We start from the raw sequence: 57671 nt of genomic DNA, 5'->3' as shown, positions 1-57671 counted from the left end.
ATTCGTATTTTGTGTAGGGATTTTTTATTTCGTTTGTAATCTGTATAATAATTAATTAAAATATTATATATTTGCAGCGTTGAAAGGAAAAATTAAATATTGAGGGGACGGGAAGTCCCCTCTTTTTATACTGAAAAATGTTTAATACTGCGGTTGAAGATTTATTGAATAAAGCATTGATAGAAAGGAACGATTTGTTCCTTATTGATTTTACCATTTCAAGCGATAATAAGATTAAAATTATTATTGATGGCGATCAAGGTGTAACTGTTGAGGATTGTATGTTTATAAGCCGTGCGATTGAACATAATTTAGATCGTGAGGAACAGGATTTTTCGCTAGAAGTTATGTCGGCTGGAGCAGCATCGCCCTTAGTTGACAAAAGACAGTATAAAAAACATGTTAACCGAACACTTAAGTTAAAGACCGCTGATAATACCATTGAAGGTACTTTAACTGGTGCAACCGATGAACATATTACATTAGAGTGGAAAGTTAGGGAGCCTAAAACCATTGGTAAAGGTAAAGTAACTGTAAAAAAGCAAGCAAGTATTGCTTATGAAGATATTGTAGAAGCAAAAGTTATGATTAAATTTTAATTTAGTAAAGCGTTATGGAAAATGTTGCGTTAATTGAGTCTTTTTCAGAATTTAAAGACGATAAATTAATAGATCGTGTAACCTTAATGGCCATCTTGGAAGATGTTTTTAGAAGTGCCTTAAAGAAGAAATATGGTGATGATGATAATTTCGATATCATTGTAAACCCAGATAAAGGGGATTTAGAAATTTGGAGAAACAGGATTGTGGTTGCCGATGGTGAAGTTGAAGATCCTAACCAAGAAATATCATTATCTGAAGCCCGTAAGATTGAGCCCGATTTTGAAGTAGGTGAAGACGTGTCTGAAGAAGTAAAATTAATTGATTTGGGAAGACGTGCTATTTTAGCTTTACGTCAAAACCTAATCTCTAAAATTCACGAGCACGACAATACCATAATTTATAAGCAATTTAAGGATTTAGTAGGCGAGATTTATACGGCTGAAGTACATCATATACGTCATAGAGCTGTGATTTTATTGGACGATGAAGGCAACGAAATTGTATTGCCAAAGGATAAACAAATTCCGTCTGATTTCTTTAGAAAAGGCGATAATGTTCGTGGCATTATAGAAAGTGTGGAGCTTAAGGGAGCAAAACCAGCTATTATCATGTCCAGAACGTCTCCAATATTCTTAGAGAAGTTGTTTGAACAGGAAATTCCTGAAGTTTTCGATGGGCTTATTACCATTAAAAATGTAGTAAGGATTCCAGGTGAAAAAGCAAAAGTAGCGGTAGATTCATACGATGATAGAATTGACCCCGTGGGAGCCTGTGTTGGGATGAAAGGGTCTAGAATTCATGGTATAGTACGTGAATTGGGTAACGAAAATATCGATGTAATTAATTATACCAATAATCTTCAGTTATTTATTACAAGAGCATTAAGTCCGGCTCGTGTAACTTCTATTAAGATTGATGAGGAAACCAAACGAGCTGAGGTGATTTTAAAACCAGAGGAAGTTAGCAAGGCTATTGGTCGTGGCGGACACAACATTAGGTTGGCCGGTCAGTTAACAGGTTATGAGATTGATGTGTTTAGAGAAGGGGCAGAAGAAGATGTTGAATTAAGTGAATTTTCTGATGAAATCGATACTTGGATCATCGAAGAGTTTAGTAAAGCAGGATTGGACACGGCAAAAAGTGTTTTAGAACAAGATGTCGATGATTTAGTAAAAAGAACAGATCTAGAAGAAGAGACCATTAAGGAAGTTATTAGAATTTTAAAAGAAGAGTTTGAAGATTAAAAAGGCTGTTCAATCTATGATTGAAACAGTATAATAGATATATTTGAGTATTTTAAAGGCAATTTATGGCTGAAACAATTAGATTAAATAAAGTATTACGCGAGCTTAATATTTCTTTGGACCGCGCTGTAGAATTTTTGGATTCTAAAGGTGTGGAAATAGAAAAGCGTCCCACAACAAAAATTTCTGAAGCGGTTTATCAAATTCTTTCCAATGAATTTGAAACCGACGCCAACAAAAAAATGGCGTCCCAAGAAGTTAGTGAGGCTAAACAAAAAGAAAAAGATTTGCTGCGAGAGCAACGTGAGCGTGAACTGGAAGAAAAGCAAAAAGAATTAGCCAAAAAAGAAGAGGTTGTAAGAGCGACCAAAACACTTTCTGGCCCTAAGCAGGTTGGTAAAATAGATTTGAATCCTAAGAAGGAAGAAGTAAAAAAAGCTGCCCCAAAAGAAGAGGTTATCGAGCCAATCAAGGAAGAAGTAAAAAAAGCTGCCCCAAAAGAAGAGGTGCCAGTAAAAGTTGCTGTAAAGGAAACTAAAAAAGAGGTCCCTCCAAAGTCTAAAGTTAAGACGCCTCCAGTTGATGAAGCTCCAGTTGCGGAAGAAAAGGTTGAAACGAAATACCAAAAACTTACAGGGCCGAAAATTGCAGGTGATAAAATAGACTTATCTCAGTTTAATAAGCCAAAGAAAAAGAAGGAAGATAAAAAGGAGAGTAAGGAAGATTCAAAAAATAAAAAGAAACGTCGCCGTATAAGTAAAGCAGCTGGCCCAAATGAAAATAGGGGTACTGGCCCTAGAGAAGATCGACCTAGCGGAGGAAGGTTTAAAGGGAAACAAGGACAAGGCCGTAGAAATGTTGTAAAAGAAGAACCTAGTGAAGAGGATGTAAAAAAACAAGTACGTGAAACACTTGAAAAACTTCAAGGAAAATCAGCTAAAGGTAAAGGGGCTAAATATAGAAGGGATAAGCGAGATCAGCACAGGGAACAATCGCAACTTGACCAAGAACAACAAGCAGCAGAAAGTAAAATTCTAAAGGTTACCGAGTTTGTAACGGCTAGTGAGGTTGCAACCATGATGGATGTCCCCGTTACTCAAATTATTTCAGCATGTATGTCGCTAGGGATGATGGTAACCATGAACCAACGTTTGGATGCTGAAACTTTGTCTATTGTAGCGGAAGAGTTTGGGTATAAAGTAGAGTTTGTTACTGCCGATATAGAAGAAGCAATTGAAGAGATAGAAGATAAGCCCGAAGATTTAAAACCAAGGGCGCCAATTGTCACCGTGATGGGTCACGTAGATCATGGAAAAACATCGCTTTTAGATTACATACGTGAGGAAAATGTAATAGCGGGGGAGTCAGGAGGGATAACCCAACATATTGGAGCTTATGGTGTTCAATTGGAAGATGGTCAAAAAATAGCTTTTTTGGATACACCGGGTCACGAAGCCTTCACGGCTATGCGAGCTCGTGGAGCACAAGTAACCGATTTAGCTATTATTGTTGTAGCTGCAGATGATGATATTATGCCACAAACTAAGGAGGCGATATCACATGCTCAAGCGGCAGGTGTGCCTATTGTTTTTGCAATTAACAAAATTGATAAGCCCGATGCCAACCCAGACAAGATTAAAGAAGGCTTAGCCAACATGAATTTATTGGTAGAAGATTGGGGGGGTAAAATCCAATCGCACGATATTTCGGCTAAAGTAGGAACTGGTGTTAAAGAACTTTTAGAGAAAGTATTGCTGGAAGCCGAATTATTAGAATTGAAAGCCAACCCTAATAAACCAGCTTTAGGGACTGTAGTTGAAGCCTATTTAGATAAAGGACGTGGTTATGTTTCTACCATATTAGTACAGGCAGGATCATTACGTGTTGGAGATTATGTGTTGGCTGGTCAACATAGTGGTAAGGTAAAAGCCATGTATGATGAAAGAGGCAAAGATGTAAAAGAAGCGGGTCCATCAACACCAGTATCTATTTTAGGATTGGATGGTGCACCACAAGCAGGAGATAAATTTAATGTATTTGAAGATGAGCGCGAAGCGAAGCAAATAGCCGCTAAGCGTGCCCAATTGCAACGCGAGCAATCCGTGAGGACACAACGTCATATAACGTTGGACGAAATTGGACGTCGTATCGCTTTAGGTGATTTCCAGGAGTTGAACATTATTCTTAAAGGAGATGTGGACGGTTCTGTAGAAGCATTAACTGATTCTTTCCAAAAATTATCAACTGAAGAAATCCAAGTTAACATTTTACACAAAGGTGTTGGGGCTATCACAGAAAGCGATGTGTTGTTAGCGTCTGCATCTGATGCTATTATTGTAGGATTTAATGTGCGTCCGGTTGGTAATGCCAGAACTATTGCAGACAAAGAAGAAATAGATATTAGAACGTACTCAATTATTTATGATGCCATCAACGACCTTAAGGACGCTATGGAAGGAATGCTTTCTCCAGAACTCAAGGAAGAAATTACGGGTACTGCAGAAATCAGGGAAACCTTTAAGATATCAAAAATTGGTACTATTGCAGGATGTATGGTCACCAATGGTAAAATATACAGGAACTCAAGTATTCGATTGATTCGTGATGGGGTAGTTGTGTTTACTGGAGAATTGACCTCTTTAAAACGTTTTAAAGATGATGTTAAGGAAGTAAGCAAAGGTTATGATTGCGGTATGCAAGTTAAAAACTACAACGATATTAAAGAAGGCGATATTATAGAGGCTTTCCAACAAGTTGAGGTTAAAAAGAAATTGAAATAATTTGATTAAGTGTGATCAATAAAAAAGGGGCTAATTAGCCCCTTTTTTATTAAGGTATTCATGTATTATTTCTTTGGCTTAAAAATAAAAGCACTGGGAAATTTTTGCTTGATCTGTTTAAGTGCACGGTCTGCTTCTAAACGCGTTCTAAAAGCACCAACCCAAATTTTATAGTTAGGTTCTTCATAGGCATCTATTGCTTTCCAGTCTGAAAAAGCATCATTAAATTCTTTTTGAACTTGATAAGCTTCTACTCTTGCTCCCGAATAAATCTGAATTTTATAATAATCATTACTATTCTTATTCATTTCTTTTTTTAATTCTAGCAAAGCATTTATGGAGCTGTCTTGATTTAAGATTATCCGACCTTGTTGAGCGTTCATAAAACTAATTGAAGTACAACAGGTAATAACAATAAACAATAAGGTTTTATAAGTTAGTGATTTCATGATTTATGATAATTTATACAAATGTATACGATATTAACAAAAATGCGGACTTTTTGTTATTTAGAATTTTTCTAAATTAGCTATTAACAGATACCTAACATTTCTATAATCGACTTTAAATATTACTTTTGCGACAGATTTTTTTAAATGTGTTTTTTTTTATTCAATCAATGAAAAAATCATACCAAAGTTTAGAAGTTAATTTAACCAAAAATATGATACAGGTAAATTACCGTAAATTAAACAATAGCTTAGTTCGTTTTGGCTTAATCGTTTTATTCGCATTTACAACAACGCTTTCTGCACAAGAAGGTGATTCTGCAAAAGGTAAAGCTCTATTTAATGCAAACTGTGCCGCTTGTCATAATTTAGATAAGAAAATGACTGGTCCAGCATTACGTTTTGTTGAACAACGTTTGGCTGATGATGAAGGTTTGGATAGGGAATGGCTTTATGCTTGGATTCGTAACAGCCCTGCTATTATCAAATCTGGGGATGCCTATGCGAACAAAATTTATAATGAGTATGGTGGAGCTGCTATGACTGCATTTCCTCAGTTGTCGGATGAGGACTTGAATAATATTTTAGCCTATACGGCTGAAGAAAAGGCGGCACCACCTCTACCTGCCCCTGGAGGGGAAATCTCAGGACAATCTACAGGTACTTCAGGAGGTGTTTCAAACGAAATTATTTTAGGAGCTTTAGCTATACTATTTGTTTTGTTAGCTTTAGGATTGTATTTGGTAAACAAAACGTTACGTCGTTTTGCTGAAGCCCAAAATATTGAACTGCCAGAGGAGTCTAAAAGAACACCACTTTGGAAAGCTTTTGTGCAAAATCAATTTTTAATGTTGGTAGTAGCTATCTTCTTTTTATTGGCTAGTGCCTACTATGTGTATGGATATTTAATGCAGGTTGGTGTAGATCAAGGTTATCAACCCGTACAACCAATTCACTTTTCACATAAAATTCATGCTGGTGATAATGGGATTGATTGTAAATATTGTCACTCCTCGGCACGCGTTAGTAAAACTTCGGGGATACCATCGCTAAATGTATGTATGAACTGTCACAAATCTATTTACGAATATAAAGGAGAAATTTCTCCAGAGTATAGTAAGGAATTCTATGATGGAGAAATTCAAAAATTATATACAGCTGCTGGATGGAGTGATGCCGATCAAAAGTATACTGGAGAATCACAACCTGTAAAATGGGTGCGTATCCACAACTTACCAGACTTTGTGTATTTCAATCACTCACAGCACGTTTCTGTTGCAGGTTTGGAGTGTCAAACCTGTCATGGGCCTGTAGAAGAAATGGAAATTATGTATCAACATTCCTCGCTTACCATGGGATGGTGTGTTAATTGTCATAGAGAAACTAACATTAAAGTAGAAGATAACGCTTACTACGAGAAGATTCATGAGCAATTAAAGAAAAAGTACGGTTTAGATAAACTTACAGTGGCTCAACAAGGTGGTTTAGAATGTGGAAAATGCCACTATTAATAAATTTAATAAGAAGTAATTCAATTATATAATATGTCATCAAACAAGAAATACTGGAAAAGTGTTGAAGAGCTAAACGAGAATAGCTCTATTGTTGAGACTCTAAAACAAAACGAGTTTGTAGAAGAAATTCCCACGGATGAATTTTTAGGCGATAAGGCTGCTTTGGAGTCTACTTCTACTACACGACGCGATTTCTTAAAATATGTAGGGTTTAGTACAGCTGCAGCTTCGTTGGCAGCTTGTGAGGGTCCTGTTAAAAAATCTATTCCTTATGTGGTTCAACCTAACGAGATTATTCCAGGTGTAGCGAATTACTATGCGACTACAATTGCAGATGGATTTGATTTTGCTAGCATATTGGTTAAAACACGTGAAGGACGTCCTATTAAAATAGAAAATAACACTTTAGCCACAACCAATGGTAGTGCCAATGCTAGGGTTAATGCTTCTGTTTTAGGATTATACGATAGCCTAAGAGTTCAGGGGCCTAAAAAAAGCGGCGAATCAATAACTTGGGATGAGTTTGATGCAGAAACCGTTAAGACCCTAGATAATCTAAAGGCCACCAATAAAAAGATTGTGTTGTTAACACAAACTTTTGCCAGCCCTTCTACTCGTAATTTAATTGCAGATTTTAAAGAGGAATATGGTAATGTACAACATGTTGTATATGATGCCGTATCAGAATCAGCTGCTTTAGATGCTTTTCAAGCTAAATACAAACAAAGAGCTTTAGCTAATTACGATTTCTCTAAGGCGATGACTATAGTGTCTGTTGGAGCTGATTTCTTAGGTGATTGGCAGGGTGGTGGATTTGATTCTGGTTATTCTAAAAACAGAGTGCCAGATCATGGTAAGATGTCACGCCATATTCAGTTTGAATCGAATATGTCACTTACAGGAGCTAACGCCGATAAGCGTATTCCATTAACACCAACACAGCAAAAACTAGCTTTAGCAAAATTACATAGCTTGGTAACTGGTAAAAATGTTTCAGTTACATTGCCGGAAGCTATTGAGTCTGCTGTAGCAAGTGCAGCTTCACAACTTAAAAAGGCCGGAAGCAAAGGAGTTGTGGTTACGGGTATTCAAGATGTAAATGCCCAAATAGCTGTTTTCGAAATTAATGAGGCATTAGCTAGCGAAGCTTTTGATACAAAATCGGCTATAAAAACTAGAGCAGGAAACGATAAGGAAGTTGCTCAATTAGTTGCCGATATGAAAGCAGGAAAAGTAGGGGCTGTTATTATGAGTGGAGTTAATCCAGTTTATACGCTACCAAATGCTTCAGATTTTGTTGAAGGTTTGAAACAAACAGACCTTTCTATTACATTTTCAATGAAAGAGGACGAAACGTCTTCTCTTACACAATACATTGCAGCAGCGCCACATTACTTAGAGTCTTGGGGCGATGTTGAAATTAAAAACGGACATTACGGTTTAATGCAGCCTACTATTCGTCCGTTATTCGAAACAAGGCAATTTCAAGAAGCCTTGTTGAAATGGACTTCAAATGATATTTCTTATAACGATTATATAAAAGTCATTTGGGAAGAAGATATTCTTAACGGTAATTCATTTAACCAAGCCCTACATGATGGTTTATTTGTATCTGAAGTTAAAGAACTAGAAGATATTGATGAGCTTGAAGGGGTGGTTGAAAACAATGCCGTTGAAACACCTTCAACAAACCCAGCTCAAGCTTTGGTAGCTACAACAAAAGCTGCTACTGGTCTTGAATTGACTTTATATACTAAAACAGGTATGGGTGATGGACAACAAGCCAATAACCCATGGTTACAAGAATTCCCAGATCCAATTACAAGAACTGCTTGGGATAACTATTTAACAGTTTCTAATGCGGATGCGAAGGAGCTTGGTTTAACCAACACTTATGTAGCCAATGGAGCCTTAAACAGTAATTATGCTAAAGTTAGTATATCTGGAAATGAGCCAATAATAGTTCCTGTAATTATTCAACCTGGTCAAGCAAAAGGCTCTGTAGGATTAGCATTTGGTTATGGGAAGACCAAAGGCTTAAAGGCTGAAATGCAAGTAGGGGTTAATGCTTATGCTTTGTACCAAGATTTTAACAATGTGCAGGATGTTGCTATTGAAGCTGTTGGAGGCGAACATGAATTTGCTTGTGTGCAGTTGCATAATACCTTGATGGGTCGTGGCGATATTGTTAAGGAGACTACCTTAGAAGTTTTCAATACAAAAGATAAAAAATATTGGAATGCTGTTCCTGTAGTGTCTTTAAATCATGAAGAAACGCCTGTAACGTCACCAGAGGTTGATTTATGGGATGAATTTGATCGTTCTATTGGACATCATTTCAATTTATCTATCGATTTAAATGCCTGTACTGGTTGTGGTGCATGTGTTATAGCATGTCATTCTGAAAACAATGTGCCTGTAGTTGGTAAAACTGAAGTGCGTCGTAGCCGTGATATGCACTGGTTAAGAATAGATAGATATTACTCTTCAGAAGACTCTTTTGAGGGAGATAATCAGAAGAAAGATAATATTTCTGGTTTAGGAAGCTCTTTAAGTGAGTTTGGGGAAATGGAAAGTGCTTCAGAGAACCCTCAAGTAGCCTTCCAGCCTGTAATGTGTCAACACTGTAACCACGCACCTTGTGAAACGGTTTGCCCGGTTGCGGCAACCTCACATGGTCGTCAGGGACAAAACCATATGGCATACAACCGTTGTGTAGGTACAAGATACTGTGCCAATAACTGTCCTTATAAAGTACGTCGTTTCAACTGGTTCCTATACAGTAATAATGATGAGTTCGATTACCACATGAATGATGATTTAGGGCGTATGGTATTGAACCCAGATGTAGTAGTACGTTCTCGTGGTGTCATGGAAAAATGCTCAATGTGTATCCAAAAAACACAAAAGACTATTTTAGATGCCAAGCGTGATGGACGTGAAATTATGGATGGTGAATTCCAGACGGCATGTTCTGCAGCATGCAGCAATGGTGCTATGGTGTTTGGTGATATTAACGACAAGCATAGTAAAGTTGCAAAATTAAGAGAAGATAACCGTATGTACCACTTGTTGGAACACGTAGGCACAAAGCCAAATGTGATGTACCAAACTAAAGTGAGAAATACAACAGAAGCATAAATTAAGTATAAGTTAGAAGTATAACAACTTTTAATCTTTAAGCAATAAACATTTAAACAATAAAATATGGCGTCTCATTACGAAGCACCTATTAGAAGACCTTTAGTTACAGGCGAAAAATCATACCATGACGTCACTGTGGATGTAGCAAAACCTGTAGAAGGAAAAGCAAATAAACATTGGTGGATAGTTTTTGGAATTTCACTAGCCGCTTTTCTTTGGGGTATTGGATGTATCATTTATACGATATCTACAGGTATTGGAACTTGGGGTTTAAATAAAACCGTAGGATGGGCCTGGGATATTACTAACTTTGTTTGGTGGGTAGGTATTGGTCACGCAGGGACATTGATTTCTGCAGTGCTATTGTTGTTCCGCCAAAAGTGGAGAATGGCTATTAACCGTTCTGCCGAGGCCATGACGATTTTCTCGGTAATTCAAGCGGGACTGTTTCCAATTATTCATATGGGACGACCTTGGTTAGGTTACTGGGTATTACCAATACCAAACCAGTTTGGTTCGCTTTGGGTAAACTTTAACTCACCTCTTCTTTGGGATGTATTTGCGATTTCAACCTATTTATCGGTTTCTTTAGTGTTCTGGTGGACAGGTTTATTACCAGATTTTGCCATGATTCGTGATAGGGCAATAAAACCATTTCAAAAGAAAATATATTCATTATTGAGCTTCGGTTGGTCAGGTCGTGCTAAAGACTGGCAACGTTTTGAAGAAGTTTCATTAGTCTTGGCAGGTTTGGCAACCCCTTTAGTGCTTTCTGTACACACTATTGTATCGTTTGACTTTGCTACTTCGGTAATCCCTGGATGGCATACCACTATATTCCCGCCATATTTCGTTGCAGGTGCGGTATTCTCGGGATTTGCTATGGTAAACACCCTGCTTATCATCATGCGTAAAGTGTGTAACCTAGAAGATTATATAACGGTGCAGCACATTGAATTAATGAATATCGTAATCATGATTACAGGTTCAATTGTAGGGGTGGCTTATATAACTGAATTGTTTATTGCATGGTATTCAGGTGTAGAGTATGAGCAATATGCCTTCTTGAATAGAGCAACAGGGCCTTACTGGTGGGCTTACTGGGCCATGATGACTTGTAACGTATTCTCCCCACAGTTTATGTGGTTCAAAAAGTTAAGAACAAGTATCATGTTCTCTTTCATAATCTCAATTGTAGTAAATATAGGTATGTGGTTTGAGCGTTTTGTAATTATTGTAACGTCGTTGCACAGAGATTATTTACCATCATCATGGACGATGTTCTCACCTACCTTCGTAGATATAGGTATATTTATTGGAACTATAGGGTTTTTCTTTGTGCTTTTCCTATTATATTCTAGAACGTTTCCTGTAATAGCACAAGCTGAGGTAAAAACCATTTTAAAATCTTCTGGAGAGAAATATAAAAAGTTGAGAGAAGCAGGTAAAAGCCTAGTAGGAGCGGGCTCTGATGAAAGAACTTCTGGAAGTAATAACCAAACAAAAAATTAAGGTAGCATATGGAAGCTTCAAAAGTAATTCACGCTATTTATAACGATGATGATATCTTGATGTCTGCAGTTAAGAAAATTAAAGCAGAGAGACATCATATAGAAGAAATATATACACCATTTCCTGTACACGGTTTGGATAAAGCTATGGGATTGGCACCAACACGAATTGCCATTACTTCCTTTATGTATGGTTTGGTTGGTCTTACAGTTGCAATTGTAATGATGAATTTTATCATGATTGAAGACTGGCCTCAAAACATAGGTGGTAAACCAAGTTTTAGTTATTTGGAAAATATGCCTGCTTTTGTGCCAATCATGTTCGAGTTAACTGTATTTTTTGCAGCTCACTTAATGGTAATTACCTTTTACTTACGTAGTAGAATGTGGCCATTTAAGAAAGCTGAAAATCCAGATCCAAGAACTACAGACGATCATTTTTTAATGGAGATAGCAGTACATGGAAATGAAGAAGCTCTTGCAAGCTTGTTAAAGGAAACAGGAGCTGTAGAAGTAAATTTAATTGATAAAGCGCATTAATAAACCAGATGAGAAGCTTAATTAAAATATTAGTAGTGGCAGTCGTATTCGTGGCTGTGTCATGTAAAAAAGATACCGCACCAAACTATCAGTTTATGCCCAATATGTATGAATCTGTGGGATATGAAACTTATGGTGAAGCGGCTTTCCGTAACGGTGTTGAAGCACAATTACCAGCTGAAGGCTCTGTAGCCAGAGGTCATATTCCTTTTGATTTGGAAAATTCTACAGAAGGCTATGAATTAGCAAAAGCTACATTGACTAGTCCGTTAGATTCAACTCAGGTTGATTTGGCTGGAGGTAAAGCACTATATGATATCTACTGTGGTATTTGTCATGGTAACAAAGGTGACGGACAAGGAAATTTGGTAAAGCGTGAAAAAATATTAGGCATTCCTAGTTACGATGATGCTGGGCGAGCAATAACTGAAGGGAGTATTTACCATACTATTTATTATGGTAAAAATGCGATGGGAAGTTATGCCAATCAGTTAAATGAAGAAGAGCGTTGGCAAGTTGTGGCCTATGTTTTAAAATTGAAAACTGATTTAGAAAAGTAAGACGAAAGATTATATAGATATGTACACATTTTCAAATAAATTAAAGACATTTTCAATCATTCTAATGGTTTTAGGTCTGTTGGGTGTTGGATATGGTTTTATGACATCTCATAAATCGTTTGAAGAAGTTGAGCATTTAATAGCTGCAGAAGAAGCACATCATGGTGGAAGTCACGGTGAAACTGATGCACATGCAACTGCTCCATCACAAGACACACATGGCACTGATGAAGCTCATGAAGAGGTTGATTCACATAAAGAACATGTGGAGCATGTGATGCACCAAATTCATAATAGACCTTGGTCTGCACTTTATGTAGCCGCATTTTTCTTTATGATGATTGCTCTTGGTGTTTTGGCTTTTTATGCTATTCAAATTGCATCACAGGCAGGTTGGTCTCCAGTGTTGTTTAGGGTTATGGAAGGGATTACGTCTTACTTATTACCGGGAGCTTTAATTGTATTGGCTATAGCTATTTTAGCAGGTGATCACTTATTTGTTTGGATGAATCCAGACATGGTAAATCCAGAAAGTGAGCATTTTGATAAATTGGTTGCAGGTAAATCAGGCTGGTTAAATAAAACAGGATTTATTATTAGAGCATTAGTGTTTATTGGTGGATGGAGTTTTTACAGATATATCTCTCGTAAATATTCTATAGCACAAGATACCGCTGAAAACAATAGTAACTTTAAAAAAGCATTTCGTTGGTCTGCTGGATTTTTAGTATTCTTCATTTATACGGAGTCTATGATGTCTTGGGACTGGATTATGAGTGTTGACCCGCATTGGTTTTCTACCTTATTTGGATGGTATGTATTTGCTAGCATGTTTGTTAGTGGTATAACCGTTATAGCCTTAATGTCTATTTACTTAAAATCGAGAGGTTATTTAGAGTTTGTAAACGAAAACCATTTGCACGATGTCGCTAAGTTTATGTTTGCCATGAGTATTTTTTGGACTTATCTTTGGTTCTCACAATTCATGTTGATTTGGTATTCGAACATCCCAGAAGAGGTAACCTATTTTGTGTCTCGTTTTAACGATTACAAATTACCATTCTTAGGCATGGTGGTCTTAAACTTTGTATTCCCTATATTAATGTTAATGAATGCAGATTACAAACGTATTCCTTGGTTTGTGGTTATGACAGGTATCGTGATATTGTTTGGTCATTATGTTGATATTTTTAATATGATTATGCCAGCAACCGTAGGAGACAGATGGTTTATTGGGATTCCAGAAATAAGCTCCATTTTACTTTTCGCTGGTTTGTTCATATTTATTGTGTTTACAGCGTTAACCAAGGCACCATTATTGGTACAGAGATACCCTTTTAAAAAGGAAAGCGAAGAGTTTCATTATTAATATAAAGATTTAAATAAAGAAGAACGATAACAATGACTACTTTATTAACCATAATAGTTTTAGTATTTATTTTAATTGCCATTTGGCAAATGGTAAAGATTTTCGATTTGGCTCAAGCTAGAACTGAAAATACCACCCCTGGAGTAGCTACAGATAAGGATAATATCGTAAATGGTTACATCATGATGGGCTTTCTAGCCTTCATCTACATCATTACTATTGTTTGTTGTGTAAAATGGGGAGATTTACCATTATTATCTAATTCGGCTTCAGAACATGGCCCGACTATAGACAATCTTATGATTGTATCTTTAGTCATCATTTTTATTGTTCAAACGATTACCCAATTTTTATTACACTACTTCGCTTTTAAATACAAAGGAGAAAAAGGTAAAACAGCTTTGTTCTTTGCCGATAACAATAAGCTTGAAGCCATTTGGACCATCATTCCAGTAATTGTTTTGGCAGGTTTGATTATCTACGGATTAAATACTTGGATAAATATTATGGGTGTTGATGAAAGTGATGATCCATTAGTAGTGGAGTTATATGCACAACAGTTTAACTGGAAAGCCAGATACGGCGGTGCAGATAATACCCTAGGAAAAGCAAATGTACGTTTAATAGACATAGATCGAGCTAATATCTTAGGGTTGGACGAATCTGATCCGAATGCGCAGGACGATATCATCACTACCGAGTTACACTTACCTGTAGGGCGTCCAGTATTGTTTAAGATGCGTTCACAAGATGTATTGCACTCGGCTTACATGCCCCATTTTAGAGCACAAATGAACTGTGTGCCAGGTATGATTACCCAATTTGGCTTTACACCTACAAAGACTACTGCTGAAATGAGACAAACACCAGAAATGGTTGAAAAAGTTGCCAATATCAATAGAATAAGAGTTGAAAATAGCAAAGCACTTGTAGCAAAAGGAGAAGAGGCTTTAGATCGCTATGAGTTCGATTACCTATTAATTTGTAATAAGATTTGTGGTAAATCACATTACAACATGCAAATGAAAATAGTAGTGGAAACCCAAGAGGAATATGAAGCTTGGCTAAAAGAGCAAAAAGAATTTAAAAACTCTCTAATTAACTAAAAAGATAAAAACGATATAAGATTATGTCAGCACACGCAGATACTCACGCTCACGACGACCATGGACATCATCATAAAGAAACTTTTGTAACTAAATACATTTTTAGTCAGGATCATAAGATGATTGCCAAACAGTACCTCATTACAGGTACCATCATGGGTGTTATAGGTGTTATAATGTCATTAATGTTCCGTATGCAAATAGCGTGGCCCGAAGAGCCCAATTTGTTATTTGAAGCTTTATTAGGTAAATGGGCACCAGACGGTGTTATGGATGCCGATATTTATTTGGCTTTAGTTACTATACATGGAACCATAATGGTGTTTTTTGTATTAACAGCTGGTTTGAGTGGTACGTTCAGTAATTTGTTAATTCCATTGCAAATTGGTGCTCGCGATATGGCGTCAGGATTCCTTAACATGGTATCCTATTGGTTATTTTTCCTGTCTAGTGTGGTTATGGTAATTTCTTTATTTGTTGAAGCTGGGCCTGCAGCGGCAGGATGGACTATTTATCCTCCATTAAGTGCCCTACCAATGGCACAGGGTGGCTCTGGTATGGGGATGACTTTATGGCTGGTTTCTATGGCTATTTTCATTGCCTCTTCATTATTAGGATCGCTTAACTATATTGTTACCGTAATCAATTTACGTACAAAAGGGATGTCTATGACAAGATTACCGTTAACTATATGGGCTTTCTTTATTACGGCAATTATTGGTGTGGTATCATTCCCAGTATTATTATCTGCAGCGCTTTTGCTGATAATGGATAGAAGTTTTGGTACCTCATTTTTCTTGTCAGATATATTTATTCAAGGTGAAGTTTTGCATTACCAAGGGGGGTCTCCAGTATTGTTCGAACACCTATTTTGGTTTTTAGGGCACCCAGAGGTTTACATTGTAATACTGCCTGCTATGGGACTGGTTTCTGAGATTATGGCAACCAATTCCCGTAAGCCGATATTTGGTTACAGAGCGATGATTGCATCTATTTTAGCTATTGCCTTTTTATCAACTATCGTATGGGGTCACCACATGTTTGTTTCTGGTATGAACCCATTCCTAGGATCTGTATTTACATTTACTACTTTATTAATTGCTATTCCATCAGCGGTAAAAGCCTTTAACTGGATTACCACCATATGGAAAGGTAATTTACAGATGAACCCCGCTATGTTATTCTCTATTGGTTTTGTGTCTACATTCATTACAGGAGGTTTAACAGGGATTATCCTGGGTGATAGCGCATTAGATATTAATGTTCATGATACATACTTTGTGGTAGCACACTTCCATTTAGTAATGGGTATTTCGGCTTTATATGGAATGTTTGCTGGTATTTACCACTGGTTTCCTAAAATGTTTGGTAGAATGTTGAACAAAAATTTGGGATATATTCATTTTTGGGTAACCGCGGTTTGTGCTTATGGTGTTTTCTTCCCAATGCACTTTATAGGCATGGCAGGTTTGCCAAGGCGTTATTATACTAATAGTAACTTCCCATTGTTCGACGATCTGGCCAATGTAAATGTTATTATTACCATTTTTGCTTTAATAGGAGGGGTTGTTCAAATTGTTTATTTATATAACTTCTTCGGAAGTATATTCTTTGGAAAGAAAACAGTTCAAAACCCTTGGAGATCGACTACTTTGGAGTGGACAGCACCCATTAAACATATTCATGGTAACTGGGAAGGTGAAATTCCTCATGTACATCGTTGGTCATACGATTATAGTAAACCTGGACATGATGACGATTTCGTGCCTCAAAATATACCGCTTAAGGACGGTGAAGAAGAATTGCAACATTAGTATGTTATATAAAATAAACACAGTGGAGTGATTAATCTCTGTGTAAAAGATACTAGCCTTTCCATTTAGGAAAGGCTTTTTCGTTATATTTGTTCATGCTGAATTCCTGACTGGTGGACAGGAAAGGTATTTCAGTGTAATCACTTTTATATGTAATTCTGAACGAAGTGAAGAATCTCTTATGAACGAAAATTTAAATCCAACAAACGAAAATTTTTCTCCTGAAGAAATTGATGTAGAAAAAAAATTAAGACCCTTATCTTTTGATGATTTTACGGGACAAGACCAAGTGTTGGAAAATCTTCAGGTATTTGTTAAAGCAGCAAATTTACGTATAGAGGCCCTAGACCATACCTTGTTTCATGGCCCTCCAGGATTGGGAAAAACAACCTTGGCCCATATACTAGCCAACGAATTGGATGTAGGTATTAAAGTCACTTCAGGACCAGTATTGGATAAACCAGGTGATTTGGCAGGGCTGCTTACCAATTTGGAAGAGCGTGACGTATTATTTATAGATGAGATACATAGATTAAGCCCTATAGTTGAAGAATACCTGTATTCGGCCATGGAAGATTATAAAATCGATATCATGATAGAAACGGGTCCTAACGCAAGAACAGTGCAAATAAATTTGAATCCGTTTACTTTGGTGGGGGCTACTACGAGGTCGGGATTGTTAACCTCGCCAATGCGGGCACGTTTTGGGATTCAAAGTCGATTACAGTATTACAATACGGAGTTATTGACCACAATCATTCAGCGTAGTGCCAATATTCTAAATGTTCCTATCTCAATGGAGGCCGCAATAGAAATAGCAGGCCGAAGTAGAGGGACACCAAGAATTGCGAACGCTCTATTACGACGTGTGCGTGATTTTGCCCAGATAAAAGGTAATGGAACTATCGATATTAAAATTGCCAAATTTGCTTTAGAAGCTTTGAACGTAGATGCTCATGGTTTGGATGAAATGGACAATAAAATCCTTTCGACTATCATCGATAAATTTAAAGGTGGGCCGGTGGGGATTAACACAATAGCCACAGCCGTTAGTGAAAGCCCAGAAACTATAGAAGAAGTCTATGAACCTTTTTTGATACAACAAGGCTTTATTATGCGCACCCCGCGTGGGCGTGAGGTTACAGAACTTGCATATAAACATTTAGGTAGAATAAAAGGCAATATTCAAGGCGGTTTGTTTTGACACAACGTGTCACCCTAAATTGGTTTCAGGTGATCATGAACTATGAACTCAAAAACCCAATATACACAACTTATTAAAACCGAAGCCAAACGCCTCGGTTTTTTGTCTTGTGGGATTTCCAAAGCTGAGTTTTTAGAGGGCGAAGCATCTAGACTGGAAAACTGGTTAAATAGAGGAATGCATGGAGAAATGCGTTATATGGAAAACCATTTCGATAAGCGTTTGGATCCTACCAAATTGGTGGAAGGTTCTAAAAGTGTCGTTTCACTGCTTTTAAATTATTATCCTTTGAAAAAGCAAAAACTGGAAAGCTTTAAGTTGTCAAAATACGCCTATGGCACCGATTATCATTTTGTGATAAAAGATAAACTCAAATCTTTATTGCAATTTATTCAACAGGAAATAGGAGAAGTTAATGGGCGTGCTTTTGTAGACTCGGCACCAGTGCTCGATAAGGCATGGGCTGCTAAAAGTGGTTTGGGCTGGATGGGTAAACATAGTAATCTAATCACCCAACAAGTAGGGTCGTTTTATTTTATAGCCGAACTCATTATTGACTTAGAGTTGGACTACGACACACCATCTACCGATCATTGTGGCACCTGCACCGCTTGTATTGATGCATGCCCAACAGAAGCCATAATCCAACCTTATGTTGTAGACGGTAGTAAATGTATATCTTATTTAACCATTGAGTTAAAAGAAAATATTCCAACAGCGTTTAAGGGTAAAATGGACGGTTGGATGTTTGGTTGTGATGTATGCCAAGATGTATGTCCTTGGAACCGATTTTCCAAACCACATGATGAGCCTCTTTTCAACCCGTATCCAGAATTATTATCTATGAATAAAAAAGAATGGGAAGAAATCACCGAAGAGACTTTTAGGAAGGTGTTTAAAAAATCGGCTGTAAAGCGTACTAAGTTTTCAGGATTAAAACGTAATATCAATTTTTTAAAAGAATAATGATGACAAAAGCAGGATTGTTATCTTTGTAAATTCATAAAAATAATCCTTATGAGCGAAGAAAGTAAACGCAGAGAAGCCCTTATATATCATGCCAAACCCACCCCTGGAAAAATAAAAGTCGTTCCCACCAAAAAATATGCTAGCCAAAGAGACTTGTCTTTAGCCTATTCCCCTGGTGTTGCAGAGCCTTGTCTAGAAATTGAAAAAGATAAAGACAAAGCTTATAAATATACAGCCAAAGGCAATTTGGTAGCTGTAATCTCCAATGGAACAGCGGTTTTAGGTTTAGGGAATATTGGCCCAGAAGCTTCAAAGCCTGTTATGGAAGGTAAAGGGCTATTATTTAAAATATTTGCCGATATAGATGTATTCGATATTGAAGTCAATACTGAAAATGTCGATGAATTTATAGAGACCGTTAAGAATATTGCCCCCACATTTGGAGGGATTAACCTTGAGGATATTAAAGCTCCTGAAGCGTTTGAAATTGAAAGGCGTCTTAAGGAAGAACTGGATATTCCCGTAATGCATGATGATCAGCACGGTACGGCGATTATATCGGCAGCTGCTTTAATCAATGCGGTAGAATTAGCAGGCAAGAAATTAGAAAAAGTAAAGATAGTCATTAGTGGTGCTGGAGCTGCAGCAATATCATGTTCAAGATTATATCAAGCCTGTGGCGTTAAACGTGAAAATATGGTGATGCTGGATAGTAAAGGCGTTATTAGAATGGATAGGGAAAATCTGTCAAGTGAAAAAGCAGAGTTTGCTACTCATAGAAAAATAAACACCTTAGAAGAAGCTATGAAGGATGCCGATGTATTTATTGGTCTGTCCTTAGCAAACATAGTATCTCCCGAAATGTTGTTATCTATGGCTAAAAAGCCTATTGTTTTTGCTATGGCTAACCCTAATCCAGAAATAGCCTATAATTTAGCTGTGTCTACTCGTAAGGATATTATTATGGCTACAGGTCGTAGTGACCATCCTAATCAGGTAAATAATGTATTAGGCTTCCCTTTTATCTTCAGAGGGGCTTTAGATGTAAGGGCTACAAAAATTAATGAAGCTATGAAAATGGCTGCTGTGAAAGCATTGGCCAAGTTAGCTAAAGAGCCAGTGCCAGAGCAGGTTAATATTGCCTATGGAGAAACCCGATTGGCTTTTGGAAACGATTACATTATACCAAAACCATTTGATCCTAGATTAATTGTAGAAGTACCACCGGCTGTTGCAAAAGCTGCTATGGAAAGTGGTGTTGCTCAAGACCCAATTACAGATTGGGATAGATATAAAGATACGTTACTCACCCGTATGGGCTCTGATAACAAATTAGTAAGACTTTTAATTAACAGAGCGAAATCTAATCCAAAGCGAGTTGTTTTTGCCGAAGCTGACCAATTAAATGTTTTAAAAGCGGCTCAAATAGTTTATGAGGAAGGCGTAGCTCAACCTATTTTATTGGGAAGAAAAGAAGCTATTGAACGCCTAATGGTAGAAATTGAGTTTGATGCTGATGTGACAATTATTGATCCCAAAGCAGATGAGGAAACCGATAGAAAAAATGAATATGCAAAAGTGTATTGGGAGCAGCGTAAACGAAGAGGGGTTACCTTATATTCTGCACAAAAATTAATGCGAGAGCGAAATTATTTCGCTGCAATGATGGTAAATGAAGGCGATGCTGATGCCTTAATTTCTGGATATTCCCGTAGCTATCCAACAGTAGTAAAACCTATGTTGGAATTAATAGGCAAAGCTCAAGGAGCAACCCGAATTGCCGCCACAAACGTCATGATGACCAAAAGAGGTCCGTTGTTTTTAAGCGATACGTCTATTAATATAAACCCTACAGCAAAAGATTTGGCCAAAATTGCACAAATGACATCAAGTATTATTAAGTTATTTGGGATGGAGCCCGTATTAGCAATGGTGTCTCATTCTAATTTTGGGTCTTCCAATAGTGCTGAAGCGGTAAAAGTTAGGGAAGCTGTTTCGTATTTGCACCGTCATTACCCTAATTTAGTCGTAGATGGTGAACTGCAAACCGATTTCGCCTTAAATGATGAGATGCTCAGGGAACGGTTTCCGTTTTCAAAATTGGTTGGAAAAAAAGTCAATGCATTAATATTTCCAAATTTAGATTCGGCTAATATTACCTATAAATTGTTAAAAGAATTGAATGAAGCCGATTCTATTGGCCCAATTATGATGGGAATGCGTAAGCCAGTTCATATCCTTCAACTGGGTGCCAGTGTAGATGAAATTGTGAACATGACAGCCATTGCCGTTATCGATGCCCAGTATAAAGAAAAATGGGAGCAAGAAAACGCTAAAGCAAAGTAACTGTTTTTGTAGATAATTTTATTACATTTGATTGGCTAACTTGGGGGTTTAATGATTACACATATTCAAGGGAAACTTACTGAAAAAAATCCAACACATGTTGTTATAGATTGTAACGGTGTGGGCTATATGCTAAATATTTCATTACATACTTTTTCCCAAATTACCGATAATGAGCAGTTAAAATTATTTACACATTTACAGGTCAAGGAAGATTCCCATACGCTTTATGGGTTTTCGTCTTTAGCAGAACGGGAAATTTTTAGGTTGTTAATTTCCGTTAGTGGTATCGGTGCCAATATTGCCCGTACCATGTTATCCTCTTTAACTCCAAAACAAGTTCGGGAGGCCATAGCTACTAGTGATGTTGCATTAATACAATCCATTAAAGGGATTGGAGTCAAAACAGCACAACGGGTCATTTTAGATTTAAAGGATAAAATTCTAAAGATTTACGATATAGATGAAGTTTCTGTCACCAAAGACAATACCAATAAAGAAGAAGCGTTATCTGCTTTAGAGGTACTAGGTTTTGCTAAGAAACAAGCGGAACGTGTCGTGGAAAAAATTGTCAAAAATCAACCAGATGCTAATGTGGAAACCATAATAAAGGAAGCGTTAAAAAATTTATAATAGATTTTGAACACAACTAACCATAGAGTTTATAAGCCTTTAAAAAAATACTTTGTTTTAATAGTGGTTTGTTTTTACGCCCTTGGAACATGGGGTCAGCAACCCACAGTACAGGATTCTACAAAAATAGGATTTAGTTTAGGAACACTTAAAACACCAAACCCTAACAGCATACAATCCAAATACACTTACGATCCATTAACAGATAGGTACATTTATACCGAAACGGTAGGTGATTTTAATATCAATTATCCTGTAATATTAACACCAACCGAGTATTATGAGTTGGTTGCAAAAGAAAATCTTAGAAATTATTATAAAGATAAAATAGATGCTTTTGATGGTAAAAAAGATGGTGCCGATGACGCTCAAAAAAATCTGTTACCCGAGTTTTATGTGAACTCAGGTTTTTTTGAAACCATCTTTGGAGGTAACACTATAGAGGTGGTTCCTCAGGGTTCAGTAGAGATGGATTTAGGCGTTTTGTTTTCCAAACAAGACAACCCGGTGTTTTCGCCTAGAAATCGAAGCAATTTTACATTCGATTTTGATCAGCGTATCAGTTTAAGTCTAATGGGGAAAGTGGGGGAACGCTTGCAGGTAACCGCTAATTATGATACGCAATCTACTTTCGATTTTCAAAATCTTATAAAACTGGAATATACGCCAACCGAAGACGACATCATTCAAAAGATTGAAGTGGGTAACGTAAGTATGCCGCTAAACAGTTCATTAATTACAGGAGCACAAAGTTTGTTTGGTGTAAAGGCACAATTACAATTTGGTAGAACCACCGTAACTGGTGTGTTCTCTGAGCAGAAATCCCAATCCAGTTCGGTAGTGGCCCAAGGTGGTGGTACTTTAGAGGAATTTGAACTGTTTATTCGGGATTACGACGAAAACCGCCACTTCTTTTTAGCGCAGTATTTTAGGAATAAATATGATGAAGCACTAAGCACTTATCCATACTTAAATACAGGCGGTTTACAAATTACCAGACTTGAAGTATGGATTACCAACAGGAATAACCGTACCGAAAATGTTAGAAATATAGTAGCGCTTCAAGATTTGGGGGAAAGCGAAATCATAGGATTGGATACAGCTCCAGCAGGATTTGTAAATGTAGGCCCTGGAGCTTTTCCAGATAATGGAAATAACGATTTTGATCCTGAAAATATAGGTGGAGCAGGTTCACAACTTACCAATGCCATAAGGGACGTGGCCACAGTACGACAGGGAATTTTGGTTTCCGGAGTAAATGAAGGATTTGATTATACTAAATTGGAAAATGCCCGTAAGTTAATTCCCGGACAGGAATATGTATTAAATACCGAGTTGGGTTACATTTCACTGAACCAACGGTTGAACAATGATGAAGTATTGGCCGTAGCGTTTCAATTTACGGTAGGAGGAGCGGTTTATCAAGTGGGTGAATTTGCAAACGATGGCGTTAATGCAACTGAAGTGACTAACAACAGTCAAGGCCAGGTCACATCGGTAGTCAATTCCAATCTTGTACTTAAAATGTTGAAGAGTAGTATCACCAACGTGAATGAGCCTATTTGGGATTTGATGATGAAAAACATTTACGACACAGGAGCCTATAACCTAAGTCAGGATGATTTCAAATTGAATATTTTTTATAATGAAGCGTCGCCTTTAAACTTTATTACGCCTGTAGAAGGCACGACGTTCCCCATTTTTGATAATAATACACCATCTAATACCAATGATGATAAGGAAATTGTAGAAACCCCATTATTAAAATTATTCTTCCTTGATAAATTGAATTTTAATAATGACCCACAAGGTGGCGGTGATGGGTTTTTCGATTTTGTGCCTAGAATAACAGTATTGCCACAAAACGGTAAAATTATTTTTACCAAAGTAGAACCTTTCGGACGTTACTTGTTTGATATTTTAGATGATGATGGCAACCCCAATAACAATGCCGCCGACTACGAACAGGATATTTATGCCAACCCTAACCAAGAAAAATACGTTTATGACCTGCTTTACAAAAGCACGAAAACTAAAGCTTTAGACGAAGTTGAGAAAAATAAATTCAAGTTAAAGGGACGTTTTAAGTCAGCAGGAGGCGATGGCATCCCTATAGGAGCTTTTAATGTACCTCGTGGGTCAGTAGTGGTAACAGCTGGTGGTCGACAATTGGTAGAAGGTATCGATTATACTGTTAATTATCAATTGGGGCGTGTGCAAATTTTAGATGAAGCACTTAAGGCATCAAATACACCTATTAATATTTCTACCGAAAACAACGCCGTATTTGGTCAGCAAACCAGACGTTTTACAGGCATCAATGTAGAACATAAATTCAACGAAAATTTTGTGTTGGGTGGTACCTTATTAAACCTTAACGAACGCCCTATAACCCAAAAGGCCAACTACGGGTCTGAACCCATCAATAATACTATTTTTGGGTTTAATGGCAACTTTGCCTCAGAAGTACCATTTTTAACACGATTGGCCAATAAACTGCCCAATATAGATACCGATGTAGAATCTAACTTATCGGTGAGAGGAGAAATGGCATATCTGCTACCTGGAGCACCCAAGGGTACTAATTTAAATGGTGAAGCAACGTCTTATATTGATGATTTTGAAGGCTCACAAAATGCGATTGATTTAAAATCTCAGCAGTCGTGGTTTTTATCAAGTAGACCCGTAGGATTGGGAATAGAAGCTAATGAAGATCAGAACGGCATTCAAAATGGTTACAATAGAGCTATGTTAAACTGGTATTCTGTGGATCCTATTTTTTATAGCAGTCAACGACCAGATGATGTTAGCGATGATGACTTGTCCGACATTTATACCAGTCGTGTATTTATTGAAGAGTTGTTCCCGAACAGGGATATTGTGCCTGGACAAAATTCTGCTATTTTTACTTTAGATTTAACATACTATCCACAAGAACGGGGGCCTTATAATTTCCAACCTGGTTCCGAAAATGGTGTATTGAATAATCCTACAGAATCTTGGGCTGGGATTACAAGACAATTAACGTCTACCGATTTGGAACAGGCCAATGTGGAATACATTGAGTTTTGGTTGCAAGACCCATTTCAGGAAAACCCAACTAATAATGGAGGAACATTGGTTTTCAATTTAGGTAATATCTCTGAGGATATTTTAAAGGACGGTCGAAAACTTTATGAAAACGGTTTACCCAAAAATGGAGATGTAAGCTTATTGTTGCCTACCGATTACGGTACTGTAGTACCCCAAAATCAATCATTAATTTATGCGTTCGATACTACTGGGCAGGAACGTGATAATCAAGACGTGGGTTATGATGGTTATGATGATTCTGAAGAAGTGCAGAAATTTGGTTCTGCTTTTGGAGATGATCCAGCAAATGATAATTACACCTATTTCTTAAATGCTTCAGGTGATATTTTTGAACGTTACAAGCGTTATAATGGAGTGGAAGGTAACACGCCAGATACTTTTACCCAAAGGGATAGGGGCGCAAACACTCAGCCCGATGTAGAAGATATTAATCGTGATAATACCATGAACACGATTGATAGCTATTTTGAGTATGAATTGGAGTTAACCCCTCAAAATTTGCCGACCGATCAAAACGAATTTGATAATTTACCAGCGAGTAATCCACTTAAAACATTTTTAACAGATTTTAAGAAACGATCAAGAGCTTTGCCTAACGGAGATAGTAAAGAAGTAACCTGGTATCAATTTAGGATTCCTGTACAAGGGAGTCATGTTAAGGCTGTAGGCGGTATTAGTGATTTGCGTTCTGCGAGATTTGCCCGTATCTATTTAAAGAATTTTACACAAAAAACAGTATTCCGTTTTGGAACCTTGGACTTAGTGCGTAGCGACTGGAGACGTTTTGTTCAAGCTTTAGATAAAAATGATCCAACCCCAGAGGATGCCCAAACCGATTTTTCGGTAGGAATAATAGGTACTATTGAAAATGAAGGACGCTACGAAAGACCGCCAGGTATAGAACCTGAAGAACTGTTTAATAACAATACGGTAATTGAGCAAAATGAACAGTCGTTGGTTTTAAATGTATGTAATTTAGAAGCACGTGACTCCAGAGCGGTCTTTAAAAATATTAATATAGACATGCGCCAATTTAAGCGAATGCGTATGTTTATGCATGCCGAGGAAGATGAGGTAAATGGCTTAAATGATGATGAGTTAGTAGGATTTATACGTATGGGGAACGACTTAACCGAAAACTTTTATCAGATTGAGATTCCTTTAAAAGTTTCAGAATCTGAAACAAGGGAAGGTCTTTGGCCAGAGGAAAATGAGATCAATTTATCCATTGATGTTTTGGGTAAAATTAAGGCACAGGGGATTTCAGATGGAACGTTAACGAATATAGATCCAACATTTTATGATGTTATAGATGGTGAGCCAGTTCCAGTTCCAAACGATCAGTTTTCAGATTATGTGCTTGGGCAACATCGTGTAGCAGTAAAAGGAAACCCAAATTTTGGTGACATTAGAACCTTGATGGTAGGGGTTAAAAACCGATCTAACAATAATGATGTATGTGCTGAAGTTTGGTTTAACGAGTTACGTTTGTCCGATATGGATAATGAAGGCGGTTGGGCTGCCGTAGTTAGTGTTGATGCCAATATCGCAGATTTTGCTACCATTAGTGCTACGGGTCGGCAAAGTACTTCTGGGTTTGGTTCTTTAGAGCAAGGACCTAGTCAGCGTAGTTTAGAAGATGTTCAACAATATGATGTGGTTACCAATGTTAACATGGGGCAATTGCTTCCAAAAAAGTGGGGCATTCAGTTGCCTTTTAATTATGCACAGAGCGAAGAATTAATCACACCCAAATATGATCAATTCTATGAAGATCTTACCTTAGATTCTAGAATAGCTGCTGCCAATACGGCTGAAGATAAGGAAACCATAAAGCGCCAATCTGAAGATTATACCAAACGAAAAAGCATCAATTTTATAGGCGTTCGAAAAATAAGAACCAATGATGAAGCCATACCTCGTTTTTATGATGTGGAAAATTTAACTTTTAACTATTCGTATAACAAATTAGAGCATCGCGATTTTGAAATTGAAAATTTGATTAATAAAACGGTACGGGTTGGAGCCAATTATGCCTTCAATTTTAACCCCATAAAGGTGGAACCTTTTAAAAAGAATGATTCACTCTTTAGAAGTCAATATCTAAAAATATTAAAAGACTTTAACTTTAATTTATTACCTACAAGTTTTACGATAAATACAGATATTAATCGTCAGTTCAACAAACAAAAGTTCAGGGAAATAGATTTAGGCGGCGGAAACATTGGTATTGAAGAATTGTTCAGAAGAAATTACACCTTTGATTTTCAGTACACCATCAACTATAATATTACTGATGCATTACAGTTAAACTTTACAGCTGCAAATAATAATATTGTCCGCAATTATTTTAAGGATAATATTGTTAATGGCGAACAAGATCCAACTTTGGATGTTTGGGATGGGTTTTTTGATGTAGGCGATCCTAACAGGCAAAACCAGCAGTTGGGTATAACCTATCAATTGCCATTGAGCAAAATACCAACATTCAGCTTTTTAGATGTCACCTATCAATACAGTGGAGATTTCCAATGGCAAAAAGGTTCGGATTTATATGGTGAGTTAGAAATTGATGGTGTAACCTATAACTTAGGGAATACCATACAAAATGCCAATACTCATAATATTAATTCGTCCTTAAACATGGATCGATTATATAAGTATTTAGGATTGGTTAAAAAACCTATTAGATCTGTAAGAACTAGAAACACTCGTGCTCCAGGACCTCCTGGAGCTAACCAAAATAACAATCAGCCTAAAGCAAAAAACAATACAGGAACAAAATTATTAAATGCAGGAATTGATATTTTAACGAGCATAAAGCGTATTCAGGTTAATTATTCCGAAAATAATGGGACCTTTTTACCTGGCTATTTAAGAACACCAGGATTTATAGGAACCTTAAAACCAACTTTTGGTTATACTTTTGGAAGTCAGCAGGATATTCGATATTTAGCGGCACGCAATGGTTGGTTAACAGTATTTCCCGAATTCAATCAGCAGTACACCGAAACCCACACCAAAAACTTGGATGTTTCGGCTAATCTCGAGCCGTTTAGGGATTTAAAGATTGATCTTGTGGCTGGTCGGGCCTACTACGAAAATTACAATGAAAACTATAGGGTAGAAAATGGCGTGTATAATCCCTTAACCCCAAACACCTTTGGTAACTTTAATATTTCAACCATTTTAATAAAAACGGCATTTGGTAAAAGTGATGAGACAAGTTCAGACGCTTTTAACGAGTTTAGGGCCAATCGATTAATTATTGCAAGACGCCTAGCCCAACAAAATGGTGCAGATGTGAATGATGTAGATGCCGATGGGTTCCCTAAAGGCTTTGGTAAAAACAGTCAAGCCGTATTATTACCAGCATTTTTGGCGGCTTACTCTGGCCAGGATGCCAACCAAATTAAAATGTCGGCTTTTCGTGATGTGCCTATTCCAAACTGGGATTTAAAATATTCTGGTTTTATGAAATTTAATTGGTTTAAAAAACGTTTTAAACGCTTCTCGATTACCCATGGTTACCGTTCCAATTATACCATTAATCAATTTCAATCCAATTTAGATTATACTGCACCAGATTTTAGTTTGGATTATGCGAATCAGAATCCCGAAACAAAAAACCAAGCCGGGGATTATAAAAACAAAACCCTGTTTAGTAATATTAACTTGACCGAGATGTTTAGTCCGTTAATCCGTGTTGATTTTGAAATGCAAAACTCTATAAAAATACTGGCAGAGGTAAAAAAGGATCGTCTGTTGTCATTGAGCTTCGATAATAATTTAATGACGGAAATACAGGGCAATGAATATGTACTGGGCTTAGGGTACAGGATTAAGGATGTACGTATCCGTTCACAGTTGGCTGGCCCGAGAAAACGCATTGTTAGCGATTTAAACATGAAGGCAGATATTTCAATACGGGATAATAAAACTATTATTAGATATTTGGATTTAGAAAACAATCAAGTCACTTCTGGACAAACCATTTGGGGCTTAAAATATTCGGCAGATTATGCTTTCAGTAAAAACCTAACGGGAATCTTTTACTTCGACTATGCGTTTTCAGAATATGCTATTTCTACGGCTTTTCCTCAAACGACGATTCGCTCTGGTTTGACCCTAAGATATAATTTCGGAAATTAAATAATAACTGTTTGAATTTATATTGGGATTAAATACATTTGCTGAAATTAACTAAAAACAATTAGTAATGAATATTCCATCAGAATTAAAATACACTAAGGATCACGAATGGATAAAAATTGAAGGTGATATCGCCACTATAGGCATTACCGATTTTGCCCAAAGTGAACTGGGCGATATTGTATATGTTGAAGTAGAAACCGTTGATGAAACTCTGGAAGCTGAAGAGATTTTTGGCACTGTTGAAGCTGTAAAAACAGTTTCTGATTTATTTTTACCACTTTCTGGTGAAATTATAGAGTTTAATGAAGCTTTGGAAGATGAACCAGAAAAGGTGAATACTGACCCTTATGGTGATGGATGGATGATAAAGGTAAGATGTTCCGATTTATCCCAAGCCGAGACTTTACTTTCATCTGACGATTACAAAGCACTTGTTGGTGCTTAAAAAGTACGCACTTTATATTGCTACAGCCTATTCCCTTGGTTTAGCTTTTTTAAGTTTAATAAATCTTGGGGAATTACCAAAAACACCATTAGATTCTGAAGACAAAATCTTTCACTTTTGTGCGTATTTTGTGCTAACTCTAATGTGGTATAATGTGTTTAGATTACAGGTAAAACTAAACAAAAAACAAGCAATTACAAGAGGCGGTCTACTAGCATTTGTTTTTGGTATAATTATTGAGCTATTACAAAGCATGCTTACCAATACCAGAGCGTCAGATAGTTATGATGTGCTAGCAAATACGTTGGGTATTATTTTAGCAGGGCTTATATTACTATGTTACAATAATAAAGACATTAAAAATAGATGATCACTTGTTTTTTTGATAAATAAATGGTTATTTTAGCAATCCTGAAAAATCGATAAAATTATGGAACCGAAGAAAAATCCTAAAGCAAACGTTGGACGTAACAGCTCACTTTATTTTGCTGTTGGTTTGGCTTTAATGTTGTTTTTAGCAAATTTTGCTATAAACTACAAGACTTACGATAAAGATGCTATTGATATAGGGCAGTTAAATCTAGATGAATTGGATGAAGAAGAAATTCCAATCACAGAGCAGTTAAAAACACCGCCGCCACCGCCACCGCCACCAGCGGCTCCAGAGGTTATAGAAATTGTTGAGGACGAAGAAGAAGTTGAAGAAACCGTAATAGAATCCACAGAAACAGATCAGGAGGAAGAAATTGTAGAGGTAGAAGAAGTTGAGGTGGAAGAAGTTGAAGAAGATATTGAGGTGCCATTTGCTGTAATTGAAAATGTACCGGTATTCCCAGGTTGTGAGCGTGAAAAAAATAATGATGCTAAGCGAGCTTGTATGTCTGAAAAAATTCAAAAGTTCGTAAACAAAAATTTTAATACAGACCTTGCGGGCGATTTAGGACTTTCTGGAAGACAGCGTATCAATGTTATTTTCAAAATAGATAAAACTGGAAATGTAACTGGGGTTCGTGCAAGAGCACCGCATCCAGGCTTAGAAAAAGAAGCTGCTAGGGTAATTAATAAGTTGCCTAAAATGCAGCCAGGAAAACAACGTGGAAAAGCGGTTACAGTTCCTTATTCGTTGCCAATTATCTTTCAGGTGCAGGATTAGTTCATTTATATATAGCTTTTAACGAGCTAGAAAAACGCAAAAATAAAATCCCGTTACAGCATTTGTAACGGGATTTCTTTTTGGTATGCTTATTGTGATTTTATCATAATATTAACATTTAAACTATAATTATTATGAGAATTTCAAAACATTCCCACGACTCCATTCGGCAAAATGGAGAAACCGTGAAAAAACCACAAAAGCATGATGTAAATTTACAAAAAAACTCAACCCTTTACTTTCAAGTAGGGCTAATAGTTTGCTTATTGATTACCTATGGTCTCTTTGAAATGAAATTTGAGACGACTATACATAGGTATGCAGATTTACCATTAATTGAAGAGCCAGACTATATGGTTGACGTTCCAATAATTAAAACAGAAGCGCCTAATTTTGATGAACCACTCGAAAGAAAAGTTGTTAAGAGTCCAGTTTTAAAAGAAGTACCTGATGACACACCAGATCCTACTTTTTTTGATGAATCTCCAAAACCCAAAATATCTAATCCTATTGTTGCTCCAGACGCCTTACCAGATTTGCCTGAGAAACCCGAAGATGACAACGTTCCTATAGCTTTTATTCAAAATGCACCTATTTACCCTGGTTGCGAAAAAGCCAAAACTAACGAAGCACGAAAAAAGTGTATGTCTGATAAAATTGCAAAGTTGATCCAACGTAAATTTCATGGTGACGAAATTGCTTCAGAATTTGGTTTGAAAGGTATGCAAAAAATCAATGTACAATTCACTATTGATAAAACAGGTAAGGTTAACAGTGTTAAAACTAGGGCGCCTCACCCTAAATTGGAAGATGAGGCCAAAAGAGTTATTAATTTAATACCAGAAATGACACCAGGAAAGCAAAACAATAAAAATGTAGGTGTTATTTATATATTGCCCATCAAATTTATGGTGCATTAAACAATACTTACTCAAGACTAAAAAACCGTTATCTTTATTTTGATAACGGTTTTTTGTTTTAACGTCCATTGTTAAAAATATAGTATCTTTCGGCATAGAATTAAAGTTTATCGAGTTACCATGAAGAGATATGTTGTGCTGCTATTACTTTCACTGCAATATAGTATTTATGCCCAGACCTTACAGTCTAATGAAAAACCTCCAGTGTTTCCTAGCTGTGAAGGCGTTGGCGTAGAGGACCTGCAGACTTGCTTTAACAACCATATATACAAACACATATACAACAATTTTAAAGTACCCCAACAAGTTATAGATGAAAAATATAAAGGCGAAATTTCAGTACTATTCGAAGTGGATAGCACAGGCGTTTTTAAAGTTATTTATGCCGAAGCAATGTATGATGTTTTGAAGGCTGAAACCAAAAGGGTATTCTCAATATTACCTAAAATAAAACCGGCAACCTATAATGGGCGACCTACTTATAAGCAATACGCTATGGCCATTAAAATTCCTTTGGTCAATCAAAGTGAGAGTGATGGCGGTACAGATATTTCGAAAAGCGAAATTTCAAAGCGGGCACAGATTGTTAAGGCAGAATATGATAGTGTGTCGTCTAATCTTGTGACTTATAAAAATAAACGGTTTTCCAGTCAGTTAAACATACCATTTACACATAGCTCCTACGCACAGTTCGATAGAAACTTAAATCTAGTTGGCACTAACAGTCACACCGCTTCTAAACCTTTTTTGTTCGATGAGGTTTCTAAGTACTACGATTTTAATTCTGAAAAACACAAGCTAGTAAAGGAAGCCAATACTTGGGGAGGTAGAAAACTTTGGAATGAACATTTGGTGCAATTGCAAGGAAAGGATTATTGGTTTACCATAGACCCTGTTTTCGATTTGCAGGTTGGTAAAGATACCAAAGTAGACTACAACTCTACATATAATAACACAAGGGGAGTATTAATTCAAGGAGGTTTTGGAGAAAAATTTAATTTTTATACTTCGGTGTTTGAAAGTCAAGGCCGTTTTGCACAATATGTAAATAACTACGCCGAAAGTTTAAAGGCTTTTGGTCCCGATCCAGCCATTATTCCAGGTCGAGGTATCGCAAAGCGATTCAAAACCGATTCCTATGATTACCCAGTTGCTGAAGCGTATTTGTCCTATACACCAGCAAAGTTTATCAATATCCAGTTTGGACATGGCAAAAATTTTATTGGTGACGGCTACCGCTCGTTATTGCTCAGTGATGTAGCCAGTCCAAGACCATTTTTGAAATTGAATACTAAATTCTGGAAAATAAAATATACTAATACTTGGATGTGGTTAAAGGACGTAAGGCCCGAAGTGACTGAAGATGGTGCATTTTTAACTAAGTATATGGCTACCCATTATTTAAGTTGGAATGTTTCAAAACGATTAAATTTAGGATTTTTTGAATCGGTTGTATGGAGTAATACTAACGAAAGGGGTTTTGATGTTAACTATTTAAATCCGGTTATTTTTTACCGTGCTATAGAGTTTGAAACGGGCCAAGGAGCTGGAAATGCCATTTTAGGTGCTTCTGCAAAATTTAAGTTTAATGACAATGTAAATATGTATGGTCAGTTTATTTTGGATGAATTTTCATTAAATGACATTAAAGCAAGAGAAAAAAGTTGGAAAAACAAATATGGTTATCAATTGGGTATTAAATATTACAATGCCTTTAAGGTGGATAACTTAATGATGCAATTGGAATACAATCGTATTAGGCCATATGCCTATTCACATAACACCATAATATTGAATTATGGCCATAATAACCAGTCTATGGCTCATTTATGGGGAGCTAATTTTAGTGAATGGGTACTTATAGGGCATTATAATTATAATCGCTGGTTTGCAGACGCTAAATTTATTTTTGGCAAGCGCGGTTTGGATTATAATGAGGGGACTAATAATTTTAGTTATGGGGGCGATATTTATAGGAATTATAATGACCGTCCTTCTGATACAGGAATAAAAGTGGGGCAGGGCATTAAAACCAAAACATTTTATGGTAATCTACAAGCTGGTTATTTAATAAACCCTTCGACCAACTTGAAATTATTTGCAGATATTACGGTTAGAAATTTTAATCCTGATGTGATTACTAATTCAACTTTTAAAAGTGATACCGTTTGGTTTAATTTAGGATTAAGAACCGATCTCTTTAATTGGTATTTTGATTTTTAATTTTGTAATAAGCAGTTAAGTTAAGCATGGTTGAAAGGTTATTAGCACATTAGTGTTTTATACATTTTGAAACTAAGGGCCTGTCAATATTTTAAACCTAGCAGACTTAGTTTTTTAAACTCTTATAAAACGTTCTTCTTATTTTTTCAGAAGAAATAAAATTCCAACTATATCCTAAATCGTCATATTTTTTTGTTATGGATGTGTTATTGGCAACTTCTTCTTCAGATTTACCATTATTGATTTCGGCCAATACCTTAACCATTAAATCTTCCAGCATATTTAAAAACAGCTGATAATCTTTTTTGTTTGAGGGCTTACCATGTCCGGGGATGATTTTGGTGTCATCATCAATAAGAATCAAGGCTTTTTTTACGGCATCAATATAACCATTTACACTGCCTCCTGAATTTAAATCAATAAAAGGGTAACGTTCTGTAAAGAAAATATCACCGGTATGCAATACATTGCTTTTGGTAAAATACAGCATGCTATCGCCATCTGTATGGGCATTGTCAAAATGCATAACAGCAACCTGTTCTCCATTAATATAAATATTGAGTTTGTCGCTAAAGGTAATTACAGGGAGGGATTCAATAGTATTGTTTTCTATAAGGCGAGTTCTAACATTATTATGCGCTATTATAGTGGTTTTTTGTTTGGCAACATTGGAGTTCCCCCCAGTATGATCTCCATGATGATGGGTATTTGCCAAGAATTTAATAGGTTTGTCACTTATGGCTTTAATAGCTTCAATAATCTGAGGTGTTAATCGAGCAAATTGACTATCAACCATTAAAACACCATCGTCACCAGCAGAAATTCCAATGTTGCCACCTTGACCTTCTAGCATATAAATATGATCCGATAAAGGGATGGTTTTAATAACAAACTTGTCGTTTTGGGCACAGGTAATTACAGGAAAGGACGACAAAAACAGTGTAAATAATGTATTTATAGGTTTCATATTGAGGGAAATCTTGCTTAAAAAGGTTTTATAATATAGTGAATTAAAGTATTACAAATTACAATTAAAAAAGGATTGCTCAAAATACTGTAATAGAGTATCTTTGCACTCGCTAATTAATAAGAAGGAACAATAAGTACATTGAGTAATACAAGATCTTTGTTAACAACACATTCGGTAATTTCAGATTTTAAGGAAATCACAAAAATGCGCCTGGCTTTGAGCGTGGTATTTTCTTCTTTGGCTGGCTATTTGTTAGGAACTGATATCGTAGATTTTAAAACCTTGGTTTTGTTGGCTTTTGGCGGGTATTTTATGGTAGGAGCTTCCAATGCATTTAATCAAATTATAGAAAAGGATTTAGATGCATTAATGAACCGCACTAAGAACAGACCCATTCCAGCAGGTAGAATGTCAGTAAAAACAGCATTTATTATTGCCTCAATTTTTACGGTTTTAGGTGTTGTCATTCTTTATACTATTAATAAACAAACGGCTATGTTTGGTGCTATATCTATATTTTTATATACTTGTATTTATACGCCATTAAAAACTAAAACGCCTATAGCTGTTTTTGTAGGGGCCATTCCTGGTGCCATACCATTTATGTTAGGTTGGGTAGCCGCTACTAACGATTTTGGTATAGAACCGGGAACATTATTTGCGCTCCAGTTTTTTTGGCAATTTCCCCATTTTTGGGCTATAGGATGGTTTTTGTACACCGATTATGAAAAGGCAGGTTTCTTTATGTTGCCTACAGGAAAACAAGATAGAGGTACCGCAGTACAAACTATAATGTATACCATTTGGACTATGTTGGTTTCTGTAATACCTGTTTTTGGGTTTACAGGAAAGTTACAGCTTTCAATAGTTGCTGCTATCATTGTCTTGCTTTTAGGCTTATGGATGTTGTATTATGCTGTTCGTTTGTTTAATGTTATGACCGAAAGAGCGGCTAAACAACTTATGTTGGTAAGCGTGTCTTATATTTCGCTAGTGCAAATAGTATATGTCATTGATAAATTTATAAGCTAAAATGGATTTAACTCAAGGAACACAAGAAGAAAAAAATAGTAGGGCTAAAAAAATGATGCTTTGGTTTGGTATTATTTCACTAGTAATGACCTTTGCAGGTTGGACAAGTGCCTATATTGTGAGTAAGTCCCGGCCAGATTGGTTGCACGATTTTGAGCTGCCAAATGCATTTATGGTTAGTCTATTTATTATAATAGCGAGTAGTGTTACGTTTATTTTAGCTAAAAGAGCGCTAAAAAAAGACAATAGATCACAAACCATGTTTTTATTGATGCTAACATTGGCTTTGGGCTTAGGGTTTATTTATAATCAGTTTCAAGGATTTGGTGAAATCATAGGAAGAGGCTTTCATTTTACTGGACCAACTAGTAATATTACCATGACCTTTATTTTTGTCATTGCTTTTATGCATATTTTGCATGTGGTTGTGGGGCTAATATGCTTGCTGGTGGTAATTTATAATCATTTTAAACAAAAGTACACCCCTGCCAATTTACTTGGGTTTGAACTTGCTGCTACTTTTTGGCACTTTTTGGATATCTTATGGGTTTTACTCTTTTTGTTTTTATATTTCTTTAGATGAATAAAATGATTATTTTTGTGCAACTTTTTAAATAACAACCATTAATATATGAGTACTACAGTTGTAAATACTGGAACAGAAGGTAAGACATGGGGTGGAGGAAATGAACCTCTAAAGGCTAGTTATGGTAAAATGATGATGTGGTTTTTCATCGTTTCCGATGCACTAACTTTTTCGGGGTTTTTAGCAGCCTATGGTTTTTCAAGATTTAAATTTATAGATGCGTGGCCAATCGCTGATGAAGTGTTTACCCACGTACCATTTTTACACGGTCAGGAATTGCCAATGATATATGTGGCATTTATGACCTTTATCCTTATCATGTCGTCGGTAACTATGGTGTTGGCTGTAGATGCTGGTCATCATTTAAACAAAGCAAAAGTGACCCTTTATATGTTTTTGACTATTATTGGGGGGTTAATTTTTGTTGGATCCCAAGCTTGGGAATGGGCAACATTTATAAAGGGTGATTATGGGGCAGTACAAACAAAAGGAGGTAATATATTACAATTTGTAGATGCTGAAGGACATCGTGTAGCGTTAAGGGATTTTGCAATTTCTGATGGACATTCAGAAAGAATACAGCATGAGCGTAAAAGTGGGTTGTGGTTTGTTTCAGAGGGTTCTTTGCCAAGTTATACGGTTGAAGAAGTAGTTGCTGGACTAGAAGCTAATGACAATGTATTGGTAAGGACTCAATTACTAGATGAGCATGGCGAGAAAACAATATTATCAAGAGCAGAGTCACTTAAACAATTAAAAGATAATGGTAAGCTGGTAGTTGAAGGAGCTAATCTTCATGTTAATGAGTATGGTTCACCTTTATTTGCAGATTTCTTTTTCTTTATAACCGGTTTCCATGGATTTCATGTATTTTCAGGAGTTATTATTAATATCATTATTTTCTTTAATGTGATTTTGGGAACTTACGAAAGACGTAAGAGTTATGAAATGGTAGAGAAGGTTGGATTATATTGGCACTTTGTAGACTTAGTATGGGTATTTGTATTTACATTCTTCTACCTAGTATAATTATAATAAGAAAGATTTAAAATGGCACACGGACATAATTTAGCGATATTAAGAGGTTTAATAAAGTTTAAGAGCAATACCCAAAAAATATGGGGTGTATTGATTTTGCTTTCTATTGTAACTACAGTGGAAGTTGCTTTAGGTATAGTAAAACCGGAATGGTCTATGGTTAAAGTATTGGGGATGAAATTACTTAACTGGATATTCATTATTTTAACTATTGTTAAGGCATACTACATTACTTGGGACTTCATGCACATGCGCGATGAAACAAAAGCACTTAGACGTATGGTTGTATGGACCGCCATCTTCCTGATTTTATACTTAATCTTTATTTTATTGCAAGAAGGCGGCTACGTTTTTGATGTTTATGATAGTGGTTATGTAAAAAGAGATTTTTAGAATAAACTATAGCGTTAATTATACAATATAAGGCGGTTTTTAAACCGCCTTTTTTTATTTTTGCCAAATGAATAAAGAGCAATTAAAAAGAAATATAACCTTAGGCATTTTGTTTTTATTGCCAGTATTTTTTGTGCTTGTCATGTCCCTTTCAAAAGAAAATTTTGAGACATTGGATATTGTGAATTCCAATGTAGAGGAGATATCTTCAATTAATAAATTAGACACAAAATTAGAGGGTCATTTAACTGTGCTCGGGTTTTTTGGTAAATCGCCTAAAGACAAATCGGTTGAAGCACTTAATCTAAAAGAGGTTATTTATGATAAATTTAAAGGGTTCAAAAAATTTCAAGTTGTTATTTTAGTTTCCAAGGGCACTGAAAAAGAAACAGATAAATTATTTAAGGAAATTGCCTCATATGAAGATTTAAGGTTTTGGCATTTTGTTCATTTAGACGATAGTGATATACTTAATACGTTTCACAGCTTGAAATCTGATTTTAAATTGAAAGATGATTTAAGTACCAATAACGTTTTTATAGTTGACTCAGACCTAAATCAAAGAGGAAGACTGGATGATAGGGAGGATAGGGAAAAAGTAAAAGGTCTACCAATTAGAGAATTGGATTATTACAGTTGTACTGAAATAGCTGAATTAAAAAATAAATTGGCAGCTGAAGATTTACGTATTCTATTTACAGAATACCGTCAAAAACGTAAAGGTAAATTTAATACCGATACCCGAAGAGCAAACGATTTAAAAGAAAAGGAGAATTAATTATGGAAAAAAAAACAAATTATTCATATATAGGTATCGCTTTTATTATTTTGGTTTTTGGAATTCTTTTTATACCTAAAATAGTTGATAGGATTTCAAATGGTGATATTATCAGAACCGAAAGTCGAAGTGATTCTGCAAATGAAAGAAAAACTAAGGCAGAACCGTTAGCTTTTATAGAAAACAATGGCATAAAGCGTCAGGTACCAAATTTTAGCTTTACCAACCAAAATGGCAAAATTATTACCAATAAGGATTACTTAGGTAAGGTTTATGTTATTGAATTTTTTTTTACGACGTGCCCAACCATTTGTCCTCGTATGAATGCCAATTTAGTGCAAATTCAAAATGCTTTTAAAGAATTTGAAAACTTTGGAGTGGCATCGTTTACCATAAACCCTAAGCATGATACTCCAGATGTTCTAAAGGCTTATGCCGAGCGTTATGGTATAATCAATCCCAATTGGCATTTCTTAACTGGAGAAAAGGAAACTATCTATAAATTGGCTAACGAGGGCTTTTACATCTATGCAGCCGAAAATGAAGATGTTTTAGGTGGCTTCGAGCATTCAGGTAATTTTGCTCTTATTGATCAAAAAGGCTATATACGTTCTAGAAAGGATGAATATGGAAACCCCATTATATATTATAAAGGTGTTGTTTCGGAGCGTGAAAAGGTAGGTTACGATGGTGAAAAAGAAGAAATAAGTTTACTGAAAGAAGACATAAAAAAACTGTTGAATGAATAATATGTCATTTGAATCCTAGGAGTAGGTGGAAGAATTTTATAAAATGGAAAAACAAGACATTTCAAAAGACAAAAAATATAATAAGTGGATTGTTGTGCTTTCCATTATTATTCCAATTGTAGTAGCCTCACTTTTTAGAATTAAAGTGGATATAGAATTACCAATTTTTTTACCACCAATCTATGCTGTCATAAATGGTTTTACAGCTTTAATTTTAGTTATGGCATTTATAGCCATAAAAAAGAAGAAAATTGTATTGCACGAAAATTTAATGACTGCAGCCATATGGTGCTCGGTTATATTTTTGGTCATGTATGTTCTGCATCATATGACCAGTGATTCTACAGTTTTTGGAGATTTAAACCATGACGGAACATTAAATGATTACGAAAAAAGTAAAATAGGAGTTTTTAGATATGTTTATTTAATTATATTACTAACACATATTCTATTGTCTGTAGCGGTAATTCCTTTTGTATTAATTACTTATGTTAGAGCTATTACTAAAAATTTTGAAAGGCATAAAAAAATAGCCAGAATAACTTTTCCGTTATGGTTATATGTTGCTGTAACAGGAGTTATTGTCTATGTCATGATTGTTCCTTATTATTAATGAAACCCTATTTTGAAAAGTGAAAGCTAAGCTAACCTTATTTCTTGTTTCCTTTTTTTTATTTATAGATAGTAATGCACAGTGTGCCATGTGCCGTGCCGTATTGGAAAGTGAAGAAGGTAAGGGTGTTTCGCAAGGTATAAACGATGGTATTGTATACTTAATGCTCATACCCTATATACTTGTTGGGGGTGTAGCTTATTTAATTTATAGGAAATATAATACGTTAAAAAAGTAACAAAAACTTTTCGGAACAATTTTTGTGACTTTTCTTTGCGCTATTAGTCTAATTAATTAGGGTACTGAACTTGATAAACCAATCAATGATACAATGTTAGAAATAAAAGAACTTCACAAGTCCTATCCTATAGGAGACTCTAGTTTACATGTATTAAAAGGTATTAATCTTTCAGTTAAGCAAGGTGAAATGGTAGCTATCATGGGGTCATCCGGTTCAGGGAAATCTACATTGCTTAATATTATAGGGATGTTAGATCAGGCTGATTCTGGAGAATACATCCTTGATGGGCTACTAATTAAAAATCTTACAGAGAAAAAGGCGGCACTTTATAGAAATAAATTTTTAGGATTCATTTTCCAATCGTTTAACCTTATTAATTATAAAAATGCGTTAGAGAATGTGGCTTTACCATTGTATTATCAAGGTATGAAGCGTAAGGATCGTCAGGAATTAGCCATGTTTCATTTAGAAAAGGTTGGGTTAGTAGATTGGGCTCACCATTTACCAAAAGAACTTTCCGGTGGTCAAAATCAGCGTGTTGCTATAGCTAGAGCTTTGGCGGCAAACCCTAAATTGTTATTGGCAGATGAACCTACAGGAGCCTTAGACATGAATACGTCATACGAAATTATGGAGTTTATACAACAATTAAATGATGAAGGAAAGACCATTTTGATGGTTACACATGAAGATGACATTGCTCATATGTGCAAACGTATTGTGCGTTTACGTGATGGGGTTATTATGGAAGACTCTAAAATAGACCAAGTAAGAGCAAAAAAAAATGTTTGATTTAGATATTTGGCGAGAAATATTTCAGAGTATTAATAAAAATAAAACTAGAGCAATTCTCACGGGATTTACTGTAGTTTTTGCTATAATGCTTTTTACTATTCTTTTTGGTATTGCTAACGGTTTGGAAAATACGTTTAAAAAACTATTTCTTAGAACGGCTGATAACGCAATAACTTTATATACGGGAACAACTTCTAAACCCTATAGAGGCCTTCAAATTGGTAGACGAATATTTCTTAATAATGAGGATTTGGATTTTATAAAGTCAGAGTTTGGTAGTCAAATTGAATATATTTCTGGTACGCTTACTAGAAATTATAATTTAAGGAATGCTAAGAAAAAAGGGGATTTTACTGTTATGGGAGTTGGTCCAGACTATCAATATAGTGAAAAGGCTGAAATTATAGATGGAAGGTTTATTAATTTAAAAGATTACAACAATAAAGATAAAATCTTGGTCATTGGTAGGTTGGTCGAAGATGATTTATTTGAAAGGGAATCTGCAGTTTCAAAATACATAGATTTAGAGGGGGTACAGTACAAAGTTGTAGGAGTTTTTTCCGATAATGGAGGGGATAGTCAAGAGCGTATGGTTTATGCTCCAACTACAACCATACAAAAGCTTTATACAGGCAATAAAAAACTGGATAGAATAGTAATAACCTATAATCCAAAGTTAACTGTAGATCAAGCTCTTGTGCTAGTAGACAAGATAACACTTAAATTAAAAAATAAATATAACATAGCCCCAAACGATCAGAGAGCTTTAAGGACAGGGAATAGAATACTCACTGAAAAAAAAAGGCTTGATAATATTTCATCTAGTTTAGGAATTCTAATTCCAATAATTGGTTTTGGGACTTTAATAGCAGGTATTTTGGGGATTAGTAATATCATGATTTTTATAGTAAAAGAACGTACAAAGGAAATAGGAATTCGGAAAGCTCTGGGAGCTTCTCCTAAATCCATTGTGTTAATAATATTATTAGAGTCTATTGTAATAACAACATTTACAGGGTATATAGGATTGCTTATAGGTGTAGGTGCTTTGCAAGCTATAGGGTCAAGTTTAGAACGCTATTTTATAACAGATCCGGGTGTGAACTTATCAATTGTATTCTCGGCTACTATAGTCTTAATTTTTGCTGGGACCATAGCTGGTTTTTTACCCGCAAAAAAAGCCTCAAAAATAAAGCCAATTATAGCTTTAAGAAATGGTTAAATTTTTATTAGAAAAAGATACTTGGCAAGAAGTTATTGACAGTCTTAGTAAAAATAAACTAAGGTCTATTTTAACTATGGTTGGTGTTTGGTGGGGTATATTATTGTTAATAGCCTTATTAGGGTCTGCAAAAGGAATAGAAAACAATTTTAATGCAAGGTTTAAAAATTATGCAACAAACAGTCTATTCATTTTTAGTGGAAGAACATCAATACCTTTCAAGGGGTATCAAGAAGGTAGGCGTATTAAATTAAATCTTAACGATGTAGAAAGAATTAAGGAGAATATTAGTGGAGTAGAGTATGTTGTACCTAGTATCCAAGTACAAATGACCTTAAGCAGAAATACATTGACGTCTAATTTTACGGGTAGAGGTGAATTTCCTTTATTGGATATTTTAGCAAAGAAGGATTTGGTATGGGGTAGAAATATCAATCAACAAGATGTTGATGAACAAAAAAAGGTAATTGTTATATCAGATGATTTTTATAAGCAGTTATTTGAGAAAGGCGAAAACCCCATAGGGAAAATGGTAAAATCTGAAAAAGTAAGCTTTAAGGTAATAGGTGTTTTTGAAGCGGTAAATTTTGGTGGGCCACAAATAGATTTTGATATACCCTTTACAACTGCTCAGCAATTGTATAACCGTGGTAATGATGTTGATTTAATGATGATAACCGGTAATCCAAGTTTTGAAATAAATCAAATAGATGCCGATATTAAGTTGTTATTGAAAAACATACACGGTATTCATCCAGATGATAATAGAGCATTAAATGGATTTAACCTTGGTGATAGATTTGAACAACTAACGGGTTTTTTAATAGGCATGCAGTTCTTAACATGGTTTGTAGGCATCGCCACTTTAATTGCGGGTGTTTTTGCTATTGGTGGTATTTTACTCATATCGGTTAAAGAACGGACTAAGGAAATTGGAGTTAGGAGGGCTTTAGGGGCAACACCATACCTTATTAAGAGACAAATTATTGTGGAGTCTGTGTCAATTTCATTAATTTCCGGAGTTTTAGGGATTATAAGCGGTGGTTTGATTTTAATGTTGGTAAACAAACTTGCAGCACAAGGCGAAGACGCTTTTATGCGAAATCCATCTGTATCGAATGGTATGGTGCTACTTGCATTAATAATTATTACAGTATTAGGCACTTTAATTGGGTTGATTCCTGCTACTAAAGCTACTAATGTTAAGCCTATAGATGCGTTGAGAGAAGAATAAATTATTATACTATGAATAAAAAATTAAAGATTGTTTTTGTCGTTTTAATGGCTCTACTGTTTTTTTGGGTGCTTCTATATTTTTACAAAGCTAATGCTAGAGCTCCTGAAATGTTTAAAACAGATCAACCATTTTACACATCAATTAGTACTAAAATAGTAGCAACAGGAAGTTTAAACCCAGAAAAAGAAATAGAGTTAAAACCACAAATTTCTGGAATTGTTGACGCTATCTTTGTTGAGGAAGGAGATTTGGTAGCTAAGGGCGATTTAATTGCTAAAATTAGGATTGTTCCAAATGAGCAATCTTTAAACAGTGCAAATAGCCGATTCAATTCTGCTAGACTATCATTTGATAACGCTAATACAATTTATAAAAGAAACAAAGTACTTTATAACAAAGGGGTTATTTCGAAGCAAGATTTTGAAAATAGTGAACTTTCTTTTGAACAAGCAAGAGAATCACTTATCCAAGCTCAAAACGATTATCAAATTATAAAAAAAGGTTCTATATCTGGAGGTAATTCAGCTAATACTAGTATAGTAGCTCAAATAACAGGAACAGTATTGGAAATCCCAGTTCGTGTTGGAGATCAAGTTATTCAAAGCAATAATTTTAATGAAGGTACTACTATAGCAACTGTTGCAAATATGAGTAATATGATTTTTGAAGGGACTGTTGATGAGTCAGAGGTTGGTAAATTAAAAGAAGGAGAACCTATGAAGATTGTTATAGGAGCTTTAGATGAAAAAGCATTCCCGGGACAACTAATATTTATTGCTCCAAAAGGCATTTCAGATGCTGCCGGAGCTGTTCAGTTTACTATTAAAGCAGATGTTGAGGTAGATGTAAAAGCTAATATTAGAGCCGGTTATAGTGCGAATGCAGAAATTGATATAGAAAGTAAAGACAGTGTTTTTAGCATAAAGGAATCACTTGTTCAGTTTGACAGAATTACTGAAATGCCTTTTGTTGAGATTAAACAGGCTGATGCTACTTTCAAAAGACAAAATGTAGAGTTGGGGTTGTCCGATGGTATTAATGTTGAGATTAAAGATGGACTGAATGATGGTGATGAAATTAAAATTTGGAATCAAGTCACAAGTGGTAATTAGGAAATATATGGACCTAAAAAATAAAATTAAATATGTAATTCTTAATATTCTATACTGTGTATTTTTTATTACTGCGGTTGGTTTTTCTCAAGATAAAGCATGGACATTACAAGAGTGTATCGATTATGCTTTAGAACATAACATTACCGTAAAACAGGGCAAAAACAACTTGTTGTTAAATAATCAAGACATAAAAGCAGCGCAAGGTAATTTTTTACCATCGTTAGGGATTGGTTTAAGCCAATCCTTAAGTCTTGGACAATCCGAATTATTTCCAGGTAACTTTGTCGATAGAACATTTCATTCAACTAGTGCAGGTCTAAGTATTTCCCAAAGTGTTTTCAACGGTTTTAGAAATACATATATATATAAACAAGCAGAGTTGAATTTGGAAACCAATCAATTAGAGCTTGATAGAATAAAAGATGATATTGCCTTAAATGTTGTAAATGCCTACTTGAATGTATTGTTTAATAAAGAAAATTTAGAAATCGCCCAGGCACAATACGAGTTTAGTGACAAGCAACTAGAACAGGTCAAGGCATTGGTTGATGCGGGGGTACAACCTAAAGCTAACATCTATGATGCTGAAGCAACGTTAAGTAGAGATGCCCAGCAAGTTACCATATCTGAAAACAATTTTAATTTGGCTTTATTGAACTTATCGCAATTATTGCAATTACCCTATGAAGGTTTTAGTGTAGAGGTAGTAGATGTTGGAACCCCTTCTGAAAGTTTGTTATATAGCAATGTGTCTCCCATATTGGATTATGCTTTAGCAAATAGGGTTGAAATTAAAGTTGCAGAAAAGAATATTGAAAATGCCCTATTAAATACCGAAATTTCAAAAGCGGGGTACTACCCAACTGTAAGTTTGGGCTATGGGTTTAATACGGGTGCAAATTTTTCTAATTTAACAAATTCCAATTCTTTTTTTCAACAGCTTAATGAAAATAAAGGGCATAGCTTTAATTTAAGGGTAAATATTCCTATTTTTTCAAGATACCAAAACCAAACGGCAGTAGCAAAATCTAAAATTCAGGTAGAAAATAGTAAACTTAATTTAGAGCAAGCAAAAATTAATCTTGAATCGAATGTTCAGCGAGCCTATACTGATGCCCAAGCTGCTTTTAAGGCCTATGAAGCTGCTAAAAAGACTTTAGCGTCACAAGAGTTGGCGTTTAATAATGCTAAAGAGCGTTTCGATTTGGGTAATATGTCAGCATACGACTTAGAACAATCACGGGTACAATATATAAATGCCCAATCGTCATTAATAAATGCGAAATATGATTTTGTTTTTAAAACAAAAGTTTTGGATTTTTATATGGATAAATTTTTAACTCATTAATCCGTCTTTTTAAGAGTATTAAAATTTTCTTTTTTCCTTTACAATCTTTGATAAGTATTGAGTGGTGCTTTATTTTTTTGTTCTATATGAAAAACTTCTGGTCTTAAATAAGCATACTAAAGCACATTTATCAAATCATATAATGATTTGTAGGGCCTAGGTTATTAAAATGTCATTAATTTTAATTTAATTGTTTTTTCGGTTAGGTTACCGTTATATTTGAGATTTTTAAAATTTATGAAATTATATAAAAAGATATATTAAATTATGAAGATTAATGATAAACTAAAGTTCTTATTACATGCATCTATAGCCTCTTTTGGTGCGTACTTCTGTATGTATGCATTTAGAAAACCTTTTACAGTAGCCACCTATGAGGGTTTGGAAGTTTTCAATATAGATTATAAGATACTAATAATTATCTTCCAAGTAATAGGTTATACGATTTCAAAGTTTTTGGGGATTAAGATTATAGCCGAAATGAAATCAGCCAAGCGTTTAATGTTGTTGATTGGTTTTATTCTTTTTGCTGAACTGGCTCTTTTAGGATTTGCTTTAGTACCTCCGCCATATAATGTGGTATTTATGTTTTTAAATGGAATGCCGTTGGGCATGATTTGGGGTATTGTATTTTCTTATTTAGAAGGTAGAAAGGCCACAGAGGTACTTGGGGTTATTTTATGTTCCAGTTTTATAGTATCCTCAGGGGTAGTAAAATCTATAGGTAAATTTACTATGGATATGTTTGGGGTAAGTGAATTTTGGATGCCTTTTGTTACCGGTCTGTTTTTTATAATCCCCTTAGTATTTTTTGGATACCTTTTAGAGCGTTTGCCGGAGCCTAGTGAAGCAGATAAAGAAAGTAGGAGTGCAAGAAAGCCATTGAATAGATCGGAACGATTAGCATTGTATAAAACGTTTGCCTTTCCATTAACCCTTATAGTCGTCTTTTATGTTTTTATTACAGCAGCACGGGATTTCAGGGATAATTTTGCACGAGAAATATGGGATGTACTTGGCTATGAGGATAGTGTAGGTATTTACTCTTATTCTGAAATACCTATTGCTGTTTTAGTTTTGGTGATCCTTGGTTTAATAGGGACCGTTTCTAAAAACTATAAAGCGTTTTTGTTATATCATTTAACTTTGTTTTTAGGCGGAGTTTTACTTGTTGTATCAACTTTTTTATTTCATATAAAAGTGATTAACCCTATAGTTTGGATGGTTATTTCTGGGTTTAGCATGTACATTTGCTATATTCCTTTTCAAGGGTTGTTTTTCGATAGAATGATAGCCACCTTTAAAATTAATGGAAATGTGGGTTTTTTAATATATATAGCCGATGCCTTTGGATATTTAGGTAGTGTACTTGTGCTATTGTATAAAAATTTTGGAAAAGGTGATATTTCATATTTGTTGTTTTTTGAAGTTATGGCTTACTTAATTGCTGTTTTGGCGATAACCATAGCTGTTTTATCATACCTGTTCTTTAGGATGAAACATAAAAAATCAAACTTGTCAATAACTAGCCCAGTAATTGGGTCGTAAGGATTGTTGTATCTCCTGATGTAATATAAAATGTTTACATTTGGTTTTGCTTTTAAGACAGAAGTTTTGGATTTTTACATGGGCAAATTTTTAACTCATTAATGTGGCTTATATTTTAAATATAGAAACAGCGACCACCAATTGTTCGGTGTCTCTTTCCAAGAACGGTAAAGTAATTATTTTAAAAGAAGATTACGATAAAAACTATTCGCATGCTGAACGTTTGCACGTTTATATTGAAGACGTTTTAAAGCAAGCAAGGATATCCCAAAATGATTTGAGTGCCATAGCTGTAAGCAAAGGGCCTGGCTCTTACACAGGTTTGCGTATTGGTGTTTCAGCTGCCAAAGGGCTGAGTTATGCTTTGGATATCCCCCTAATTTCCATTTCTACTCTAGAAGCTTTGGCACATCAAGTTAAGGTTAATAATGGAGTAATCGTTTCCATGCTGGATGCCCGAAGAAAAGAAGTATATGCAGCTGTTTTTGATGCAAATTATGATCAAGTTCGTAAAACCCAAGCCAATATTTTAGATGAAACTGCTTTTATCGACTATCTGGAAAGAGGTATAGTTTATTTTATAGGCAATGGTGTGGAAAAAACCAAAACCATTATCAATCACCCTAATGCGGTCTTTGTTGAAAATAAATTACCTTCAGCCAAGGAAATGGGAAATCTGGCATATATTAAATACATGAAAGGAGATCTTGAAGATGTCGCTTATTTTGAGCCTTATTATTTAAAGGATTTTGTAGCATTAACACCTAGTAAAAAATAAAATATTGCTATAAAAAATAAAGGATACAATATTTTACCCTTTTTTCTGTATCTCCACTTGGTGCGGATATGGAATTTCAATACCTGCAGCATCAAGTGCTTCTTTGGTATTTTCAGTAACATCAAAATACACATTCCAATAGTGTTCGGCCTTGCACCAGGGTCTTACAGCAAAGTTTACCGAACTATCGGCAAGTTCTAATACGGTAACTGCGGGAGCAGGGTCTTTTAGCACGTTTGGGTGTGATGTTAGTACATTCATAAGAACCTCTTTACTTTGCTTTATATTGGCATCATAACTCACCCCAAAAACCAAATCTACACGACGTGTACCTTCAGTAGTGTAATTAACAATATTACCATTTGATAAAGCGCCATTAGGGATAATAATTTCTTTATTGGAAAGCCCCGTAAGTTTAGTGGTGAAAATTTCAATTTCCTTAACTACACCAACCTCACCCTGGGCTTCTATTAGATCACCAATTTTAAAGGGTTTAAATATCATTATCAACACACCACCAGCGAAATTTCCTAATGAACCTTGTAAAGCCATACCAATGGCTAAACCAGCTGCTGCTAAAATAGCAGCAAAAGATGTTGTAGGTATGCCTAGCGTCCCTAATAGGGTAATAATGAGTAGTATTTTTAATCCCCAATGGGTTAGGTTTAACAAAAATTTTTGAAGGCTTTCTTCATAATTACTTTTAGACATTACTTTTTTGGAGCCTTTTAATAATTTTTTTATAATCCAGGAACCTACAACCCAAATAATAATAGCGGCTACAACTTTTAGTCCGTAGTCTATGGCTAGTTTAATCCATTCTTCAGTGTCTATGTTGATGTTCTTTAAATCCATGATTTTGTATTTATTATTTTTAAATTAAAGTAATTATAAGGGTAATGATTGCAGGCACTCCCTGAACATAAAATAGTTTTAATTTCTTTGTTGAGTAAGCTCCATAAATACCAGCAATGGTTACGCAAACTAAAAAGAAAATCGCTGTTTTAATATCTTTTTCGATGATGGAAAATAAAAGCCCAGCAGCTAAAAAGCCGTTGTACAATCCTTGATTGGCAGCCAGAATTTTAGTGTTCTTAGCAAAGGCTTCAGACTTTAAGCCAAATGTTTTTATACCTTTCGGTTTGGTCCAAAGAAACATTTCTAAAACCATAAAATAGATATGTTCAAAAGCAACTAAGGCAATCAAAAAAATGGTTATGGTTCTCATTTTTCAATTAAATTAATAGCGTCTATTGTTCTGGTAACAGGTAATTTACAAGCTTTGTTTACACATACATAAATGAAAGTGTCGTCTGGAGTAAACCTATTTTCCAATAAAGGCATGTTACTATCTTTTGTACTTCCTGCAATTAATTTGTTGGGTATATAGGCTTTATTCAGTTCTGTGATTTTTTCCTTAGCTTCTTTGCCAACAATAGCTACTTCATAAAACGGATTGGTGTAATTGAGCATTAAGTCGAACCAATTTGAAAATCCTGAGGGGTATTCGTGCATTTCAAGAGACACATTGTTTAACATGGTTATGGCAGTATTACTGTAATGCTCATTGTCGAAATAGTGAGCTAGCTTAAACAAGTTTTTTGCCATGATAGAGTTGCTTCCTGGAATAACGTTGTCGCGATAATCTATGCTTCTTGAAACTAATGAAGCATCAGTATTTGAAGTAAAAAAGAACATGTTACTTTTGTCGTCAAAGAAATGATCAAAAGCATAATTGGCTAAATCTCTTGAAGTGTTTAGCCATTTTTGCTCCAGAGTGGTTTCATATAGAGCAATAAATGCATCGATTGCAGTTGCATAATCTTCTAGATAACCATTAATGGTACTTTTTCCATCTTTATAATTATGGTTCAACCCGCCATCTTCCCGTAGCATTGTACTCAAAATAAAGTTAGCATTTTTCTTAGCAGAAGCTAGATAACTGGTGTTTCCAAGCACACGATACGCATCAATATACCCTTTTGTCATTAAGGCGTTCCAGGAGGTTAGGGTTTTGTCGTCCAGTCTTGGTTTAGATCTTGTATTGCGTTTTTTAGATAAGATAGTCTTCCAGTTAATTTTCTTTTCTTTTAATGTTTCTAGGTCAAGATTGTACTTTTTGATAATGTTTTCGTCAGAATCTTTTCTTATAAGGACATAATTTTCGTGTTCCCAAAGTCCAAAATTATTAATGTTATAATAGTCTGAAAACAGTTCAAAATCTTCTTTTAAAAGTGCTTTAAGATCTTCTTTTTTCCATACATAAAAAGCGCCTTCTTCCAATTTACCCTCAGGAGTATTACTATCGGCATCCAACGACGAGTAAAAAGCACCTTCATTATTAGTCATTTCTTCTTTTACATAGTCTAAGGTTTCTGTAATGACATCTTTATATAAGTCGTTTTTTGTCAACAGATAGGCATCGGAGAATAAACTAACCAACTGCGCATTATCATATAACATTTTTTCAAAATGAGGCACATGCCATTTGGTGTCTACAGAATATCTTGAAAATCCCCCGCCAACATGATCAAAAACACCACCATAAGCTATTTTGGTAAGTGTAAGGTTTACGAAATCCATAAGATTAGTGTCATTATTTTGATATGCATATCTAAGCAGGAAATGATAATTGTTAGGCATCATAAATTTAGGGGCACGATTAAGGCCTCCAAAATTATGGTCGAACTGTTTGGACCAGTGAGCTACAGCGTCATCTATATATTGTTTTTTAAAAACAGGTTCGGAAACATTCAATTGTACAACATCCAAAGATTTGATACCTTCCTCAAGTTTATCAGCATATTCGTATAACTTCTCCGGTTTTTCTTGGTAAAGCTCAGAAATTTGCTCTAAAGCGTTTATCCATTGTTCTTTCTTAAAATAAGTGCCTCCCCAAACAGGTCTTCCATCTGGTAAAGCGATAGCATTTAAAGGCCAACCACCACTACCTGTCATAAGTTGTACCGCATTCATATAGACCTGATCTACATCTGGACGTTCTTCGCGATCTACTTTTATATTCACAAAATTTTTGTTCATAACTTGTGCAACCAAACTATCCTCAAAGCTTTCATGTTCCATAACATGGCACCAATGGCAAGCAGCATAACCAATGCTAATGAGCAATAACTTGTTTTCAGATTTAGCTTTGTCTAGTGTTTGCTCGTTCCAAGGATGCCAATTTACAGGGTTGTGGGCGTGTTGTAAAAGATACGGACTCGTTTCGTTTATAAGAGCATTGGTGAATTTATGTTCCATAGTATTTTGGTTCTTTCCTTTACAGCTTATTAATGTAATTAATAAAAGCGGAACTAAATAGAATATCTGCTTCATAAGGATTTTTAAGGTCTAAATATAAGATATAAAAAGCGTTCAAGAAATTGAACGCTAATGATTTGTGGTTTAAAAGGGCAATTTAACCATTAATAGCTTCCACAGTGTTCACTTTTCCAGGAAGCATTTGTTGTAACATATTTTCTATGCCATTTTTTAAAGTAAAAGTGGATGAAGGGCAACCGCTACAAGCCCCTTGTAACATAACGCTCACATTTTTGTTTTCAGCATCGTAGCCAATGAATTGAATATTACCGCCATCACTCGCAACAGCTGGTTTTACATATTCTTCAAGAATATTGATGATTTCTTTAGAAGTATCGTCAAGGGCATCAAATTGATGGTCTAATTGTTCTGTAGATTGTTTAAATTCCTCAGTTGCTTCTGGCAATACAATATTCTTTCCGTCTTCAATAAAGCTTTTAATAAACTCTCGGAGTTCAAGGGTGATATCTTGCCATTCTGCCATGTCATATTTAGTAATGGATATATAGTTTTCTTCAATAAAAACACTTTTTACAAAAGGAAAATGAAATAAAGCAGTTGCTAAAGGTGATAATTTAGCTTCATCTATTGAAGTAAATTCATAAAGTGAGGTTGCTATTTTTTTATTTACCACAAACTTCATGACCGAAGGGTTTGGTGTGCTTTCTGCGTATACCGTTACAGGTATTTTTTTTGGTGAACTGGAAGCATCGTCAATTACTAAGCCTCCATCGTTTAGATAGGCTTCAATTTGCTCGGCCACTTCATCTTGTACATCTTCCCATTCTACAATATTATAACGCTCCACAGCAATAAAATTTCCTGAGATATATACTTTTTTTATAAATGGCAAATAAAATAACTGCTTTGCTAAGGGAGATGGTTTGGCTTCATCTATGTTATTAAATTCAAAGCTTTGATGTTTGGTTATGAATTGATTTACTTCAAATTTTATAATATTGTCGTTGCTTGTTTTTTGTATGGAAACCTTGAAAGTATTCATTTTGGCTATTTTTTTTCAAAAATACTAAAAGAAACTTAGAGCGATGCTTAAAGTTTTGCACTTTACTACAAAATTAATGAGGATTTTATTAGGGTATTATTTTTTTTTACGTATAAAACTTAAAAGAGATTGTTTATTAGTAAACTTTTATACTAATGTTATAAAATAAAAGTTTTGTCTTTTGAATAGAATGAAAAAGAACATATATATATTGTTGGTAATTGGATTGTTTTATTTTAAAACTTATGCGCAAATTATTAGTGTAAATGACCAAGCAGATATAGAATCAGGATTTTCTTTGAGCGAACTTGTGGAACAAGTTCTAATGCCTAGTGATTGTTTTACTGTTGATACTTTTTCTTCTCAAGTAAAAGGGACACCATCTCAACTTACTACAAAGAGTTATGGGTATTTTAAAAAGCCTTTGTCAAGTGATTTTCCTTTCGAAAATGGTATTATTATTACGAACGGAAGAGCTCACGAAGCAGGGAATGTTTTTAATAATGCTCCTGGGGCATACCCTTCTAATGATAATGGCCTTCCGGGTGATGCAGATTTAGAAAATGCATTGAGGCAAGGAAGTACTTTTGATGCAACTTATGTTAAGTTTAATTTTACACCATTAATTAATACCGTAAGCTTCCGGTTTTTAATGGCTTCCGAAGAGTACGATGGTTCTACAGAGTGCGTATATGCAGATAGTTTTGCTTTTTTGTTAAGGGAAGTGGGTACAACCCAATACAGGAATTTGGCTGTATTGCCTAGTGGTCAAGCGGTTAGTGTTACTAATATTAATGGTTCCAGGGAATGTAGAGCTAATCCTGATTTGTTTGAAGGATATAATTTACCTGACACGAATTATGGCGGTAGAACAAAGGTATTAACTGCTAAAGCTAATGTGGAGCCTGATAAAACTTACGAAATTAAAATTGTAGTTGCAGATCAAGGAGATGCTATTTGGGATTCGGCCATTTTTTTAGAAGCAGGAAGTTTTAATATTGGAGGGAATTTAGGCCCAGATCGAACCGTTAGAAGCGGAAATCCCGTTTGTAGTGGAACCCCTTTTAGTTTGGATGTAACATTAAACATCCCCGGAACAACATATAAGTGGTTTAAAAATGGTGTTGAAATTTTAGGAGAAACAAATTCTATATACAATGTTACAGAAGATGGAATTTATGGAGTAGAAATAGATATTGCAAGAAAAAACTGTGTTATATCAGATGATATTAGAATTGAGTTTGCTCAAAGCCCAATAGTATTTGAGCCTCCAAAAAATATGGTATTATGTAATACCGATGAGGATTTGATAGGCGTTTTTGATTTCAATGAGAATAAGAACTTAGTGTTAGGCCCTCAGCGGGAAGCAGACTTTATAATGAGTTTTCACCTAAGTGAAGAGGATGCTAGAAGTAATGACAATCCTATTACATCACCAGAAGCATATACCAATACACAAGAAAAAGAAACTATTTGGATTAGGATCGCAGAAAGAACACAAACATGTTTTGAAGTAGTGAGTTTCAATATTTCAGTAATTAAAGAAACCATTGCCAATTCACCTTTGGATTACGACCTTTGTGATGATGTGGAAAGTGGTTCTAGTAGTGATGGATTGGCCATTTTCGATTTATCTACAAAAGTAGATGAAATATTAGGAGATCAACCTTCATTAGATTATGAGGTAAGGTTTTACCATTCAGAGGAAGATGCTAGTATTGGATTGGTGAATACCCAGATTGGATCATCAATACAAAATACGGCCAATCCCCAAACTGTATATGCGAGGGTAGAAAATAAAGTTAATCCAACTTGTTTTGGTGTCACAGCATTTAATTTAGTGGTCAATTCCCTTCCAATAATTAATTCTAATGTCTCTTTAATACAATGTGATGATGACAACGATGGATTTACTATTTTTAATTTAACCGAAGCAAACGCTTTAGTTTCTTCTAATTCATTAAATGAAACGTTTACCTATTATGAAAGTGAAGCTGGAGCAAAGGATGCGTTAGCTATTGAACAAATCACCAATGTTTTAGATTATTCTAATAAAAGTATATTAAATGATAAGGTTTACGTAAGAGTGGAAAACTCAAACGGATGTTATCAAATTGCAACAGTAGATTTATTGGTAAGTGCAACTCAAATACCTAAAGCGTTTAATTTAACATTTCAAGCTTGTGATGATAAAACTCTTGATGACGATAGCGCCAATGGTATAACTACTTTTGATTTTAGTGAAGCACAGGACAAGATAAAAAGTTTATTTCCAAATAACGGACAAGAGCTTACCATATCCTATTATACAAGTGAGATAGATGCATTATCTGAAATCAATGCTATTGCAGACATTGGTAATCATAGAAATGAAACTTCGCCCATAGTTCAACAAATATATGTAAGAGTAGACAGCAATATAACTAATTCGTGCCTTGGCTTGGGAAGTCATATCACTTTAATTGTAAAACCAATACCATTACAAAAAGAAATAAGTGACTATGTTTTATGTGGAAATGACGATTTCAGTAATTTTAATTTAACCACAAAAAATACAGAAATAATTGGGTCTCAAACGACACCTATTTTAATTAGCTACCATGTTACCAAACAGGATGCTTTGGATAACATTCCAATTACAGATGATTCTAATTATTTAAATACTAGTAACCCTCAAACTATATATGTTCGTGCTCAATTTGATGAAAACGGTAATGGAGTCAGTGATATTAATGAGTGCTTTAACATTGATATGAGTTTTAATCTAATAGTAAACAAAAACCCTATCATATTCGAACCAGAATCTATTAAAAAATGTAGTGATGATGTTACAACCGAATATGATTTGACAATTAGGGAAGAACAGATTACGGGTGGGGATGGTTCAATTGAATTAACATATTTTGAAACGCTCCTTGACATAGAAAATAATAATCCTATAACTAACCCTAAAAACTATCTAAATACAGTTTTAGATAAAGATATAATAGTATTGGCAACGGGATCAAATAGGTGCTCTTCAACTGTAAATTTGTCGTTAAAAACAATTCTTTATGGTAATTTAAATAGTTCGCCACTACCTATTGAAGCTTGTGAAATCAATAAGGCTGATACCGCTCTATTCGATCTAACTATAAGGGAAGACGAAATTTTAAATGGTTTGAATGCTTCCGACTATATTTTCACCTATTATATAAATGAATTAGATGCTTTAGCAAGGAATAATAGCATAATAGAAGACCCGAATAATTTTGAAAATAATATACCTACTCTCCAGACTATTTATGCCAATGTAAAATTTGCCTCAAATGAATGTTTTATAGTAGTTCCAATTAAGTTAGTAGTTAATCATTTACCAAAAATTAGAATAGAAGAAGAGTATGTTATTTGTCTGAATAATAATAATGAAGTTTTAGACCCTGTAAATACACCTTTTTTAAGTATTCCTCCAATAGACACCCAATTGGATATTACAGAGTATACGTTTCAATGGTTCAATGCTACAGTATCCGAAGCCATGTCAGACCCTATAGGAACTGTAATTAGTGGAGCGACGAGTTCTTACTATACACCTACTAAACCTGGGCATTATACAGTGTTGGTAACCAATAGAACTACAGGCTGTGATAATATGGTTGGTACTGAAGTTGTGGGTTCGTATCCGCCTGAGACTATTTCAATAGAATTATTAACACAAACGTTTTCAAAGAATAATTCAATAGAAGTTATGGTCGTAGGTTTAGGAGAGTATGAGTTTAGATTAAATGATGGTTTATGGCAATCTTCAAATGTATTTGAACGAATAGCGGGAGGTGAACACACTATATATGTTCGTGATTTGTTAAATTGCAATGAAATTTCTGAAATTAAGATTGTTATTGATTATCCTAAATTTTTTACCCCCAATGGAGATGGATTTAATGACACATGGAATATTAAAGGAATTGCAGACTATCCAAACTCAGAAATTTATATATTTGACCGCTATGGAAAATTATTAAAACAATTAAACCCTAACGGGATTGGATGGGATGGTACTTTTAATGGAGATAAACAACCAAGTGATGATTATTGGTTTACTGTCAAGTACTATGAACCATTAGATAACATTCAAAAAGTGTTTAGGGCCCATTTTACATTAAAAAGATAAATTCAGAAAATGAAATTAGTATTCTTCTCTTTTATAGAATAGTTTTTTATGCTGATAATATCTGAGATAATAAAAACACATTCATGAAAATAATAAAAATAATTTTTATACTGATAGTAGTTTTTTTTACAAAAATTGCTTTGTCTCAAGAAGGCTTGCCTGTATATACCGATTATTTGACCGATAACTATTACCTCATCCATCCTTCTATGGCCGGAGTGGCCAACTGTTCCAAAGTAAGGCTCACTGCTAGGCAACAATGGTTTGGTCATGAGGATGCACCCAAACTGTTGACGTTAAGCTTGAATGGTAGAGTAGGTGATTCTCCATCGGCTTTTGGAGGGATTCTGTATACCGATAAAAATGGTTACCATTCACAAACTGGGGCCTATGCAACTTATGCCCATCATATTATGTTTTCTAGGAATGAGATAGACTTAAATATGTTGTCTTTTGGTTTGAGTGTTGGTTTTATACAATATAAATTGGATGAAACCACATTTCCTTTTGATGGGCCAGACCCAATTATTTCTGGAACCGTAGAAAGTGAGACCAACTTGAATATCGATTTTGGATTTTCGTATCATTTTTTAGATTTTTACGCCCATGCTACGGTTAAGAATATACTAAAGAATTCAGGTGTCAATAGGGATATTGAGATTACCAGTAATTTAAGACGTTATTTGTTATCGGTTGGTGGCGTTTTGGGTAAACTGGACAGTGAATGGAGCTACGAGCCATCTATTATGTTCCAGTATAGGGATGCTACCCAAGAAGCCTCCATAGATATCAATGGCAAGGTATACAAGCAAATGGAGTTTGGGAAGATTTGGGGTGGTCTTTCCTATAGGAATAGTTTTGATGGGGCAGAATACTTAGATGGAGGAAGTGTTAACAGTCAACGGTTACAACAAATAACCCCCATTTTGGGAGCAAATGTCAATCAATTTATGTTCGCTTATAACTACACATACCAGAGT

General features: G+C 35.2%; 44 protein-coding genes (1 of these 44 running past the window's edge). 38 read left to right on the top strand and 6 right to left on the bottom strand.

Annotated features, from left to right (window positions below):
- The first annotated feature begins 137 nt into the window (after positions 1 to 137).
- From rimP to infB, 3 genes are all read left to right on the top strand, one after another.
- Positions 138 to 599 carry a ribosome assembly cofactor RimP gene (rimP, locus tag MR053_RS01680; RefSeq protein WP_242130762.1) on the top strand — a complete coding sequence of 154 codons (462 nt, stop codon included), beginning with the start codon at positions 138 to 140 and terminating at the stop codon, positions 597 to 599.
- A gap of 14 nt (positions 600 to 613) precedes the next feature.
- Positions 614 to 1846 carry a transcription termination factor NusA gene (nusA, locus tag MR053_RS01675; protein ID WP_242130761.1) on the top strand — a complete coding sequence of 411 codons (1233 nt, stop codon included), beginning with the start codon at positions 614 to 616 and terminating at the stop codon, positions 1844 to 1846.
- Positions 1847 to 1911: 65 nt separating this feature from the next.
- Positions 1912 to 4626: a translation initiation factor IF-2 gene (gene infB, locus MR053_RS01670; protein WP_242130760.1), complete on the top strand. Its 2715-nt coding sequence runs from the start codon at positions 1912 to 1914 to the stop codon at positions 4624 to 4626.
- A gap of 65 nt (positions 4627 to 4691) precedes the next feature.
- Here the strand turns inward: infB and MR053_RS01665 are convergent, their stop codons facing one another.
- Entirely contained in the window at positions 4692 to 5075 is a 384-nt protein-coding gene (locus MR053_RS01665; RefSeq protein WP_242130759.1) for an SPOR domain-containing protein, read from the bottom strand.
- Positions 5076 to 5290: 215 nt separating this feature from the next.
- Here MR053_RS01665 and MR053_RS01660 point away from each other — a divergent pair, with 215 nt between their 5' ends.
- From MR053_RS01660 to MR053_RS01575, 18 genes are all read left to right on the top strand, one after another.
- The gene (locus MR053_RS01660) at positions 5291 to 6586 is read left to right on the top strand and encodes a cytochrome c3 family protein (protein WP_242131772.1); all 1296 of its coding nucleotides are present in this window, start codon (positions 5291 to 5293) and stop codon (positions 6584 to 6586) included.
- A gap of 33 nt (positions 6587 to 6619) precedes the next feature.
- Positions 6620 to 9730, top strand: coding sequence for a TAT-variant-translocated molybdopterin oxidoreductase (locus tag MR053_RS01655; protein ID WP_242130758.1), 3111 nt, complete (start codon positions 6620 to 6622; stop codon positions 9728 to 9730).
- Positions 9731 to 9796: 66 nt separating this feature from the next.
- On the top strand, positions 9797 to 11245 hold the full coding sequence (gene nrfD, locus MR053_RS01650) for an NrfD/PsrC family molybdoenzyme membrane anchor subunit (RefSeq protein WP_223551446.1): 1449 nt from the start codon (positions 9797 to 9799) through the stop codon (positions 11243 to 11245).
- Positions 11246 to 11253: 8 nt separating this feature from the next.
- Positions 11254 to 11784: a DUF3341 domain-containing protein gene (locus MR053_RS01645; RefSeq protein WP_242130757.1), complete on the top strand. Its 531-nt coding sequence runs from the start codon at positions 11254 to 11256 to the stop codon at positions 11782 to 11784.
- 8 nt (positions 11785 to 11792) lie between these two features.
- Entirely contained in the window at positions 11793 to 12344 is a 552-nt protein-coding gene (locus MR053_RS01640; protein WP_242130756.1) for a c-type cytochrome, read from the top strand.
- 19 nt (positions 12345 to 12363) lie between these two features.
- Positions 12364 to 13713, top strand: a complete 1350-nt coding sequence (locus tag MR053_RS01635) for a quinol:cytochrome C oxidoreductase (RefSeq protein WP_242130755.1) — start codon at positions 12364 to 12366, stop codon at positions 13711 to 13713.
- Between the two features lie 32 nt (positions 13714 to 13745).
- Entirely contained in the window at positions 13746 to 14819 is a 1074-nt protein-coding gene (locus MR053_RS01630; protein ID WP_242130754.1) for a cytochrome c oxidase subunit II, read from the top strand.
- Between the two features lie 23 nt (positions 14820 to 14842).
- Complete coding sequence (locus tag MR053_RS01625) at positions 14843 to 16633, top strand: cytochrome c oxidase subunit I (protein WP_242130753.1); 1791 nt, start codon at positions 14843 to 14845, stop codon at positions 16631 to 16633.
- Between the two features lie 181 nt (positions 16634 to 16814).
- Positions 16815 to 17837: a Holliday junction branch migration DNA helicase RuvB gene (gene ruvB / locus MR053_RS01620; protein ID WP_242130752.1), complete on the top strand. Its 1023-nt coding sequence runs from the start codon at positions 16815 to 16817 to the stop codon at positions 17835 to 17837.
- 42 nt (positions 17838 to 17879) lie between these two features.
- Positions 17880 to 18803, top strand: a complete 924-nt coding sequence (gene queG / locus MR053_RS01615; RefSeq protein ID WP_242130751.1) for a tRNA epoxyqueuosine(34) reductase QueG — start codon at positions 17880 to 17882, stop codon at positions 18801 to 18803.
- Between the two features lie 51 nt (positions 18804 to 18854).
- Positions 18855 to 21152, top strand: a complete 2298-nt coding sequence (locus tag MR053_RS01610; RefSeq protein ID WP_242130750.1) for an NADP-dependent malic enzyme — start codon at positions 18855 to 18857, stop codon at positions 21150 to 21152.
- Positions 21153 to 21203: 51 nt separating this feature from the next.
- Complete coding sequence (gene ruvA, locus MR053_RS01605) at positions 21204 to 21785, top strand: Holliday junction branch migration protein RuvA (protein ID WP_242130749.1); 582 nt, start codon at positions 21204 to 21206, stop codon at positions 21783 to 21785.
- A 6-nt stretch (positions 21786 to 21791) separates the two neighbouring features.
- The gene (sov, locus tag MR053_RS01600) at positions 21792 to 29030 is read left to right on the top strand and encodes a T9SS outer membrane translocon Sov/SprA (RefSeq protein ID WP_242130748.1); all 7239 of its coding nucleotides are present in this window, start codon (positions 21792 to 21794) and stop codon (positions 29028 to 29030) included.
- Positions 29031 to 29097: 67 nt separating this feature from the next.
- On the top strand, positions 29098 to 29478 hold the full coding sequence (gcvH, locus tag MR053_RS01595; RefSeq protein ID WP_223551435.1) for a glycine cleavage system protein GcvH: 381 nt from the start codon (positions 29098 to 29100) through the stop codon (positions 29476 to 29478).
- Complete coding sequence (locus tag MR053_RS01590) at positions 29471 to 29848, top strand: VanZ family protein (RefSeq protein ID WP_242130747.1); 378 nt, start codon at positions 29471 to 29473, stop codon at positions 29846 to 29848. Before gcvH ends, MR053_RS01590 begins: the two co-directional genes overlap by 8 nt.
- 60 nt (positions 29849 to 29908) lie before the next feature.
- A complete protein-coding gene (locus tag MR053_RS01585; RefSeq protein ID WP_223551433.1) occupies positions 29909 to 30631 on the top strand; it encodes an energy transducer TonB in 723 nt (240 codons plus the stop codon).
- 134 nt (positions 30632 to 30765) lie between these two features.
- On the top strand, positions 30766 to 31551 hold the full coding sequence (locus tag MR053_RS01580; RefSeq protein WP_242130746.1) for an energy transducer TonB: 786 nt from the start codon (positions 30766 to 30768) through the stop codon (positions 31549 to 31551).
- A 120-nt stretch (positions 31552 to 31671) separates the two neighbouring features.
- Positions 31672 to 33774, top strand: a complete 2103-nt coding sequence (locus MR053_RS01575; protein ID WP_242130745.1) for a gliding motility protein RemB — start codon at positions 31672 to 31674, stop codon at positions 33772 to 33774.
- A 106-nt stretch (positions 33775 to 33880) separates the two neighbouring features.
- Here MR053_RS01575 and MR053_RS01570 read toward each other — a convergent pair whose 3' ends face one another.
- Entirely contained in the window at positions 33881 to 34741 is an 861-nt protein-coding gene (locus tag MR053_RS01570; protein ID WP_242130744.1) for an MBL fold metallo-hydrolase, read from the bottom strand.
- Between the two features lie 141 nt (positions 34742 to 34882).
- Between MR053_RS01570 and cyoE the strand changes: the two genes are divergently transcribed.
- From cyoE to tsaB, 15 genes are all read left to right on the top strand, one after another.
- Positions 34883 to 35776, top strand: a complete 894-nt coding sequence (gene cyoE, locus MR053_RS01565) for a heme o synthase (RefSeq protein ID WP_242130743.1) — start codon at positions 34883 to 34885, stop codon at positions 35774 to 35776.
- A 1-nt stretch (position 35777) separates the two neighbouring features.
- A complete protein-coding gene (locus tag MR053_RS01560) occupies positions 35778 to 36359 on the top strand; it encodes a cytochrome c oxidase subunit 3 (protein ID WP_242130742.1) in 582 nt (193 codons plus the stop codon).
- A 48-nt stretch (positions 36360 to 36407) separates the two neighbouring features.
- The gene (locus MR053_RS01555) at positions 36408 to 37391 is read left to right on the top strand and encodes a cytochrome c oxidase subunit 3 (protein WP_223551427.1); all 984 of its coding nucleotides are present in this window, start codon (positions 36408 to 36410) and stop codon (positions 37389 to 37391) included.
- A gap of 21 nt (positions 37392 to 37412) precedes the next feature.
- Positions 37413 to 37793 carry a cytochrome C oxidase subunit IV family protein gene (locus MR053_RS01550; RefSeq protein WP_242130741.1) on the top strand — a complete coding sequence of 127 codons (381 nt, stop codon included), beginning with the start codon at positions 37413 to 37415 and terminating at the stop codon, positions 37791 to 37793.
- 67 nt (positions 37794 to 37860) lie between these two features.
- On the top strand, positions 37861 to 38571 hold the full coding sequence (locus tag MR053_RS01545; RefSeq protein WP_242130740.1) for a hypothetical protein: 711 nt from the start codon (positions 37861 to 37863) through the stop codon (positions 38569 to 38571).
- Positions 38572 to 38573: 2 nt separating this feature from the next.
- Positions 38574 to 39320 carry an SCO family protein gene (locus tag MR053_RS01540; protein ID WP_242130739.1) on the top strand — a complete coding sequence of 249 codons (747 nt, stop codon included), beginning with the start codon at positions 38574 to 38576 and terminating at the stop codon, positions 39318 to 39320.
- Between the two features lie 43 nt (positions 39321 to 39363).
- Positions 39364 to 39933 (top strand): DUF420 domain-containing protein, encoded by a 570-nt coding sequence (locus tag MR053_RS01535; RefSeq protein WP_242130738.1) that lies wholly within the window; start codon positions 39364 to 39366, stop codon positions 39931 to 39933.
- Between the two features lie 19 nt (positions 39934 to 39952).
- Positions 39953 to 40171: a hypothetical protein gene (locus tag MR053_RS01530; protein ID WP_242130737.1), complete on the top strand. Its 219-nt coding sequence runs from the start codon at positions 39953 to 39955 to the stop codon at positions 40169 to 40171.
- Between the two features lie 93 nt (positions 40172 to 40264).
- Positions 40265 to 40966, top strand: coding sequence for an ABC transporter ATP-binding protein (locus MR053_RS01525; RefSeq protein ID WP_223551421.1), 702 nt, complete (start codon positions 40265 to 40267; stop codon positions 40964 to 40966).
- Positions 40959 to 42191, top strand: coding sequence for an ABC transporter permease (locus MR053_RS01520; RefSeq protein ID WP_242130736.1), 1233 nt, complete (start codon positions 40959 to 40961; stop codon positions 42189 to 42191). The genes MR053_RS01525 and MR053_RS01520 overlap by 8 nt, the downstream gene beginning before the upstream one ends.
- Positions 42184 to 43425 carry an ABC transporter permease gene (locus tag MR053_RS01515; protein ID WP_223551419.1) on the top strand — a complete coding sequence of 414 codons (1242 nt, stop codon included), beginning with the start codon at positions 42184 to 42186 and terminating at the stop codon, positions 43423 to 43425. The genes MR053_RS01520 and MR053_RS01515 overlap by 8 nt, the downstream gene beginning before the upstream one ends.
- Before the next feature lie 11 nt (positions 43426 to 43436).
- Entirely contained in the window at positions 43437 to 44540 is a 1104-nt protein-coding gene (locus tag MR053_RS01510) for an efflux RND transporter periplasmic adaptor subunit (protein ID WP_242130735.1), read from the top strand.
- Positions 44491 to 45891, top strand: a complete 1401-nt coding sequence (locus MR053_RS01505; protein WP_242130734.1) for a TolC family protein — start codon at positions 44491 to 44493, stop codon at positions 45889 to 45891. The genes MR053_RS01510 and MR053_RS01505 overlap by 50 nt, the downstream gene beginning before the upstream one ends.
- Before the next feature lie 267 nt (positions 45892 to 46158).
- A complete protein-coding gene (locus MR053_RS01500; RefSeq protein ID WP_242130733.1) occupies positions 46159 to 47439 on the top strand; it encodes a DUF5690 family protein in 1281 nt (426 codons plus the stop codon).
- A gap of 103 nt (positions 47440 to 47542) precedes the next feature.
- Positions 47543 to 48217: a tRNA (adenosine(37)-N6)-threonylcarbamoyltransferase complex dimerization subunit type 1 TsaB gene (gene tsaB, locus MR053_RS01495; RefSeq protein ID WP_242130732.1), complete on the top strand. Its 675-nt coding sequence runs from the start codon at positions 47543 to 47545 to the stop codon at positions 48215 to 48217.
- A 33-nt stretch (positions 48218 to 48250) separates the two neighbouring features.
- Here the strand turns inward: tsaB and MR053_RS01490 are convergent, their stop codons facing one another.
- From MR053_RS01490 to MR053_RS01475, 4 genes are all read right to left on the bottom strand, one after another.
- Entirely contained in the window at positions 48251 to 49072 is an 822-nt protein-coding gene (locus tag MR053_RS01490; RefSeq protein ID WP_242130731.1) for a mechanosensitive ion channel family protein, read from the bottom strand.
- Positions 49073 to 49091: 19 nt separating this feature from the next.
- Entirely contained in the window at positions 49092 to 49445 is a 354-nt protein-coding gene (locus MR053_RS01485) for a DUF1304 domain-containing protein (protein ID WP_242130730.1), read from the bottom strand.
- The gene (locus tag MR053_RS01480; protein ID WP_242130729.1) at positions 49442 to 51553 is read right to left on the bottom strand and encodes a thioredoxin domain-containing protein; all 2112 of its coding nucleotides are present in this window, start codon (positions 51551 to 51553) and stop codon (positions 49442 to 49444) included. Before MR053_RS01480 ends, MR053_RS01485 begins: the two co-directional genes overlap by 4 nt.
- Positions 51554 to 51635: 82 nt before the next feature.
- Positions 51636 to 52541, bottom strand: coding sequence for a NifU family protein (locus MR053_RS01475; RefSeq protein ID WP_242130728.1), 906 nt, complete (start codon positions 52539 to 52541; stop codon positions 51636 to 51638).
- A gap of 190 nt (positions 52542 to 52731) precedes the next feature.
- On the opposite strand from MR053_RS01475, the gene MR053_RS13985 reads away from it, so the two are divergent.
- The gene (locus MR053_RS13985; protein ID WP_317221701.1) at positions 52732 to 56691 is read left to right on the top strand and encodes a T9SS type B sorting domain-containing protein; all 3960 of its coding nucleotides are present in this window, start codon (positions 52732 to 52734) and stop codon (positions 56689 to 56691) included.
- An 83-nt stretch (positions 56692 to 56774) separates the two neighbouring features.
- A protein-coding gene (locus MR053_RS01460; RefSeq protein ID WP_242130727.1) for a PorP/SprF family type IX secretion system membrane protein crosses the window boundary here: on the top strand, positions 56775 to 57671 show its 5' portion. It continues 105 nt past the right edge of the window; the window shows 897 of its 1002 coding nt (coding positions 1-897); it begins with the start codon at positions 56775 to 56777; its stop codon lies beyond the right edge, outside the window.

Origin of the sequence: Aestuariivivens marinum, from assembly GCF_022662175.1 — a bacterium.
Lineage (GTDB): Bacteria > Bacteroidota > Bacteroidia > Flavobacteriales > Flavobacteriaceae > Aestuariivivens > Aestuariivivens marinum.
The sequence above is the reverse complement of the archived record's forward strand: the minus strand, read 5'-3'. Positions and strand labels throughout refer to the sequence as shown.

What these genes read in the sequence shown, in the direction of transcription:
- MR053_RS01665 (WP_242130759.1), bottom strand. Translation starts at nt 5,075, where the DNA reads ATGAAATCACTAACTTATAAAACCTTATTGTTTATTGTTATTACCTGT.
- MR053_RS01575 (WP_242130745.1), top strand. Translation starts at nt 31,672, where the DNA reads ATGAAGAGATATGTTGTGCTGCTATTACTTTCACTGCAATATAGTATT.
- gcvH (WP_223551435.1), top strand. Translation starts at nt 29,098, where the DNA reads ATGAATATTCCATCAGAATTAAAATACACTAAGGATCACGAATGGATA.
- MR053_RS01480 (WP_242130729.1), bottom strand. Translation starts at nt 51,553, where the DNA reads ATGAAGCAGATATTCTATTTAGTTCCGCTTTTATTAATTACATTAATA.
- MR053_RS01555 (WP_223551427.1), top strand. Translation starts at nt 36,408, where the DNA reads ATGAGTACTACAGTTGTAAATACTGGAACAGAAGGTAAGACATGGGGT.
- MR053_RS01490 (WP_242130731.1), bottom strand. Translation starts at nt 49,072, where the DNA reads ATGGATTTAAAGAACATCAACATAGACACTGAAGAATGGATTAAACTA.
- MR053_RS01535 (WP_242130738.1), top strand. Translation starts at nt 39,364, where the DNA reads ATGGAAAAACAAGACATTTCAAAAGACAAAAAATATAATAAGTGGATT.
- MR053_RS01625 (WP_242130753.1), top strand. Translation starts at nt 14,843, where the DNA reads ATGTCAGCACACGCAGATACTCACGCTCACGACGACCATGGACATCAT.
- MR053_RS01550 (WP_242130741.1), top strand. Translation starts at nt 37,413, where the DNA reads ATGGCACACGGACATAATTTAGCGATATTAAGAGGTTTAATAAAGTTT.
- MR053_RS01475 (WP_242130728.1), bottom strand. Translation starts at nt 52,541, where the DNA reads ATGAATACTTTCAAGGTTTCCATACAAAAAACAAGCAACGACAATATT.
- MR053_RS01645 (WP_242130757.1), top strand. Translation starts at nt 11,254, where the DNA reads ATGGAAGCTTCAAAAGTAATTCACGCTATTTATAACGATGATGATATC.
- MR053_RS01635 (WP_242130755.1), top strand. Translation starts at nt 12,364, where the DNA reads ATGTACACATTTTCAAATAAATTAAAGACATTTTCAATCATTCTAATG.
- MR053_RS01505 (WP_242130734.1), top strand. Translation starts at nt 44,491, where the DNA reads ATGATGGTGATGAAATTAAAATTTGGAATCAAGTCACAAGTGGTAATT.
- MR053_RS01545 (WP_242130740.1), top strand. Translation starts at nt 37,861, where the DNA reads ATGAATAAAGAGCAATTAAAAAGAAATATAACCTTAGGCATTTTGTTT.
- MR053_RS01485 (WP_242130730.1), bottom strand. Translation starts at nt 49,445, where the DNA reads ATGAGAACCATAACCATTTTTTTGATTGCCTTAGTTGCTTTTGAACAT.
- ruvA (WP_242130749.1), top strand. Translation starts at nt 21,204, where the DNA reads ATGATTACACATATTCAAGGGAAACTTACTGAAAAAAATCCAACACAT.
- MR053_RS13985 (WP_317221701.1), top strand. Translation starts at nt 52,732, where the DNA reads ATGAAAAAGAACATATATATATTGTTGGTAATTGGATTGTTTTATTTT.
- MR053_RS01570 (WP_242130744.1), bottom strand. Translation starts at nt 34,741, where the DNA reads ATGAAACCTATAAATACATTATTTACACTGTTTTTGTCGTCCTTTCCT.
- rimP (WP_242130762.1), top strand. Translation starts at nt 138, where the DNA reads ATGTTTAATACTGCGGTTGAAGATTTATTGAATAAAGCATTGATAGAA.
- MR053_RS01580 (WP_242130746.1), top strand. Translation starts at nt 30,766, where the DNA reads ATGAGAATTTCAAAACATTCCCACGACTCCATTCGGCAAAATGGAGAA.
- MR053_RS01525 (WP_223551421.1), top strand. Translation starts at nt 40,265, where the DNA reads ATGTTAGAAATAAAAGAACTTCACAAGTCCTATCCTATAGGAGACTCT.
- nusA (WP_242130761.1), top strand. Translation starts at nt 614, where the DNA reads ATGGAAAATGTTGCGTTAATTGAGTCTTTTTCAGAATTTAAAGACGAT.
- MR053_RS01660 (WP_242131772.1), top strand. Translation starts at nt 5,291, where the DNA reads ATGATACAGGTAAATTACCGTAAATTAAACAATAGCTTAGTTCGTTTT.
- nrfD (WP_223551446.1), top strand. Translation starts at nt 9,797, where the DNA reads ATGGCGTCTCATTACGAAGCACCTATTAGAAGACCTTTAGTTACAGGC.
- ruvB (WP_242130752.1), top strand. Translation starts at nt 16,815, where the DNA reads ATGAACGAAAATTTAAATCCAACAAACGAAAATTTTTCTCCTGAAGAA.
- MR053_RS01520 (WP_242130736.1), top strand. Translation starts at nt 40,959, where the DNA reads ATGTTTGATTTAGATATTTGGCGAGAAATATTTCAGAGTATTAATAAA.
- MR053_RS01585 (WP_223551433.1), top strand. Translation starts at nt 29,909, where the DNA reads ATGGAACCGAAGAAAAATCCTAAAGCAAACGTTGGACGTAACAGCTCA.
- MR053_RS01640 (WP_242130756.1), top strand. Translation starts at nt 11,793, where the DNA reads ATGAGAAGCTTAATTAAAATATTAGTAGTGGCAGTCGTATTCGTGGCT.
- MR053_RS01515 (WP_223551419.1), top strand. Translation starts at nt 42,184, where the DNA reads ATGGTTAAATTTTTATTAGAAAAAGATACTTGGCAAGAAGTTATTGAC.
- MR053_RS01630 (WP_242130754.1), top strand. Translation starts at nt 13,746, where the DNA reads ATGACTACTTTATTAACCATAATAGTTTTAGTATTTATTTTAATTGCC.
- MR053_RS01610 (WP_242130750.1), top strand. Translation starts at nt 18,855, where the DNA reads ATGAGCGAAGAAAGTAAACGCAGAGAAGCCCTTATATATCATGCCAAA.
- MR053_RS01510 (WP_242130735.1), top strand. Translation starts at nt 43,437, where the DNA reads ATGAATAAAAAATTAAAGATTGTTTTTGTCGTTTTAATGGCTCTACTG.
- infB (WP_242130760.1), top strand. Translation starts at nt 1,912, where the DNA reads ATGGCTGAAACAATTAGATTAAATAAAGTATTACGCGAGCTTAATATT.
- MR053_RS01500 (WP_242130733.1), top strand. Translation starts at nt 46,159, where the DNA reads ATGAAGATTAATGATAAACTAAAGTTCTTATTACATGCATCTATAGCC.
- MR053_RS01560 (WP_242130742.1), top strand. Translation starts at nt 35,778, where the DNA reads ATGGATTTAACTCAAGGAACACAAGAAGAAAAAAATAGTAGGGCTAAA.
- queG (WP_242130751.1), top strand. Translation starts at nt 17,880, where the DNA reads ATGAACTCAAAAACCCAATATACACAACTTATTAAAACCGAAGCCAAA.
- MR053_RS01540 (WP_242130739.1), top strand. Translation starts at nt 38,574, where the DNA reads ATGGAAAAAAAAACAAATTATTCATATATAGGTATCGCTTTTATTATT.
- MR053_RS01655 (WP_242130758.1), top strand. Translation starts at nt 6,620, where the DNA reads ATGTCATCAAACAAGAAATACTGGAAAAGTGTTGAAGAGCTAAACGAG.